47 protein-coding genes (2 of these 47 cut by a window edge) are annotated in these 56530 nt (G+C 70.1%); 21 read left to right on the top strand and 26 right to left on the bottom strand.

Features of this window, described 5'->3' with window-relative positions; genetic code table 11:
- On the top strand, window positions 1-135 hold the end of the coding sequence (locus KRR26_RS10895; RefSeq protein WP_217079774.1) for an NAD(P)/FAD-dependent oxidoreductase. The gene continues 798 nt to the left of window position 1, outside the view; 135 of the gene's 933 nt are visible here — the last part of the coding sequence; its start codon lies beyond the left edge, outside the window; the stop codon is at window positions 133-135.
- Window positions 136-145: 10 nt separating this feature from the next.
- Here KRR26_RS10895 and KRR26_RS37615 read toward each other — a convergent pair whose 3' ends face one another.
- Window positions 146-973, bottom strand: coding sequence for an AraC family transcriptional regulator (locus tag KRR26_RS37615; RefSeq protein WP_233576670.1), 828 nt, complete (start codon window positions 971-973; stop codon window positions 146-148).
- 70 nt (window positions 974-1043) lie between these two features.
- Window positions 1044-2024, bottom strand: a complete 981-nt coding sequence (locus KRR26_RS10885) for a hypothetical protein (protein WP_217079825.1) — start codon at window positions 2022-2024, stop codon at window positions 1044-1046.
- Window positions 2025-2205: 181 nt separating this feature from the next.
- Between KRR26_RS10885 and KRR26_RS10880 the strand changes: the two genes are divergently transcribed.
- Entirely contained in the window at window positions 2206-3396 is a 1191-nt protein-coding gene (locus KRR26_RS10880; protein WP_120202982.1) for a cytochrome P450, read from the top strand.
- A gap of 19 nt (window positions 3397-3415) precedes the next feature.
- On the opposite strand, the gene KRR26_RS10875 is transcribed toward KRR26_RS10880, so the two are convergent.
- The 5 genes from KRR26_RS10875 to KRR26_RS10855 form a co-directional block, all read right to left on the bottom strand.
- Window positions 3416-4582, bottom strand: a complete 1167-nt coding sequence (locus KRR26_RS10875; RefSeq protein ID WP_147422882.1) for a polymer-forming cytoskeletal protein — start codon at window positions 4580-4582, stop codon at window positions 3416-3418.
- 100 nt (window positions 4583-4682) lie between these two features.
- A complete protein-coding gene (locus KRR26_RS10870) occupies window positions 4683-5531 on the bottom strand; it encodes an aldose epimerase family protein (protein WP_217079773.1) in 849 nt (282 codons plus the stop codon).
- 9 nt (window positions 5532-5540) lie between these two features.
- Entirely contained in the window at window positions 5541-7196 is a 1656-nt protein-coding gene (gene pruA, locus KRR26_RS10865; RefSeq protein WP_120202979.1) for an L-glutamate gamma-semialdehyde dehydrogenase, read from the bottom strand.
- A 185-nt stretch (window positions 7197-7381) separates the two neighbouring features.
- Window positions 7382-7783 carry a response regulator gene (locus KRR26_RS10860; RefSeq protein ID WP_199723678.1) on the bottom strand — a complete coding sequence of 134 codons (402 nt, stop codon included), beginning with the start codon at window positions 7781-7783 and terminating at the stop codon, window positions 7382-7384.
- A 137-nt stretch (window positions 7784-7920) separates the two neighbouring features.
- Entirely contained in the window at window positions 7921-8127 is a 207-nt protein-coding gene (locus KRR26_RS10855) for a hypothetical protein (protein WP_120202977.1), read from the bottom strand.
- Between the two features lie 415 nt (window positions 8128-8542).
- Here KRR26_RS10855 and KRR26_RS10850 point away from each other — a divergent pair, with 415 nt between their 5' ends.
- From KRR26_RS10850 to KRR26_RS10820, 7 genes are all read left to right on the top strand, one after another.
- Window positions 8543-12121 carry a serine/threonine-protein kinase gene (locus KRR26_RS10850; RefSeq protein WP_217079818.1) on the top strand — a complete coding sequence of 1193 codons (3579 nt, stop codon included), beginning with the start codon at window positions 8543-8545 and terminating at the stop codon, window positions 12119-12121.
- A gap of 53 nt (window positions 12122-12174) precedes the next feature.
- Entirely contained in the window at window positions 12175-12831 is a 657-nt protein-coding gene (locus KRR26_RS10845) for a 2-hydroxychromene-2-carboxylate isomerase (protein WP_217079772.1), read from the top strand.
- 13 nt (window positions 12832-12844) lie between these two features.
- Window positions 12845-13492, top strand: a complete 648-nt coding sequence (locus KRR26_RS10840) for a hypothetical protein (protein WP_120202976.1) — start codon at window positions 12845-12847, stop codon at window positions 13490-13492.
- A 69-nt stretch (window positions 13493-13561) separates the two neighbouring features.
- Entirely contained in the window at window positions 13562-14758 is a 1197-nt protein-coding gene (locus KRR26_RS10835) for an acetyl-CoA C-acetyltransferase (RefSeq protein ID WP_120202975.1), read from the top strand.
- Between the two features lie 47 nt (window positions 14759-14805).
- Window positions 14806-15018, top strand: coding sequence for a hypothetical protein (locus KRR26_RS10830; protein ID WP_120202974.1), 213 nt, complete (start codon window positions 14806-14808; stop codon window positions 15016-15018).
- Between the two features lie 144 nt (window positions 15019-15162).
- Window positions 15163-15360: a hypothetical protein gene (locus KRR26_RS10825; protein WP_120202973.1), complete on the top strand. Its 198-nt coding sequence runs from the start codon at window positions 15163-15165 to the stop codon at window positions 15358-15360.
- 142 nt (window positions 15361-15502) lie between these two features.
- Window positions 15503-16216, top strand: a complete 714-nt coding sequence (locus KRR26_RS10820) for a rhomboid family intramembrane serine protease (protein WP_321202747.1) — start codon at window positions 15503-15505, stop codon at window positions 16214-16216.
- 51 nt (window positions 16217-16267) lie between these two features.
- On the opposite strand, the gene KRR26_RS10815 is transcribed toward KRR26_RS10820, so the two are convergent.
- The gene (locus KRR26_RS10815) at window positions 16268-17908 is read right to left on the bottom strand and encodes a sigma-54-dependent Fis family transcriptional regulator (RefSeq protein WP_120202971.1); all 1641 of its coding nucleotides are present in this window, start codon (window positions 17906-17908) and stop codon (window positions 16268-16270) included.
- 144 nt (window positions 17909-18052) lie between these two features.
- Here KRR26_RS10815 and KRR26_RS10810 point away from each other — a divergent pair, with 144 nt between their 5' ends.
- The gene (locus tag KRR26_RS10810; protein WP_217079771.1) at window positions 18053-18895 is read left to right on the top strand and encodes a dioxygenase family protein; all 843 of its coding nucleotides are present in this window, start codon (window positions 18053-18055) and stop codon (window positions 18893-18895) included.
- Between the two features lie 34 nt (window positions 18896-18929).
- A complete protein-coding gene (locus KRR26_RS10805) occupies window positions 18930-19553 on the top strand; it encodes a YceI family protein (RefSeq protein ID WP_120202969.1) in 624 nt (207 codons plus the stop codon).
- A gap of 97 nt (window positions 19554-19650) precedes the next feature.
- Here the strand turns inward: KRR26_RS10805 and KRR26_RS10800 are convergent, their stop codons facing one another.
- The 4 genes from KRR26_RS10800 to KRR26_RS10785 form a co-directional block, all read right to left on the bottom strand.
- The gene (locus KRR26_RS10800) at window positions 19651-26028 is read right to left on the bottom strand and encodes a DUF6982 domain-containing protein (protein WP_217079770.1); all 6378 of its coding nucleotides are present in this window, start codon (window positions 26026-26028) and stop codon (window positions 19651-19653) included.
- Between the two features lie 118 nt (window positions 26029-26146).
- Complete coding sequence (locus KRR26_RS10795) at window positions 26147-27508, bottom strand: peptidase MA family metallohydrolase (protein WP_321202746.1); 1362 nt, start codon at window positions 27506-27508, stop codon at window positions 26147-26149.
- 57 nt (window positions 27509-27565) lie between these two features.
- Window positions 27566-28783 carry a threonine ammonia-lyase gene (ilvA, locus tag KRR26_RS10790; protein ID WP_120202966.1) on the bottom strand — a complete coding sequence of 406 codons (1218 nt, stop codon included), beginning with the start codon at window positions 28781-28783 and terminating at the stop codon, window positions 27566-27568.
- Between the two features lie 108 nt (window positions 28784-28891).
- On the bottom strand, window positions 28892-30121 hold the full coding sequence (locus KRR26_RS10785) for a Glu/Leu/Phe/Val family dehydrogenase (protein ID WP_120202965.1): 1230 nt from the start codon (window positions 30119-30121) through the stop codon (window positions 28892-28894).
- 95 nt (window positions 30122-30216) lie between these two features.
- On the opposite strand from KRR26_RS10785, the gene KRR26_RS10780 reads away from it, so the two are divergent.
- Entirely contained in the window at window positions 30217-30720 is a 504-nt protein-coding gene (locus KRR26_RS10780) for a helix-turn-helix transcriptional regulator (protein ID WP_120203338.1), read from the top strand.
- A 39-nt stretch (window positions 30721-30759) separates the two neighbouring features.
- Here KRR26_RS10780 and KRR26_RS10775 read toward each other — a convergent pair whose 3' ends face one another.
- Window positions 30760-33180 carry a DEAD/DEAH box helicase gene (locus KRR26_RS10775; protein ID WP_120202964.1) on the bottom strand — a complete coding sequence of 807 codons (2421 nt, stop codon included), beginning with the start codon at window positions 33178-33180 and terminating at the stop codon, window positions 30760-30762.
- Between the two features lie 68 nt (window positions 33181-33248).
- On the opposite strand from KRR26_RS10775, the gene KRR26_RS10770 reads away from it, so the two are divergent.
- Window positions 33249-34355 carry a sigma-70 family RNA polymerase sigma factor gene (locus KRR26_RS10770; RefSeq protein WP_120202963.1) on the top strand — a complete coding sequence of 369 codons (1107 nt, stop codon included), beginning with the start codon at window positions 33249-33251 and terminating at the stop codon, window positions 34353-34355.
- A gap of 15 nt (window positions 34356-34370) precedes the next feature.
- On the opposite strand, the gene KRR26_RS10765 is transcribed toward KRR26_RS10770, so the two are convergent.
- From KRR26_RS10765 to KRR26_RS10750, 4 genes are all read right to left on the bottom strand, one after another.
- Window positions 34371-35939 carry a beta-ketoacyl synthase N-terminal-like domain-containing protein gene (locus KRR26_RS10765; RefSeq protein WP_120202962.1) on the bottom strand — a complete coding sequence of 523 codons (1569 nt, stop codon included), beginning with the start codon at window positions 35937-35939 and terminating at the stop codon, window positions 34371-34373.
- A 27-nt stretch (window positions 35940-35966) separates the two neighbouring features.
- Window positions 35967-37412 (bottom strand): DUF6250 domain-containing protein, encoded by a 1446-nt coding sequence (locus KRR26_RS10760; RefSeq protein WP_120202961.1) that lies wholly within the window; start codon window positions 37410-37412, stop codon window positions 35967-35969.
- Between the two features lie 79 nt (window positions 37413-37491).
- Entirely contained in the window at window positions 37492-38199 is a 708-nt protein-coding gene (locus tag KRR26_RS10755; protein WP_120202960.1) for a hypothetical protein, read from the bottom strand.
- 14 nt (window positions 38200-38213) lie between these two features.
- Window positions 38214-38477, bottom strand: a complete 264-nt coding sequence (locus tag KRR26_RS10750) for a molecular chaperone DnaJ (RefSeq protein WP_120202959.1) — start codon at window positions 38475-38477, stop codon at window positions 38214-38216.
- Window positions 38478-38533: 56 nt separating this feature from the next.
- Between KRR26_RS10750 and KRR26_RS10745 the strand changes: the two genes are divergently transcribed.
- From KRR26_RS10745 to KRR26_RS10735, 3 genes are read left to right on the top strand one after another with little or no spacing between them, the layout of a single operon-like run.
- Window positions 38534-39292, top strand: a complete 759-nt coding sequence (locus KRR26_RS10745) for a DUF4159 domain-containing protein (protein WP_120202958.1) — start codon at window positions 38534-38536, stop codon at window positions 39290-39292.
- A gap of 10 nt (window positions 39293-39302) precedes the next feature.
- Entirely contained in the window at window positions 39303-41582 is a 2280-nt protein-coding gene (locus KRR26_RS10740; protein ID WP_217079769.1) for a glutamine amidotransferase, read from the top strand.
- The gene (locus KRR26_RS10735) at window positions 41575-42357 is read left to right on the top strand and encodes a phytanoyl-CoA dioxygenase family protein (RefSeq protein ID WP_217079768.1); all 783 of its coding nucleotides are present in this window, start codon (window positions 41575-41577) and stop codon (window positions 42355-42357) included. Before KRR26_RS10740 ends, KRR26_RS10735 begins: the two co-directional genes overlap by 8 nt.
- Here the strand turns inward: KRR26_RS10735 and KRR26_RS10730 are convergent.
- Together KRR26_RS10730 and KRR26_RS10725 are read right to left on the bottom strand one after the other, a co-directional pair.
- Window positions 42321-42929, bottom strand: a complete 609-nt coding sequence (locus KRR26_RS10730; RefSeq protein WP_217079767.1) for a short chain dehydrogenase — start codon at window positions 42927-42929, stop codon at window positions 42321-42323. The two genes, KRR26_RS10735 and KRR26_RS10730, sit on opposite strands and share 37 nt — an antisense overlap.
- Before the next feature lie 130 nt (window positions 42930-43059).
- Window positions 43060-43632, bottom strand: a complete 573-nt coding sequence (locus KRR26_RS10725) for a superoxide dismutase family protein (RefSeq protein WP_120202956.1) — start codon at window positions 43630-43632, stop codon at window positions 43060-43062.
- Between the two features lie 357 nt (window positions 43633-43989).
- On the opposite strand from KRR26_RS10725, the gene KRR26_RS10720 reads away from it, so the two are divergent.
- Window positions 43990-44733, top strand: a complete 744-nt coding sequence (locus KRR26_RS10720; RefSeq protein ID WP_120202955.1) for an AAA family ATPase — start codon at window positions 43990-43992, stop codon at window positions 44731-44733.
- A gap of 284 nt (window positions 44734-45017) precedes the next feature.
- On the opposite strand, the gene KRR26_RS10715 is transcribed toward KRR26_RS10720, so the two are convergent.
- From KRR26_RS10715 to KRR26_RS10700, 4 genes are all read right to left on the bottom strand, one after another.
- Complete coding sequence (locus tag KRR26_RS10715; RefSeq protein WP_120202954.1) at window positions 45018-45344, bottom strand: hypothetical protein; 327 nt, start codon at window positions 45342-45344, stop codon at window positions 45018-45020.
- A gap of 562 nt (window positions 45345-45906) precedes the next feature.
- Window positions 45907-47496 (bottom strand): N-6 DNA methylase, encoded by a 1590-nt coding sequence (locus KRR26_RS10710; RefSeq protein WP_120202953.1) that lies wholly within the window; start codon window positions 47494-47496, stop codon window positions 45907-45909.
- Between the two features lie 88 nt (window positions 47497-47584).
- Complete coding sequence (locus KRR26_RS10705) at window positions 47585-48043, bottom strand: DoxX family membrane protein (RefSeq protein ID WP_217079766.1); 459 nt, start codon at window positions 48041-48043, stop codon at window positions 47585-47587.
- A gap of 7 nt (window positions 48044-48050) precedes the next feature.
- Window positions 48051-48500 (bottom strand): cupin domain-containing protein, encoded by a 450-nt coding sequence (locus KRR26_RS10700; RefSeq protein ID WP_120202949.1) that lies wholly within the window; start codon window positions 48498-48500, stop codon window positions 48051-48053.
- 101 nt (window positions 48501-48601) lie between these two features.
- Between KRR26_RS10700 and pdxR the strand changes: the two genes are divergently transcribed.
- Window positions 48602-50044 carry a MocR-like pyridoxine biosynthesis transcription factor PdxR gene (gene pdxR / locus KRR26_RS10695; protein ID WP_217079765.1) on the top strand — a complete coding sequence of 481 codons (1443 nt, stop codon included), beginning with the start codon at window positions 48602-48604 and terminating at the stop codon, window positions 50042-50044.
- A 7-nt stretch (window positions 50045-50051) separates the two neighbouring features.
- Here pdxR and KRR26_RS10690 read toward each other — a convergent pair whose 3' ends face one another.
- The 3 genes from KRR26_RS10690 to KRR26_RS10680 form a co-directional block, all read right to left on the bottom strand.
- Window positions 50052-50477 (bottom strand): hypothetical protein, encoded by a 426-nt coding sequence (locus KRR26_RS10690; protein ID WP_217079764.1) that lies wholly within the window; start codon window positions 50475-50477, stop codon window positions 50052-50054.
- A 427-nt stretch (window positions 50478-50904) separates the two neighbouring features.
- Window positions 50905-52014 carry a porin gene (locus KRR26_RS10685; RefSeq protein ID WP_217079763.1) on the bottom strand — a complete coding sequence of 370 codons (1110 nt, stop codon included), beginning with the start codon at window positions 52012-52014 and terminating at the stop codon, window positions 50905-50907.
- Window positions 52015-52152: 138 nt separating this feature from the next.
- A complete protein-coding gene (locus KRR26_RS10680; protein WP_217079762.1) occupies window positions 52153-53760 on the bottom strand; it encodes a PKD domain-containing protein in 1608 nt (535 codons plus the stop codon).
- A 209-nt stretch (window positions 53761-53969) separates the two neighbouring features.
- Between KRR26_RS10680 and KRR26_RS10675 the strand changes: the two genes are divergently transcribed.
- The 3 genes from KRR26_RS10675 to KRR26_RS10665 all read left to right on the top strand — a co-directional run.
- Window positions 53970-55157, top strand: a complete 1188-nt coding sequence (locus KRR26_RS10675; RefSeq protein ID WP_217079761.1) for a GNAT family N-acetyltransferase — start codon at window positions 53970-53972, stop codon at window positions 55155-55157.
- 87 nt (window positions 55158-55244) lie between these two features.
- Window positions 55245-56240: an NAD-dependent epimerase/dehydratase family protein gene (locus tag KRR26_RS10670; protein ID WP_120202936.1), complete on the top strand. Its 996-nt coding sequence runs from the start codon at window positions 55245-55247 to the stop codon at window positions 56238-56240.
- 61 nt (window positions 56241-56301) lie between these two features.
- A protein-coding gene (locus KRR26_RS10665) for a WGR domain-containing protein (RefSeq protein ID WP_217079760.1) crosses the window boundary here: on the top strand, window positions 56302-56530 show its 5' end (the start). It continues 626 nt past the right edge of the window; the window shows 229 of its 855 coding nt (coding positions 1-229); it begins with the start codon at window positions 56302-56304; the stop codon falls past the right edge of the window.

Here is a 56530-nt window from a genome sequence, read left to right as displayed (position 1 = left end):
GGAGACGTGACGACGATGCTGCAGAGCGCGATCGTCGCCGCCAGCGCGGGGGCGAGCGCGGCCTACGCGATGAACCACGGGCTCAATCAGGAGAACGTGGAGCGCGTCATCGCGGGCGAGCCCTGGCCCACCTGAGTCGGGGCCCTCAGGGGCGATGCCGGCGGCGCCAGGCCGCGGGCGTCATCCCCTCCGCGCGGCGGAACACGCGGATGAAGTGCGTGGGGTCCGCATAGCCCACCCGCTCGGAGATGATGTCCACGCGCTCGTCGGTGTGCAGCAGCCGACGGCGCGCGTCCGCCACGCGGCCCGAGATGATCCACTCGACGGCACTGCGGCCAGTGGAGCGCTTGAGCGTGGTGGTGACATGCGCGGGCGTGCGGCCCACCGCCGCCGCCACGTCGCGCAGGGAGATGGGCTCCAAGCAGTGCCGCTCGATGTAGCCGAGCGCCTGCGCGACGAGCGGAGGCCGCGCCTCACCGTGGCTCCAGTCTCGGGCTCGGGTGACCTCCGCCAGGATGAGCGTGAGCAGGCTCGTCGAGACGCGCTCCCCCAAGGGCCGGTCCTTGGCGCTCACCTCGTCATGCAACTCGGAGAAGAGCCGGACCAGATGCTCCTGCCGCGCGGAGGGGATGCGCACCACGGCCGAGGCCCCGCCGCGCACGCGCTCGAAGGGGTCGAGCAGCGCGCCCGCGTCCGAGAGAGTGAGCGCCACGGGATAGAGGCCCACGCACCAGACGCCCGCTTGCTCGGAGCTGAGCAGGTGATGCCGCTCGCCCGCGGGCACGAGGAGCACGTCGCCCGGCGTGAGGGACAGGCGGGTGCGCTGCTCCATGACCGCTCGGCCGCGCGTGTACAGCAGCAGCGTGGCGTGGTCGTGCGTCGTCGCGGTGCTTCGACCGTGCACGTGCGGCTTCACATCCTGCCGCGTCACGAAGAAGCCGCTGGCGGGGGCGGGACTGAGAGAGGTGGGCACCGAAGGAATCTAGCGCCCACGTTCGCGCTCGGCAGGCCCTTCGCGCGGTCCGTGCTCGCCGGGCGTATGGCTAGTTGCCGCCCGTCGCCGTGTTCCAGACCTCCACGGCGCGACCGATGTGGTCGAACGCGCAGTGGTCCGCGTCCGCGATGACCTTCTCGTCCAGGGGGAAGTGCAGGTCGCGATAGGCCTTGATGCTGGCCTGGATGTCGGCGAGGTACGTGTCCTTGCTGCCATACGTGTAATAGAGCGTCGTTGGGCCGAGCAGCGCCGCGTTCGTGCTGTCCCAGTCGAGCGAGCCCGACCACGGCGCCTCACCGCCACAGCCCAGCGCGTACACGCCTCGGTACGTGTTGCCGTACTTCGGCAGGAAGCTCGCGGTGAGGAAGACCGAGCCGCCGGAGGAGCCGCCGAACAGGATGGGCTCATCGAGCAGGTCCCACCCCTTGCGCAGCGCCTCGATGACCTTCACCAGCGTCGCGGCGTTCTCGCCATCCAGGTCGCGGTCCGCGCTGGTCGCGTTGTCCGTGCACGTCGTCAGCGAGGGCTTCGTCCACCAGGCGCAGCTGTTGGGCGCGCGCGCCGACACGTAGAGCGTGCGGTGGCTGGACGTCCACGGCGCCTGGAGTCGCGGGGCGGTGTTGCCGTCATGCGCGCGCGCGCCGTCGCCGTGCAGGTAGATGGCCAGTCGCAGCGGCTCCGTGGACGTCGAGGCCGCCGGCTCCACGATCTTCAGCTGCGAGCCCGCCACCTGCACCACGCAGTACGTGTACGTCGTCCCGCTGTTGGCCACCGTGCCCGTCGCCTCGCACGCCAGCTTGCCCGAGCCGTGCGAGCTGCTCGGCCCCGTGCCCGCGTCGGTGCCCGCGTCCGCGACAGGGTCCGTGCCGGCATCGGTGCCCGCGTCCACGATGGGGTTCGTGCCGCTGTCCGGGGTCGTCCCGGCATCGAAGCCCGCGTCGGCGGTGGAGGTGGAGGGAGGCGCAGTGGGCTCGTCGGAGCACGCGGCAACGCTCAGCACGAGCAGGGCGGACCAGAGGACTCGGGACATGGGGGCTCTCGGATGATGGGGACCGACCGAACAGGTCCCGCCAGGGGTGGGGGCCGCGATTCTCGCCAGCTCGCCTCGACCATGGGCGCCTTCTCGTGACGCGTCCGCGCACGACGGCTGCCGCTGGCCAGCAGGCTTCATCCCCGGTATACGGATTTTAGTCCGGAAAGGAAGTTCTTCCATGAATGGACGCGTGAACCTGATGGCCCCGGAAGTCCGGGCCAATCCCTATCCTGTCTACGCGATGCTGCGGCGCGATGCGCCCGTCGTGCAGGTGGACCCGGGCGGGCTGTGGGCGCTGTCTCGGTACGAGGACGTGTCGGCGGCGTTCAAGAACCCACAGGTGTTCTCCTCGGCGGGCGTGCGCACGACGACGGCGCCGGCGTGGCTGGGGCACAACCCGTTCTCCGAGTCGATGATCGTCATGGATCCGCCGAGCCATGGCCGGCTGCGCGCGCTGGTGAGTCGCGCGTGGACGCCCACCGCGGTCCAACGCATGGAGGCGCGCATCCGCACCTTCGCGCAAGGGTTGGCGGAGCGCCTGCGCGCCGAGCAGGTGACGGACTTCGTGGAGACGTTCGCCATGCCGCTGCCCGCGAGCGTCATCGGTGAGCTGTTCGGTTTGGACCCCGCGCTGACGGACCGCTACAAGCGCTGGTCGGTGGAGCTGTCCAGCGTGTCCGCCACGACGGAGAAGGATGTCCATCGGCACGCGTCCATCCGCGACACCGTGCGCGAGATGGAGCAGTACCTCTCCGAGGTGGTGGCCGACCGGCGCGTGCATCCTCGCGATGACATGGTGACGGACCTCGTCAACACCCGCGTGGAGGGCGAGGCGCTCAGCGACGCGGAGTTGATGAGCTTCCTGTTCCTGCTCGTGGTGGCGGGGCTGGAGACGACGGTGCAGCTCGTGAGCCACTGCGTGCGCATGCTCATCGAGTATCCGCACCTGGCGGCGCGGCTGCGCGAGGACCGCACGCAGATCGCTCGCTTCGTGGAGGAGGTGCTGCGCTTCGAGCCCTCCGTGCACGGCATCGTGCGCGTCACGACCCAGGACACCCCGCTGCACGGGGTGACGATTCCGGCGGGCGCGCGCGTGCTGCTGCTCATCGGCTCGGCCTGCCACGACGAGTCGCGCTTCTCCAACCCCGACACCTTCGACATGGACCGCGAGGGCGTGAACAACCTCCCCTTCGGCCACGGCATCCACTTCTGCCTGGGCGCGCCGCTGGCTCGGTTGGAGGCGCGCGTGGGGCTGGAGGTCCTGCTGTCGCGCTTCCGCGGCTTCAGCGCGGCCGGTCCGCTGAAGTGGAACGGGTCGCTCACCGTGCGCGGGCCGCTGTCCTTCCCGCTCATCTCGCACGCGGGATAGTCGCGCGCGGCCTGTCGGCTCAGGTCGGGGCCTCCACCGGGCCTCGACCTCGGGCGGCCGCGAGCGACATGGCGCCCAAGCCGAACAGCACCGTGGCCAGCGCCACGAGCCCACCCAACAGCGGCACCCAGCGCACCGCCATCAGCAACATCAGCCCCACCAACAAGCTCAGCGCGAGCGAGGCGCCCGCGCGTCCGAAGCGCTCCATCAGCCACTGGCCCACGAGCATCCCGACCACGGGGAACGCCAGGACGAGGCCCAGCGCATACACGGCCAGCACGAACAACCCCAGCCACCAGCCGCCCACCAGCGCGCCCACGAAGAACACGCCCCCCGCGAGCACGGGCAGGCCGAAGAAGAGCACCGCGCCCCAGCCCAGGCTCTTCCACGGCTGTTGTCGCAGCACGGCGGGCGCGCGGCGAGCGAAGCGCGGTGACAGCAGCGCGACGACCATGCCCAGCGCGAAGAGCCCCACCACGGAGCGCACCCACGCGTACGCGAGCATGAGGGGGCCCGCGCGTCGGTGCTCCACGGGAAGGCGCTCGATTCGCCCCGCGACGGAAGCGCCCGGGTCGATGAGAGCGCCCTCTCCGCCGCGGTAGCTCAGGTTGCCGTGCACGTGGGCGCCGCTCGCGAGCCGCAGCGTGTCCACCTGCGCGCGCACGTCGCCTCCCACCGGCGCGGAGACGATGAGCGTCTGCGCCGCGGCGTGGAGCCGGCCCTTCACCGGGGACGCCACCTCGGCGCGATTGCCCGCGAAGAAGAGGTCGCCTCCCACGCTCGCGGAGCGGCCCATCCGCAGGTCATTCGCGGCGAGCATCGCGTCCTTGCCCACCGGGCCACTCAGGTCGAGCACGTTGCTGGCCGCCCGCACGCTGCCCGAGACGCGCCCGGACAGGTGCGTCTCGCTCGCGGCGGTCTGCACGTCACCGGCCACGGTGCCGGTGACGTCCACCTTCTGCCCGGCCGCCACCACGTCGCCACGCACCGTGCCCTCGACGTGGACCTCTCGCGCGAAGACATAGAGGTCATCGTTGATGACCTCCTGCGGCCCCACCGTCACCACCTGCCCGGTGCGCACCGTGGCCGCTCGCGCGGACAACGGCACGACGACTCCCCAGCACAACACCACGAGGAGCAACGCACGCCCCTGTCCTCCGGGGCTCGGCCTGGACCTATTGGACATGACGACCCTCCTCCCACGGCTTGGGGCTGCGCGCGGGCGGAGGCAAGCGGGGAGGGGAGGGCGGGGCGAGCGGAGGTCCGCGCGCCCCTCGGGCAAGGCGTCAGGCCTCGATGTCGAAGGCGAGCGACGCGCGCTCCCCTGGCGCCACGTACAGCAGGCCGTCACCGGTGGCGAGCGCACCCCCGGCCGCGGTCCAGGGCTCCACGCAGACGAAGTCCTTCCCCTTCAACGTCCACACGACGAGCAGGCGGAACTCGGGGCTCCACGAGAGCGTCACCGGGCGCAGGCCGGGCCCTCGGTCCAGGCGGGTGCCGGGGCGCGAGTGGTCGCGCAGGTGGAGGTCCACCTCGTCGAGCGTGAGGTCGAATCCCGTGAAGGGCACCTCGCGCTTGTGGTGGTTGTCCCACGCGTGGGTGGCGTCGGTGTCCACGCGCGCCTCGGGCTTCGCCGCGTCGGGGACGCGGAAGTACGGGTGGAAGCCCAGGTGCAGCGGCAGGGGCCGCGTGTCCCGGTTCTCCACGTCGAAGTCCAGCGTGAGGCGGTGGCCCACCAGCGAGAAGGTGAGCTGCGCGTCGAAGGCCCAGGGGAACTGCTTCAGCGTCTCCTCGGAGGACGACAGGCCCACCACCAGCAGCGAGTCCTCGGCTTGCCGCACGGTCCACGGCAGGCGCCGCGCGAAGCCGTGCTGCGGCAGGGTGTACGCCTTGCGCTCCGCCGGGTACGTGTCCCCCGGCAGCGGTCCAGCGATGGGAAACAGCACGGGGATACCGCCCCGCACGTTCTTGGAAGGGTCGGCCACGGAGGCGGTGTCGAGGAAGAGGACCTCGTCGCCGCCCACCACCATGCGCGTGACGAGCGCGCCGCGGGAGGGGATGACCTCCACGCGGCACTCGCCATCACTCAGCGCATAGGTGTCCAGACCCGCGATGCCCGGGAACGGAGCACTCATGGGCGCGGCTTACTTCCCGTCGCGCGGATCCGCGTCCATGAACGGGTAGGCGACCTTCGTCGGCGGGACGAAGTTCTCCTTGATGGTGCGCGGGCTGCTCCAGCGGAACAGGTTGATCATCGAGCCCGACTTGTCGTTCGTGCCCGACGCGCGCGAGCCACCGAAGGGCTGCTGCCCCACCACGGCGCCCGTGGGCTTGTCGTTGATGTAGAAGTTGCCGGCCGCGTGACGCAGCTCGCGCTGCATGGTCTCGATGGCCTTGCGGTCGCGCGCGAACACCGCGCCGGTGAGCGCGTAGGCGGCGGACTGGTCGCACTCGCGCAGCGTCTCCTCGAAGCGGTTGTCCGGGTAGACGTGCAGGCCCACCAGCGGCGCGAAAATCTCCTCCTGCATGATGCGGTGGCGCGGGTTGGTCAGCTGCACCAACGTGGGGCGCACGAACCAGCCCTCGCTGCGGTCCGTCTCGCCGCCGGCGACGATGGTCGCCTCGCTGCCGCCCGACTTCGCCAGCTCGATGTACGAGGAGACCTTCTTGAAGGACTTCTCGTCGATGACGGCGCCCATGAAGTTGCGGAAGTCCGCCACGTCGCCCATGCGCAGCTCGTGGATGAGCTCCTGCAGGCGCGGCTTCAGCCTGCCCCACAGCGACTCGGGCACGTAGACGCGGCTGGCCGCCGAGCACTTCTGGCCCTGGTACTCGAAGCCGCCGCGGACGATGGCGACGGCGAGCGCCTCCAGGTCATCCGCCGCGGACGCGTGCGCGAAGATGAAGTCCTTGCCGCCCGTCTCGCCCACCAGCCGCGGGTACTGCTTGTAGCGGCCGATGTTCTCGCCCACGGTGCGCCACATGCTGTTGAAGGTCGGCGTGGAGCCCGTGAAGTGGATGCCGCCCAGGTGCGGGCTGGCCATCACCGGGTTGCCCACGGTGGGGCCGTCGCCGGGCAGCATGTTGATGACGCCGTCGGGCAGGCCCGCCTCGCGCAAGAGCTCCAGGCCGTACCACGCGCTGAGCGCCGCGGTGGAGGACGGCTTCCACAGCACCACGTTGCCCATGATGGCGGGCGTCACGGCCAGGTTGACGGCGATGGACGAGAAGTTGAACGGCGCGACGGCGAACACGAAGCCGTCCAGCGGCCGGTAGTCCAGCATGTTCCACGTCTGCGGCGAGTTCTCCGGCTGCGTGGCGAGGATCTGCTCGGCGAAGTGGACGTTGTAGCGCAGGAAGTCGATGAGCTCGCAGGACGCGTCGATCTCCGCCTGGTGCGCCGTCTTCGACTGGCCCAGCATGGTGGACGCGTTGAGCAGCGGGCGGTAGCGCGTGGCGAGCAGCTCCGCGGCGCGCAGGAAGATGGCGGCGCGCGCGTGGAAGGGCATCCGCGCCCACTCTTCCTTCACGGAGAGGGCATTCTGGATGGCCTGCTCCACGTGGCTGGCATCCGCCTCGTGCAGCGTGGCCAGCACGTGCTGGTGCTTGTGCGGCATCCGCACGGTGTCCGTCTTGCCGGTGCGGATGTGCTTGCCGCCGATGACGACGGGAATCTCGATCTTCTCGCCGCTCATGCGCTTGAGCGTGGCCTGGAGCTCGGCGCGCTCCGGCGTGCCGGGGGCATGCGAGAGGACGGGCTCGTTCTTGGGAGCGGGGACGCGGGGAATGGCGTTGAGCACGCGAAGGACCTCGGGACGAAAAGAAATGAGCGGGGGGACATATAGCCCGCCGAACGCCCCGGGTCAGCGTGGAAGCCGGGACGGGCGTTGGGGCTCCGACATCGGCGCCAACGCGCGCACTCGGCGGTTTCTTCCGGTCAGTTCGCCGCTCGCTCGGAGGGCCTCACGCGCGCCGTGGGTGCGGCTCAGCGCTCGCCCGCCGCCCGCTCCGCCGCGGCGCCCCGCGCGCGCTGCAGCACGGCGTGCAACTGCGCGATGAGCACCGCGGGCTTCACGGGCTTCACCAGGTACGCATCCGGTCCGGGCTGCTGCGCCGCCTCGCCTGGACGCGGTGCGTAGCCGCTGACGAAGACGACGGGGATGTGCTGGAGGGCCGGCTCGGCGCGGAAGCGGCGGCACAGCTCGTAGCCATCCAGGCCGTCCATGTTCACGTCCGACAGGAGCAGGTCCGGCGGCTGCGCCAGCGCCAGGGCGAGCCCCGCCTCGCCGTCGGCGGACACCGTGCAGTCGAACTCCCCGGACAGCAAGAGCCGCAGCGTCTCGCGCATGGTCCAGGAGTTCTCGACGATGAGGACCTTGGGCTTCACGGGGCTTCGACTCCGAGGGGACCAGTGTCTGGCGCAAGGGCACGACCCTCGCGCCAGAGGAACGGGCACGCAGCATCCCCCCACTGTCCGGTACCGAGCAAGAGGTCCGTGCCACCCCATGGAGGGCCGTTGTGCCCCTAGCGCTCGGGCGGCGTCTTCTTCTCTGTCGTCCACTGCTCGCCGCGCTCCACGCTCGCCTCCCACGGCGTCTCCTCGAGGGGGCTCGGGTCCACGTCCGCGCGCGCGGACAGCTCCCGGCTCGTCTCGGCGGCGTCACGGTCCAGGGCGTCCTCGACCTGGCCGCGATCACGTGGCTGGAAGTCTTCGTGCTGCGTGCTGGCCATGGTGACTCGCCTCCTCCCGGACGCGCCCGCGCCCGCGCATCCCTCAAGCTGCGGCGTCGCGCGTGCCGCGGACACCCGCGCCCCCAGCACTCGCTCGGCCCTGGCGAAGGCGGACAGCCGCGCGCTCTCACCCACCCGGTGCGTGGATGGAGGCGATGTCGGACCCACCTTTCCTCGAAAGTGTCCAACTTGGTGTGTTCTCAGCTCTCCCACCCTGCGTCGTTCCCATGAAAACGTGATATTCCTCTGACTTCTGAATTAGCCCGGCTTGACCCATCGTGTGAGCGACGAAGAGAAAACGACGGTCCTCGACGAGCGCACGCGCGCGTCCTCCAGCACCTGGGGGGATCGTCCGCGTACGCCCATCACCCTTCCGTGGGCGGGGCTGGGGGAGCGCCGCTCGCTGGAGCCGGGGATGGTGGTGACGGGCCGCTATCGGGTGGCGTCGCTGTTGGGCGAGGGCGGCATGGGCCGCATCTGGCTGGCGGACGACACGCACGAGATGCGCCGCGTGGCGCTCAAGGAGATGCAGGTCCCGGCGGGGCTGACGCAGTCGAAGGTGGAGGACCTGGTGCTGATGTTCCGGCACGAGTTCTTCGCCATGAAGAAGCTGCAGCACCCGTCCACGCTGCGCGTCTTCGACTGCGGGCTGACCGAGGCCGGCAACCGCTTCATCACCATGGAGGTGGTGGGCGGGCAGGACTTGAGCACGCTCGTGCGCGATGTGCCGATGGAGGCGAGCGCGCTGTTCCGGGTGCTCATCCAGATGGCGCAGGTGCTGGCGTTCATCCACTCGCGCCTCTACGTGCACTGCGACATCAAGGCGAGCAACGTGCGCATCACCGAGTCCGGCGCGGTGAAGTTGATGGACTTCGGCGTGATGCACCAGCTGGGCACGCCGAGCCCGGGCCGCCTCAAGGGGACGCTGGAGTACCTGGCGCCGGAGTGGCAGCGCGGCGCGAGCATCGATGGTCGGGCGGACCTCTACTCGCTGGGCGTGATGGCCTACTACCTGGCCACGCGCCGGCTGCCCTTCAAGCGCACCAACCCCGCGGTGCTGCTGGCGGACCACCTGACGCGCCCGCCGCCCCGTCCGTCGACCCTCTGCCCGGTGGAGCCGCACCTGGAGGAGATCATCCTCCTGCTCATGGCGAAGGATCCGCGCGAGCGCTTCCAGGACGCCGGTGAGCTGCTGGAGGCGCTGTGCCACGCCAGCGGCGAGCCGCTGCCAGAGGAGCCGCTGTCCGCGCGCGCCAGCTACCTGCACGTGCCCGAGGTGGTGGGGCGCGAGGCGGAGCTGGAGGGCCTGATGAACGGCCTGGCGGAGGCGGACTGGGGCCAGTCGCGCGCGGTGCTCATCGGCGCGCCCGCGGGCGTGGGCAAGACGCGGCTGCTGCAGGAGTTCGAGCTGCAGGCGAAGCTCGCGGAGCTGCCCTTCGGCCGAGGACAGTGCCGCGCGGAGGGGCTCGCGCCGCTGACGCCCGTGACGCAGGCGCTGCGATGCCTGCTGCCGCACACGCCCGCGGAGATGCTGGAGCGGCTGTCGCCCCGGTTGTCGCGGCTGTTGCCGTGGCTGTCGTCGGACGCGCCGGAGGGCGCGCTGCGCGAGGAGGGCGAGGAGAAGCTGGCGTTCTTCGAGGCGCTCGCCGAGTGGGTGCGCGCGCTGGGGCAGCGGCTGCCCTTCGTGCTGTGCTTCGAGGACCTGCAGTGGGCGGACAGCGCGTCGCTGGAGGTGCTCAACGTGCTCATCCGCGCGCTGCACGGCACGCGCGGCATGCTGGTGGGCAGCTTCCGCTCGGGCGAGCTGAGCCGGCTGAGCCTCGCGTTCCAGACGGTGGACGAGAAGCTCACCGCGCGCCTGGACCTGGAGCCCTTGTCCGCGGCGCACGTGGGCACGCTGGTGGAGCTGGCGCTGCCGGGCCTGTCCATGCCGGAGGGCTTCGTGACGCGGCTGCACGCCACCACGGGCGGCAACGCGTTCTTCGCCACCGAGTGCCTGCGCATGCTGGTGGAGGCCGGGGCGCTCACGCGCGTGGGCGGACGCTGGAGCGCGGCGGAGGACCTGGGCACGCGCGAGCTGCCCGCGAGCATCCAGGACGCGGTGCTGGCGCGACTGGCGAGCGCGCCGCCCGAGCAGGTGGCGCTCCTGCGGCGGCTGGCGCCCGCGGGCCGCCTGTTGGACCTGCCGCTCGTGCGCGCCCTGGCGGAGCTGCCCGAGGCGGAGCTGTTCGCCGTGCTCGACGGCATCGTGGAGCGGCAGTTCCTCCAGGAGATGGAGGGCCGCTACGTCTTCACGCACGACACCGTGCATCAGGCCGTCTACGACACCACGCCCGAGGCCGAGCGGCGCGTCCACCACGGCCGGGTGGCCCGCGCGCTCCAGGCGCTGCACGCGCAGCGCAAGGGGCTGGCCCGCGCGGTGGGCTGGCACTTCGCGCGCTCGGAGGAGCCCCAGCGCGCCATCGCGCCGCTGCTGGAGGCGGGCCGCGCCGCCATCGAGGCGCAAGCGCTGCTGGACGCCACGCTGCTCTTGACGGAGGCGGCGGGGCTCCTGGAGGTGGCGCCGGACTTCCCGGAGCGCGCGGATCAGCTCCTGCGCACGTGGGTGTCGCTGGTGGAGGTGGGCTACTCGAGCGACCCGCCCACGTCGCTGCTGTACGCGGAGCGCTTGTCCGCGCACTGGGCCGCGTCACCGGCGCTGGAGCTGGGGCGGCGCGAGGCGCTCGCGCGCTTGGAGTCGGCGCGAGAGGGCTCGGCGACCGAGCGCGCGGAGCGGTTGTGCCCGCTCTTCCGCGAGGTGGCGGTGGACGCGCGCATGGCGCCGGTGGATGTCTTCTGGAAGCACTCGGAGCTGCGCATCCTGGAGAGCATGGCGCTGGCCGTGCTGGGGCGCACCGAGGACTTCGAGCGTCTTCAGGCGCGCGTGCGGGCCGAGCACCCGGAGGACTCGCCGTATCGCGCGGGTGTGCTCATCGCGCGCGCGTCGCTCAGCGCATACAGCGGCCAGTGGGCGGGCGTGCTGGAGGCGCAGCGCGAGCAGGTGGAGCGGCTGCGCGGCTTCCGCGACCTGGTGGGCCGTCCCCCGCGCCGGCTCGCGTGGGCGCTGGGGATGGGCGGCTACTTGATGAACGTCAACCGCGCCCTGCGCGGTGAGCCGCTGGACGAGGAGGTCGTCCACGAGGGGCTGGCGCTGGCGGAGACCTACGGCTTCCTGGACGTGCGGGCCTTCCACCTGTTCTCGCGCGTGGCGCGCGCGGCCTTCACCGGAGACGGCGCCGCGTTCGTGCCCGCCTTCACCGAGAAGGCCGAGCTGGTGCGCCGGCTGGGAAACCCGCGGTTGATGGAGCGCAACCTCGCGGTCTTCACGCCGCCGTACTACCTGGAGCGCGGCGAGCACGAGCTGGTGGCCGCGGTGGTGGCGCGCGCGGAGTCGCTCGCGCGGGTGATGCCGGAGGACCAGCGGCTGCAGTACCACGTGCGCGTGTACCAGGCGTGCCGGGACGTGCTGTTCGAGGACGCGGCGGCGGCGCGCGAGTCGCTGCCTCGGGCGCTGGAGGCCGCGCGCGCGGGCCACCTGCGCATGGAGACGCTGGTGCGCGTGTACGAGTCGCGCTTCGAGCGGGAGCAGGGCAACCTCCCGGCGGCGCGCACCGCGGCGGAGGCCGCCCTGGCCCGGGCCTTGGACCCCGTGCTGGCCAACCCCTGGGATGAAATCCTGGCGCGGCGGGCCCTGGCGCCCCTGGTGCCCGCGGAGGAGGGCGCGCAGCACCTGCGGCGCGCGCTGCTCCTGGCCGAGGCCACCGGCAACGTCCTCCAGGTGGGCCACGTCTACCTGGCCCACGCGGAGCGCCAGCTCGCGCCCGAGGACTCGGTGCGGGAGCTGGAGATCGCCGAGCGCGCCTTCCTCGCGGCGAAGGCGGTGAACCTCCACGCGCTGGCCGAGTCGCTGCGAGGCGCCATGCAGCGCCAGTGTCTGGTGAAGCGCACGGCCTGAGCCATGGGCCGCGGCTTCCCCGCGCCTCGGGCGGGAGGGGTAGAGTGCCCGCCATGGCGAACGCCCCGCTGCGCTTTTATTTCGACTACATCTCACCCTACGCGTACCTCGCCTGGGCCCGGATGCCCGCGCTGGCCGCGCGGCACGGGCGCGCGTTGGAGCCGGTGCCCGTCCTCTTCGCGGGGATGCTCAACGCGCTGGGCAACATTGGCCCCGCGGAGATTCCGCCCAAGCGCGTGTGGGTCTTCAAGCAGACGTTCCGGCTGGCCCATGACTTGGGCGTGCCCTTCGCGCCTCCGCCCGCGCATCCGTTCAACCCGCTGCTCGCGCTGCGCGTGACGGCGGCGGTGGACGAGCCCGCGGCGCGCGAGCGGCTCATCTCCGCGCTCTACGCGGCCACCTGGGGCGGCGGCACGGGCATCGAGACGCCGGAGCAGGTGAGCGCCGTCATCGCGTCCGCGGGACTGGATGCCCCGGCGCTCCTGGCCGCGGCGCGCACGGACGCGGTCAAGGAGCGCGTGCGCCGCGAGACCGAGGCGGCGTTGGCGGTGGGCGCGTTCGGCGTGCCCTCGGTCCTCGCGGACGGCGAGCTGTTCTGGGGACAGGACTCGCTGGGCCACCTGGAGCAGTTCCTGCGGGGCGAGGACCCGCTCACCGCCGCGGACCTGGCGCGTTGGCAGCACCTGCCCGCGTCGGCGTCCCGGCGCTGACGGTCGCCCGCGCATGCACGTCTTCACCCAGCTTGGCATCGTGCTCGGCGGCCTCGTGCTCGCCGGCGTGCTCTTGTCCCTCAACTTCTGGCGGGCGCTGCTCTACCTCTTCCCCCGCAGCGTGCGGGTGGAGGCCGAGGCCCCCGCGGACCAGATGGCGCTGCCCGAGGCGCTGCGCCCGCTCGCCCGGCAGTTGGAGGCGCTCGGCTTCGTGGCGCTCGGCAGCCACGAGGAGAAGCCGCTCCTCCAGCGGGCCAGCCGCTCCTACGACTGGGCCCACCCCACCGAGCAGGTCTTCGCCACGCTCCACGAGGGGCGCCAGGGCGCGCCCCGGCTGTACCTGCTCACGCCCCTGGCCCCCGAGGGCTTCGTCATCACGGCGGACTACCGCCGGCCCGCGCTGGACCTCCCGGGCCGCTACCGTTCGGGTTCACTGGACGACGCTTCCCCCGAGCGCCTGCTGAGGGCCCACGCGCGGCGCCTGGAGGGGCTGTCCCCCACGGGAGACTTCACCTGGGAGGGCCGCGTGCAGGCGGGGCGTTCCTGGTATCAGGGGCTGGGGCGCCATGAAATCCGCCGGCAGAACCTGCAAGGGCTGTTGTGGACCGCCATCGCGCTTGCCATCGTCGCGAGCGCCTTCCTGGGGCGGCGGGCTTCCTGACCCGCCCCTCCCGGGACACCCACGGCGCGCGTGCACCGCGCGCCCCACGAGAGTAGGTAGACGAGCACCATGAAGAGCGTGTCCAAGTCCGAGGAGATCTTCTTCCTGTCCGGCAAGCGCACCCCGTTTGGCACCTACGGGGGCAGCCTCAAGGACCTCAGCGCCACCGACCTCGCGGTGGAGTCCGCGAAGGCGGCCCTCGCCCAGGCGAAGGTGGCCCCCGAGCTCATCGAGCACGTCGTGTACGGCAACGTGGTCCAGACGAGCGCGGACGCCATCTACCTGCCTCGGCACGTGGGCCTGCGCTCGGGCGTGCCGGTGCCGGTGGGCGCGCTGGGCGTCAATCGGCTGTGCGGCTCGGGGTTCCAGGCCTTCGTGACGGCCGCGGAGATGATGCTCACCGAGCAGGCCGCGTGCGTGCTCGCGGGCGGCACCGAGTCCATGAGTCAGGCGCCCCACGTCATCCGCGGGGCCCGCTGGGGCCTGCCGCTGGGCAAGGGGGGCCTGGAGGACATGCTGTGGACGGCCCTGACGGACAGCTACACCGGGCAGGCCATGGCGCTCACCGCCGAGCAGCTCGCGGTGGACTACGCGCTCACGCAGGAGCAGGTGGACGAGTACGCGGTCCTCACGCAGAAGCGCTTCGCGGCCGCGCAGGAGGCCGGGCGCCTCAATGACGAGATTTCCGCCGTCACGCTCAAGGGCAAGAAGGGCGACACGGTCGTCTCCCGCGACGAGCACAACCGTCCGGAGACCACGGTGGACACGCTGCGCAAGCTGCCCAAGGTGTTCAAGAAGGACGGCGTGGTGCACGCGGGCGCCGCCAGCGGCATCTGCGACGGCGCGGGCAGCATGGTGATGGCCACGCGCGGCTTCGTGGAGAAGCACGGCCTGAAGCCCATGGCCCGGCTGGTGAACTGGGGCATCTCCGGATGTGACCCGAAGGTGATGGGCATCGGACCTGCGCCGGCCATCCGCAACCTGCTGGCGCGCGCGCAGTGCAAGCTGTCGGACGTGGACCTCTTCGAGGTCAACGAGGCCTTCGCGCCGCAGTACCTCGCGGTGGAGAAGGAGCTGGGGCTGCCACGCGAGGCGACCAACGTCAACGGTGGCGCCATCGCGGTGGGGCACCCGCTGGGCGCCTCGGGCGCGCGCATCACCATGTCGCTGGCGTACGAGCTGAAGCGTCGCGGCGCTCGCTATGGTATCGGATCCGCCTGCATTGGCGGTGGGCAGGGAATCGCCGTGCTGATTGAGGCGCTCTGAGCGCGCGGGCGGGGTAGGCGGGACACGACTTCGGGACGGGACGTGAGATGAGCAACGAGGTGGATGCGAAGACGGCCCGCGAGCGGGCCAAGGCCATCGCCGAGCAGCGCCGCGCGGAGCGTCGCAACCGCAAGCGCAAGTGCGTGGTGTGTGGGGTGGAGGAAAGTGACAAGACGCCCCTCACGGCCCACCCGGAAGGCATCGGGCCCGCCTGCAAGGACGAGGTGGCCTGCCTGTCCCGCCGCGCCGCCGCGCGGTGAGCCCCCCGCCGCCTCCCGGGGCGGACTCGCGCGTGGGCGCGGGTGTGCGCAAGGCACGCCCGCGCCGGTTTGTCGGGCCCGTTTCTTGATGGTGGCGGGGCTTCGGTGTAAACGTCGAGAATCTCTGGTTACTCGAGGGTCGGAATGGCCGTTGCCAGCTTCACGGGAGTCAAGGTGTTCTCCACCACCCTCGCGCGTGACCGCGAGAACATGGGTGAGAACATCACCAAGTGGCTCAAGGAGAATTCCCAGGTCGACATTGTGGACAAGGTCGTCACCCAATCCTCCGACAAGGAATTCCACTGCCTGACCATCACGCTCTTCTACCGCCACAAGGTTTGAGCGGACGGACCTGTCCCGGCGGACAGGGATTCTCGAGGGCGCTTTTGCTCCGTTCATCCGGAGTGAGGCGCCCTTCGTCGTTGTGTCGTTTGGGGTTGCGAAGCGGGCGACCTTCCACCAACTTTGGGCGGCTATGCGACCGATGAGGAGCTTTGGCGGGGGCGGTGGTGGGTTTGGCCTGCCCAGCCTGGAGACGCTGTCCGCGAAGCTGGCGGTGGCGCTGGTGGGCATCTCCGCGCTGTACATCGCCACGGAGCACGGCCAGGGCACCTTGCTGGTGCTGCACCCGGCGGACGTCCTGGGGCGGTTCTACCTCTGGCAGCTCGTCACCTATGCCTTCGTCACGCCGGACGTGCTGGGCATCCTGTTCGGCGCGCTCATCATCTGGTCCATCGGGGGCTTCCTGGAGTCCACGTGGGGCGGCCGGCGGCTGCTGATGGCCTCGGTGGGAATCACCACGCTGGCGGGGCTCCTCACCTGTCTCTTGGCGCTCGTGACGCCGCTGGCGGGCGAGTACGCGGGTGGGCGCATCTTCACCACGGTGCTCTGGGTGGCGTACGGGCTCGTCATTGGCCGAGGCCAGACGAACTTCTGGGGCATCCCGTTGTCCGGCAACGTGTTCGCGGCGATTGGCGCGGCGTTCACGGTGCTGCAGCTGCTGCGCGCGCCGTGGCAGTACTTCGCGCCGGACATCTTGAGCCTGCTGCTCGTGTTCGCCTACGTGCGGGGCGGCAGTCCGCGCCGGCTGTGGCTGCACCTGCAGCACTGGCGCCTGCAGCGGCAGCTGCGCGACCGCTCCAAGCACCTGCGCGTGGTGGAGCGGGACCGCAAGGATCGCGACCAGTTCCTCAACTGACGCGGCCGGGACGGCTGCCTCGTCCGCACAGCCCCGCGCGGCCGGGGGCGCTCAGTGCGCGGCCTCGGCGTGGCCGTACTGCTTGAGCTTCCGGTAGAGCGTGGCCACGCCGATGTCGAGCTGCTCGGCGGTGCGCGCGCGGTTGCCGTCATTCCTCGCCAGCACCGCGAGGATGTATTCCTTCTCCATGTCCTCCAGCCGCCGCGGGTCGCCGCTGGGAATCAGGCTGGGCGGCGCGACGCGGACCTCCTCGGGCAGGTCATCGCGCTCCACGCGCGGGCCCTCGCACAGGGCCACGGCGCGCTCGATGGCGTTGCCCAGCTCGCGCACGTTGCCCGGCCAAGGGTAGCGCAGGAGTTGATCCGCCGCGTCGGGCGAGAGTCCGGACACCTTGCGCCCCAGGCGCTCGGCGGCCTCGGCGAGCAGCAGCCGCGCCAGGGGCAGCACGTCCTCGCGGCGCTCGCGCAGGGGCGGGATGCGCAGCTCGATGACGCGCAGCCGGTAGTAGAGGTCCTGGCGGAAGCGTCCGGCGCGCACCTCCTCGGCGAGGTCCCGGTTGGTGGCGGCCACCACGCGCACGTCCACCTTGCGGTGGGTGTTCTCGCCCACGCGGCGAACCTCCTTCTCCTGGAGCGCGCGCAGGAGCCGGGCCTGCATCGTCGCGGGCACCTCTCCCACTTCATCGAGGAAGAGGGTGCCGCCGTGCGCCGCCTCGAAGAGGCCGGCCCGGTCGTTGGTGGCGCCGGTGAAGGAGCCCTTGGCGTGGCCGAACAGCTCGCTCTCCAGCAGGCTCTCGGTGACGGCGGCGCAGTTCACCGCGACGAAGGCCTTGTGCGCGCGGCTGGATTCATCGTGGATGAGCCGCGCGACGCGCTCCTTGCCCACGCCGCTCTCGCCGGTGACGAGCACCGTGGAGTCCACCTTCGCCGCGCGCCGCGCCAGCCCGAGCACGCGCTGCATCGACTCGGCGCGGGCCACCATCCCCGAGGGGTCCTCGCTCACGCCGGACACGCGGGCCAGGGACTGGCGCTTCGCGCGCAGCTTGCGCTCCGCCTGCTTGAGCGCGTCCGTCACCTGGCCCAGCACGCCCTCCATGCACTGCGTCTCGTAGAGGCGCAGCACCTCCTTGCACTCGGTGCTCCACTCCTCGGCGGGCCGCCCCACGATGCGGCAGTCCGCGTCGCCCTTGCCCACGCAGCGGACCTCGGTGCAGTAGATGGGCTTGCCGTTGCAGAAGCTCAGGTACCCCGAGGCGAAGCCCGTGAGGCTCCAGCACACGGGTTGATCCGCCAGCCCCAGGTGCAACAGGTGCTGCTCGGCTTCATAGGACTCGCGCCACTGCGCTTCCGCGAAGGGCTCGGGGCCGTCCTCGGGCTTGCGCTCCAAGCGCTCCACCAGCACCTGTCCTTGGAGGGTGTGCAGCCTGCCGCCCGCCCGGCGCCACTGCGACTCATCCGGCCAGGGGACGGCGGTCCGCATGGCCTCGGCCGTGCGCCAGCCGTGCGCGTAGCCCATGCGCGTGAAGATGCCGCGCGCCGCGGTCATCCCCAGCAACCCCACCAGCTCCTTGCGCTGGAGCCCGAGCGCCACCGGATCCATCAGCAGCGCCCGCTGACCCGCGAAGTGGATGAGCCCACCCCCTGGATCGAATGACAGCAGCTCCTTCAGGTTCAGCTCCAGCCTGCCTGCCACGTCGTCTCGCCCCCGGTCAGAGTGATGTGTCTGTCTATCGTTCTGAGAGGCTGGGTGCACGCGAGAACGCGGTCCCTCACGCGATTTCAACAGGTTGGAGCGTGAGGCGGGCGTGGTCTGTGGGTTGCAATCCTGGGGCTCGCGATGAGCGACGTGAGCAACCCCAGTGGACTTCTTCAGTCAGGCGGGCCGGCGGCCCCCTGGCGCCATGCTCCAGCGCTCTTCGTGTCGCATGGCTCGCCCATGGTGGCGCTGGACGCGGATGCGTATCCACGCGCGCTCCGGACATTCGGGGCGAGCGCGAGCCAGGCCCAGGCGCTCGTGGTGGTCTCCGCGCATTGGGAGACCGAGGGCGAGGTGGCTGTCACGTCGAGCGAGGCCCCGCCGCTCATCTACGACTTCTACGGGTTTCCCGCGCCGCTGTATCAGCTTCGCTATCCCGCGCGAGGCGCGCCGGGGCTGGCGGTGGACATCGTGGCGCTGCTGCGCGATGCGGGCATCCCTGCGCGCACCGAGCCGACGCGGGGGCTGGACCACGGGGTCTGGGTGCCATTGCGGCACGCCTTCCCGGACGCGAGCGCGCCGGTGGTTCAGGTGTCGTTGCCCGCGGACGCCGAGCCCTCGGAGGTGGCGCGGCTGGGCGAGGCGCTGCGGCCCCTTCGCGCCAGGGGCGTGGTGTTGGTGGGCAGCGGAGGGCTGGTGCATAACCTGCGGCGGGTCAACTTCCGCGCCAAGGAGGCTCCGGTGGAGCCGTGGGCGGGCGAGTTCGATGGCTGGGTGGCGAGCCGGCTGGCCGCGCGAGACTTTGGTGGACTTCAAGGGTGGAGGGGTGCACCGAATGCGGCGCTGGCGCATCCTTCCGCCGAGCATTTCTTGCCGCTTTTCTTCACCCTCGGCGCTTCTCTCCCCGAGGATGGAATCACCTCGGTCTTCGAGGGTTTCCATCACGCGACTTTGTCGATGCGCAGCTTCGCGCTGCGCGAATGAACCCGCTGTAGGCATTCCCCAAGGAGCACACCCCATGAAGCTGTTCATGAAGTCCGCCGTTGCCATGCTCGCGCTGTCCCTGCCGTCCGCCGCCCTGGCCTCGAACTGGGAGATTGACTCGTCGCACTCCAGCGCCGACTTCTCCGTGCGCCACATGATGGTGTCGAACGTGAAGGGCAGCTTCGGCAAGGTGACGGGCGCCATCAACCTGGACGACAAGGACGTGACCAAGTCCACCGTCGAGGCGACCATCGACGTCTCCACCGTCAACACCAACGAGCCGAAGCGCGACGAGCACCTGAAGAGCCCGGACTTCTTTGACGTGACCAAGTTCCCGACGATGACCTTCAAGTCGAAGAAGGTCGCGAAGGCGGGCGCGGGCAAGCTGAAGGTGACGGGCGACCTGACGCTCCACGGCGTGACGAAGGAAGTCGTCCTGGACGTGGATGGCCCGGCGAAGGAGTCGAAGGATCCGTGGGGCAACACCCGCTCGGGCGTGTCCGCGACCACGAAGATCAACCGCAAGGACTACGGCCTGGCGTGGAACAAGGCGCTGGAGACCGGCGGCGTGGCGGTCAGCGAGGAGGTCTCGGTCAGCCTGGAGATCGAGCTGACCAAGAAGGCCGACGCGCCCGCGACGGCGAAGGACACGAAGTAAGCCTCGCGAGTCTTCGGACCGCAGAGACACAAAGAGGGGCCTCGGTGACGAGGCCCCTCTTCTTTTTGGCCCGCGAGGCGGGCGCGCCGCCCGGCTGTCAGCCCTCGGCGACGGCCTGCACGCTGGAGCGGTAGATGAAGATGCGCGCGGTGTTGGTGCGTGTGTCGGCGGGGATGACGAAGAACCCCGGGATGGTGCTCTTGAAGTCGCGGGAGAAGCCCGCCACCTGGCGACCGTCATTGAAGGTGACGCGAATCTTCTGACCGTCCAACTGCGGCTGGCGCGCGCCCGCGGCGAGCATGAAGAAGATGGCCTTCACCCGCTTGCCCTGGATGCGCTCGGGGGCGAAGCCGCTCTGCTGCTCCAGGGAGATGACGTCATCCAAGAGGTCCAGGTCGCGGATGGTGCCGCGCTTCACCTGGCCTTCCACGGTGTGGATGATGACGCGGTGCTCGCCCTCCACGAACGAGCCGCGCTCCTCGAGCGTGAGGGAGGCGGCGGGAGGCGCGAACAGCGGCGGCTCGATGGCGCCGACGATGGGGAGCTCGGGCGGCTCTTCCTCGACGGCCTCGGGGGCCTCCTCGACGAGTTCGATCTCCGCCAGCTCCTGCTCCGCCTCCACTTCCTCTTCGACGAGCGGCGGGGCGGGAGGCTCCTCCTGCCAGGGCATCTCAGTGGTGGGCGCGGCGAACCGAGCCGTCTGCGGGGCGCCCCGCCACATGGGCTGCGCGGGTGGGGCGTTCCAGGTCGACTCGACGACGTCGACAGGGGTTGCCTCCAGGACGGGTTCGATCTCCACGGCGGGCTCGTGCCACTCGGGGGCCTGGACCGGCTCCGGCTCTGCCTCCGTGAGGGAGATCTCCTCGGACACAGGAGAGTTCCAGTCCTCGGTGGCCGCGACGGGCTCGGGCTCCGGCGTCACCCACTCCGGCTGAAGCTCGACCGTGCCGGAGGGCTCCGCGGGGGCGGACTCGGTCGTTTCCCACGCGGGAGCGGACTCCTGCGCGCTCCACTCCGAAGCAGCGGGCGCGGCGGGCGGGGCCCCCCAGGGCTCCGAGCCGGGTGCCTCGTGCGAGGCCCATTCGGTGGACGGTGATGCGCCGTGCGCGGCGGGGTTCTCCCACGTGGCCTCCGGCTCAGGCGCGGTGGGCTCGGCGGACGAGGCCCACTCGGGCTGGAGGTCGATGGGCTGCGCTTCGTCACGCGGCTGCGCCCATTCGGCCTGGGCCTCGGGAGCGGGCTGCTCCTCTGGGGTGGCAGCCCACTCGGGTTGAAGCTCGATGGGCGCGGTCTCGGCGGCGGGCGTCTCCCACTCGGGCTGCGCCTCGATGGCGGCCTCTTCGATGGGCTGATCCCAGGCAGGGGTGGCCGCGCTGGAGGCCTCGGCCGTGGTGGGGGCCTCCCACTCGGGCTGCGCGTCGATGAAGGCGACCTCTTCGGCGGGCTGCTCCCAGGTGGCGGACTGCACTGGCTGGACCTGCGTCGCGGCGCCCGTCGCGTTGGCGTGCGCCCAGTCGTTCTGCGCTGGAGCTGGGGCGCTGGCGGACTGTTCCCACTCGGGCTGCGCCTCGATGAGCTCAGGCTCCGCGGGCTGTTCCCACGCGGGCTGCGCTTCGAGCGGTGCACCCGCTGTGGCGGGTTGCTCCTCGAGCGTTACGACCTCGGCGGTGGGCGTTTCCCATTCCGGCTGAGCCGCGTCGGTCGTCTGAGCCCACTCGGGCTGCGCCGCGACGGACGTGGCCGAGGAGGGCTGCCCCCACTCGGTCTCGACTTCGATGGCGGTCGCGTCAGCGCTGGGCGTTTCGACGGGCGCGGCCACGGCTCCGGGCTGCTCCCACTCCGGCTGTGCCTCCAGTGTGGCGACTTCCACGTCGGACTGCGCCCACTCCGGCTGCGCATCGGACGTGGTTCCGGGCTGCGCCCACTCAGCCTGTGCCGTGAGGGGAGCTGCATCGGTGCCGGACTGGATTGCGGCAGCAGAGGCCTCCGTGGGCTGCTCCCACTCGGGCCGCGCTTCGAGGACGGCTCCATCCTCAGCAGGCTGCTCCCACGCCGGTTGAGCCGCAGCAGAGGCCGCGTCGGTGGGCTGTTCCCACGCCGCTTGCTCCGAGTTGGTGGGCTGTTCCCACTCGGGCTGTGCTTCGAGGACAGCCACGTCTTCAGCGGGTTGTTCCCACTCGGTTGGCACCGCGGTCGCCGCGGCCTCGGCGGGCTGCTCCCACGCCGGCTGGGTCGTATCGGATGCGGTTGCGTCGGGCTGCTCCCACTCGGGCTGCGCTTCGAGGACGGATACGTCCTCAGCAGGCTGCTCCCACGGGGCTTGCGCGGTCGGCGCGATGTCGGCGGGCTGCTCCCACTCTGGCTGTGCTGTCGTGGATGCAACTGCCTCGGACTGCTCCCACTCGGGCTGTGCTTCGAGGACGGCTACGTCCCCAGCGGGCTGTTCGGTGGTCGCTGCGGCGTCGGCGGGCTGCTCCCACTCAGGCTGTGCATCGAGGACAGCGGCATCCGCGTTGGGCTGTTCCCAGGTGGGCTGAGCCGTGGTGGCTGAGGCGTCGGCGGGCTGCTCCCATTCGGGCTGAGCCGTGGTCGCAGTTGCGTCGGCGGGCTGCTCCCACTCGGGCTGCGCATCGAGGACAGGGGCATCCTCGCTGGGCTGCTCCCAGGCAGGCTGAGCCGTGGTCGCTGCGGCGTCGGCGGGCTGCTCCCACTCAGGCTGCGCATCGAGGACAGCAGCATCCGCGTTGGGTTGCTCCCATTCGGGCTGAGCCGTGGTCGCTGCGGCATCGGCGGGCTGTTCCCAGGTGGGCTGAGCCGCAGTCGCTGCAGCGTTGGCGGGCTGCTCCCACTCGGGCTGCGCATCGAGGACAGCAGCATCCGCGTTGGGTTGCTCCCAGGCGGGCTGAGCCGTGGTCGCAGTTGCATCGGCGGGCTGCTCCCACTCGGGCTGCGCATCGAGGACAGGGGCATCCTCGCTGGGCTGCTCCCAGGCGGGCTGAACCGTGGTTGCAGTTGCGTCGGCGGGCTGCGCCCAGTCAGGCTGCCCTTCGAGAACAGCCACGTCCGCAGCGGGCTGCTCCCAGGTGGCTTGCGCGGTCGGTGCGGCTGCCTCGTTGGATTGTTCCCACTCCGGCTGGGCTTCGAGGGCAACGTCCTCCGCCTCGGTCGTCGCCCACTCGGGCTGCGCTTCGAGGCCAGTGGACTCCGCAGTGGGCGGCTGCCACGTGGATTGGGGGGCGGTGGATGCGGCGCCAGCAATCAGCTCCTGCTCGGGCTGAACTTCGAGCGGTGCTTCTTCTGCCGCAGACATCTCCCACTCGGGCTGTGCGGCGACCGGTGCCGCTTCGGTGGGCTGCTCCCACTCAGGCTGCGCATCGAGGATGGGTGCCTCCGTCGCGGGCTGCTCCCATTCGGGCTGTGTCGCTGCAACTGCGGATCCGGCGGGCTGTTCCCACTCAGGCTGCGCATCGAGGACGGGCGCCTCCGTCGCGGGCTGCTCCCATTCGGGCTGTTCAGCGTGAGGCGCGCCGTCGGTGGGCTGCTGCCACTCGGCCTGCGCTTCGATGCGCGCGGGCTCGGATGGATCGGACTGCCAGGTGGGGCTTGCTTCGGTGGACTCGACGGTGGCGGCGGAGTCCGTGGAGATTCCCCACGCGGATGGCGTGGCTCCGGCCTGGGCGGCTGGGGCGTCCCACTCCGGGTGCGCCGCAACAGCTCCTTCGTGGGCGGTCCACTCAGGCTGTGCTTCGGTGGCGTTCACCTCGGACGTGGGAGCTGTCCACTCGGCCGATGCTTCTTCCGGCGCGGCTTCCAGCGTGGGCTGCTCCCACTCGGGCTGCGCCTCGATGAGCTCCGCGTCGGGCGTCGCCGCGTGCTCGTGCGATGGGGCCTGCGTTGCCGCCTCGGTCCACTCGGCCTGAAGCTCGGTGGAGGCATCCGCCGTCGAGTCAGACGGGTGCCCCTCGGTGGTCGCGGCCGTGGCGGACCACTCGGTCGTGCTCGGCTCGCTCGGTGCATCCCACGTCGTCGCGGACGTCTCCGCTTCGGGTGAGACCCACTCAGGTTGCAGATCGATGGGAGACGCGTCCGCAGGCTCACCCTCGAGCGCCACGTCCGACGTCGCCGCCGCTCCGGCTTGGGCGTAGTCGAGGAATTCTCCCGCGGCGGCGAGCGGCACCGCCTCCTCGGGATTCCCGCTCAGGTCGAATGCATCCTCGATGGCCGGACGAGCCATGGCGTCCGGCGACTGCGCGAGTGTCGCCAGCGGGGCATGGTCGACGTCACCCTCGCCCACGTCGACGGTGTCGGCGTGGAGATCGGGCCCGACCTGCACCTCGCGGAGTTGCAGGGACGGCGGGTTCAACTCGAAGGGAGAGGTCGGCGCGCTCGGCGCTTCTGTCTCGCTGATGTCACCCGCGTCGAGGGCGATCTCTTCGGCGGAGCTCGTCGACAGGTCGGCGTGCGCATCGAACGAACCGACGGCCTCGCCGGAGTCCACGCCAGCCGCTGAGAGGTCCTCGGTGGCATCGAAAAGAGGTTGGTCGTCTGTGCCCGCGTGCACGTCCACCGATGCCGCTTCGTGCGCGGCGATGGACGCGTCGAAGTCCGCGCCGAGGCTCGTGGGCGCGCCGGACTCCACGGCTGTTGCCGCGAGTTCGGAGGTGTCCTCGGCCGCGCCGAGATCCGCGGAGTCGAGTGAGAACTCCTCGGAGGAGACCTCGGGTGAATCGTCGAGGGCACTCACCTCCGCGGAGGTTTCGAGCACCGCGCTCGCCGAGGCGTCCTCGTCCGACATGGAATCGAGTGGCTCGGCGTCGAGGACCTCGGCCGTGTCGCCTGAGAACTCCGTGGTTGCGTTGTCTCCGCCTGGCTGCGTCTCCAGAGGGTCCACCGCGAGCGGAGCCGCGTCCCACGCCGCATCCATGGGCGAAGGCTCACGCTCCTCCGCGAGCACAGGCTCAGATGCCGCGTCCATCAACTCAGCATCAACGGAGGCGAAGTCGGCCTCGGACGCCGTCGCGTCCATGGGCATCGAATCGACGGAGGCGAAGTCGGCCTCGGACGCCGTTGCCTCTGCGGCCGACGCGACGGAGGCGAAGTCGGTCTCGGACGTTGTCGCGTCCATGGGCAGCGCATCGACGGAGGCAAAGTCGGCCTCGGACGCTGTCGCGTCCATGGGCGTCACATCGACCGACGCGAAGTCGGTCTCGGACGCTGTCGCGTCCATGGGCGTCACATCGACCGACGCGAAGTCGGTCTCGGACGCCGCCGTGTCCATGGGCGTCGTGGCGGGGGCCACGGCCTCGGACTCGACCTCCATGGACAGCTCGGCGAACGATGCCTCCAGCGAGGACTCCGCGCTGGCCGGTGCCCGTGTCGCGCGCCCGGTGGACTGCGTGGCCTCGTCACTGACCGAGGAGAAGTCGGTCTCTTCCCCAGACTCAGCGCCCGGCTGCCCCGCACCCATCTCGGAGCTCAGGGTCTCGAAGGACGCGGACGGATCCTCGGCATGCGCCGCATCGGAGAGATCCGCGTCAGCGACCTCGAAGAGGTCCTCACCGGCCTCTTCCGCGGTCGGCGCCGGCAGCGCGGTCGGGGCCACGGCGGGCGCCATCCACGGGGCCGGCTCACTGAGCGCGGGGATGTCGACGTCGTCCGCGCTGAGGTCGAGGCTGTCGGTCTCCTGCGGCGCATACGCGGCCTGCTCGGGCGCCTGCTCCGGATAGCCCGTCCACGCCTGCTGCGCGTAGGCCCCGTTGGGGTCATAGGGCGCCTGGGACGGATCCACGTACCCCTGGTTCGGATCCACCGGGTACTGCGCGGCGTAGCCCTGGTTCGGATCGTACGGCTGCGCGTAGCCCGTGTTCGGGTCCACCGGGTACTGCGCGGCATAGCCCTGGTTCGGGTCGTACGGCTGCGCGTAGCCCGGGTTCGGGTCCACCGGGTACTGCGCGGCATAGCCCGGGTTCGGGTCGTACGGCTGCGCGTAGCCCGTGTTCGGGTCCACCGGGTACTGCGCGGCATAGCCCGTGTTCGGGTCGTACGGCTGCGCGTAGCCCGGGTTCGGATCGTAACCGCCCTGCTGTTGCGGCCAGGCCTGGGCGGGGTAGGGGTACCACTGGCCATCCTGGCCGTAATAGCCCTGCGGCTGGGCGTAGGCCTGGGGCTGCTGCGCAGGGTAGGGGTACCACTGGCCATCCTGGCCGTAATAGCCCTGCGGCTGGGCGTAGGCCTGCGGCTGCGCGTAACCGGCGGGGTAGGGGTACCACTGGCCGTCCTGGCCGTAGTAGCCCTGGGGCGCGGGTTGCTGCCAGTCCTGGGGCGCAAGGACGGGCTCACCTGTGGGCGTGTCGCGGATACCCAGGAGTGCACGCAGCTCTGCCCAGCGAGCCTCCTCTTCGGGAGACAGGCCTCCCAGCTTTCGCCTCTCGTCGAGGAAGCGAAAATCTTTCATCGCGGTGCGCGTGTCGGACATCCGTCACCTTGCTGCGGACAGCACACGGCTTGGATTCCCGCCGCAGCGAAAATGGAGGCCCGCGAGTGTAGGGGAGTCCCGCCGAGGGGTAAACCAATCCGACGGGCCCGTTCGCCAGCTATCTCCCCGAGAGGGCGGATCGGACCTGTTCGTCCAGTGTCGCCACGCCCATGCCGTACTGGGTCTGGAGCGCCTCTTCGAAGGACTTGCCCGCCCCCACGGCCCGGATGAGCGTCAGGACCTTGGCCGTCCCACCCTGGCGCACCAGCTCACCCACGGCCACGGCCGAGGTGCCATAGGCAACGGTGGGGTTCCCCTTCGAGATGAGCGCCCCCTGGGACATGTCCGCCAGTCGGGGCAGGGCGTCCGCCTTGAGGGCGCCGCGCAGCAGGTCGCGCATCATGCGCGGCGGGCCGTCGCTGCCCAGGTAGCGCCACTCGACGAACTCGGCCAGCCCCTCGTTGAGCCAGGTGGGCAGGCGGTGATCCTTGCCGCCGCAGAACTCGTCCACCGCGGCGTGCACGTACTCGTGGACGAGGGTGCCCTTGGTGTCCTGGGTCAGCTCGGCGGCGTCGTTGATGCGGATGGCGTCGTCCGAGTACAGCCCGGCCACCGTCCGAGCCATGGCCGCGCCGTGGTGCGTGCGGAACTCGTCGCGGGTGTAGAGGACCACGTCCACGGGGGACTCGCGCGCCTCGCCCAGCAGCTCCTGGGTGAAGGAGTACGCCTCGTCGAGCGCCTCGACGATCTTCCCCTCGTACTCGGCCCGCTGGCCGAAGTCGCGCGCGTTGTTGAAGTAGCGGATGACGAAGTGGCGGTTGGAGCGCGTGCGCATGCCGTCCTTGCCCACGCCGGACTCGTAGCTGAGGCTGGTGGAGCGCACCTCCCCCGAGTCCCCGCCGACTGCGGGCTGGGTGGAGCCGCCCGTGGGCTGGCCGTTGTCCAGGCGCTTCTCGATGCGCTCGACCTCGCGGCGGGCCGCGGCCTCGTCGTTGCTCTGCGCGCGGGCCTTCTGCAAGAGCTTGCGCGCCTCGGCGGCCTCCTTCGCCTTGGGGGGCACCTTCTCCAGCGCGGCGATGGCCTCGGTGGGGTTCTTGTCCTCGAGGAGCATGCGCCCCAGCTCCAGGCCGAACGCGCCGTCCTTGGCGTACTGCTCCAGGCCCTTGCGCAGGGCCTCCTCGGCCGCGGCGCGTTGATCGGTCTTCAGCGCGGCGCGCGCCAGACAGCGCAGGCTGGCGGCGGACTCCTGGAAGACCGAGGCGCGCTCTCCCAGCGAGTACGCGAGCACCGCGTCGTCCTTGAGCAGCGCCTCGCAGCCCTTGAGCAGCGCGGCGGCGAGCGCGGGGCGGTCCGCCTCCTCGTAGCTGGCGGGCTCCGCCGTGGCGAAGGCCAGATAGAGCTCATCCCATTGCTGCCGCGAGGCGAACTCCTTGGCCTTCTGGGGCGGAGGGGCGGCGGCGAGCAGGAGGGCGGCGAGCAAGGATGCGGTCATCCCCCGAGTATGGCCGAGCCCCCGCTCGCTCGCGCAAGAGGGCGATTACTTGCGTGCCACCTGCCAGCCCTGACTCTCCAGGGCGGACATCAGCTCCTGGATGTGCCGCTGGCCCGTGGTCTCCAGCGTCACCTCGACCATGGCCTCGCCCAGACCCGCGTGGGAGAAGGCGCGGTCGTGGTGGAGGTCCACCACGTTGGCGCGCTGCTCGGCGATCTGCGCGGTGAGGCGGGCCAGGGTGCCGGGCCGGTCCGGCATCCGCACCTCCAACTGCACCAGGCGCCCGGCCTTGACGAGGCCGCGCTCGATGATGCGGCTGATGACGTTCATGTCGATGTTGCCGCCCCCGAGGATGAGGGCCACGCGCTTGCCCTGGGCCTGGGGGACATGGCCGTTGAGGAGCGCGGCCAGACCCACCGCGCCCGCGCCCTCCACCACGCTCTTCTCCTGCTCCAGCAGCGTGAGGATGGCGGCGGCGATCTCCTCCTCGTCCACGGTGACGACGGCGTCCACGTACTTGTGGACCATCTCGAAGGTGCGCTCGCCGGGGCGCTTCACCGCGATGCCGTCCGCGATGGTGGTGCCCGCCGCGGTCAGCTCCACGCGGTGCCCCTCCTTCAGCGACGCGGCCATGCTCGCGATGGTGGCGGCCTGCACGCCGATGACCTGGATGCGCGGGTTGGACTCCTTCAGCGCGCACGCCACGCCGGAGATGAGGCCGCCGCCGCCGATGGGCACCAGGACCATCTCCAGGTCCGGGCACTGCTCCAACAGCTCCAGGCCGATGGTGCCCTGGCCGGCGATGACGTACGGGTCATCGAACGGGTGGACGAAGACGAGGTTCTCCTCGCGCTGGATGCGCAGCGCCTCGGCGTAGGCCTCGTCGTAGTTGGCGCCCTTGAGCACCACGCGCGCGCCGTAGTCGTCGCGCGTGCGCGTGACCTTGATGAGCGGCGTGCGCTCGGGCATCACGATGGTGGCCTTCACCCCGAGCCGACGCGCGTGGTACGCGACGCCCTGCGCGTGGTTGCCGGCCGACGCGGCGATGACGCCCCGGCGCTTCTCCTCGTCCGTGAGCGTCAGCAGCTTGTTGAGCGCGCCGCGCTCCTTGAAGGCGCCCGTGCGCTGGAGGTTCTCCAGCTTGAAGTACACCGCCGCGCAGTCCGTCTTCTCCGTGAAGGCGTCCGACAGCGGGCAGGGCGTGGGGCGCAGCGCGGAGCGCAGTCGCTCGCGTGCGGCCTGGATGTCCGGGAGGGTGACCATGTCCGCGCCGTGTAGCGGAAGCGCGCCGCGCGCGGAAGGGACCGTGCGCGGGCGCCTGGTTGTCCGCCCGCCATGGACGCGGCGCGGCATGGCGTGACGCGGCCCGCTCTAGATTCCGCGCAGCACCGTGGCCTTGCCCACCCGGCCAATGGCCAGGATGTAGGCCGCCGTCCGCATGGAGACCTTGCGCGTGCGGGCCACCTGGGCCACGCGATCGTAGGACTCGCGCATCGTCTTCTCCAACTCGGCGTTGACGCGCTCCTCCTCCCACGACAGGTGCTGGAGGTTCTGCACCCATTCCAGGTAGCTCACCGTCACGCCACCGGCGCTGGCCAGGATGTCCGGCACCACGAAGATGCCGCGCTTCTCGAAAATCTCGTCCGCCTCGGGCTGGGTGGGCCCGTTGGCGCCCTCGATGATGAGGCGCGCGCGCACGTGGTGGGCGTTGTCGCGGGTGAGGACGTGGCCGAGCGCCGCGGGGATGAGCACCTCGCAGTCCGCCGCGAGCACGTCGTCGTTGCTGCAGGCCGTGCCACCGCCGAAGCCCGTGACGGTGCCGGTGCGCTTCACGTGCTCGAAGAGGGACGGGATGTCCAGGCCCTGGGGGTTGCGCACGCCGCCGAGCACGTCCGCCACCGCCACCACCACGCCGCCGTCCTCCCAGAGCAGCCGCGCGGTGTGACTGCCCACGTTGCCGAAGCCCTGGATGGCGAAGCGCGTGCCCTTCACGGGCAAGCTCAGGTCGCGGAGGATTTCCCGGCAGACGTAGAGCAGGCCGCGCCCGGTGGCGGCCTCACGGCCCTTGGAGCCGTACAGCTCCAGCGGCTTGCCCGTCACCACGGCGGGAGAGTGGCCGTGGTACTTGGAATACTGGTCCATGATCCACGCCATCACCTGGGGATTGGTGTTGACGTCGGGCGCGGGGATGTCTCGGGTGGGCCCGATGACGTCCTGGATCTGATCCACGAACTTTCGCGTGAGCCGCTCCAGCTCCTTCATGCCCATCTGCGACGGGTCGCACGCGATGCCGCCCTTGGCGCCGCCAAAGGGCAGGTTCACCACGGCCGTCTTCCACGTCATCAGCGACGCGAGCGAGACGCACTCGTCCTGGTCGAGGCCCGGGTGGTAGCGCAGGCCGCCCTTCATGGGGCCGCGGCTGTTGTCGTGCTGGATGCGGTAGCCGGGGAACGTGCGAATCTCCCCCGAGTCCATCTCGATGGAGACCTGGACCTTCACTTCGCGCAGGGGCGTGGCGAGCAGCGTCTCGATGGGCGTGCCCACGTCCATGATCCGCGCGGCCTTGCGGAAGAAGTAGTTGGTGCCCTCGACGGGGTTCATGGGTCGGCTGGCTCCTGGTGGGCGGCGGTGGGGCCGAAGGCCGCCGTCGCCGCGCGAGACCTTAACAGAAGGGGTGCGCTACCATGCGCGCACGCATGTCCCCTGGTCCTCCGGATGCGCCCGACGCGAGCGGCCCGCTGCAGGGGCTGGCCCGGAGGATCCGCGCGCTGCGCGAGCGACGAGGCCTCACCCAGGAGGACTTCGCCGAGCGCTGCGGCATCTCCGTGAGCTTCGCCTCGCTGCTGGAGCGCGGCGAGCGCAACCCCAGCTATGACACGCTCCTCCAGGTGGCCAGCGCGCTGGAGCTGCCGCTGTGGGAGCTGTTCCGGCTGGAGGACGCGGAGGACGCGGGGGCTCATCGGTTGGTGGAACTGGTGCGGGCGCGCAAGCTGCGCCGCGAGGACGTGGATCGCCTGCTGGCGGTGGGGGAGGTGATGTTCAGCGGCCCGGCCCCGAGCGCCGCCACGCCAGGACCCGAGCCCACCCGCTGTGACGAGCCCGCCTGTGGCAAGCCCGTGCTGGCCCGGGGCCTGTGCTCCGCCCACTACCACCGGGCGAGGCGCCGCAAGTCCACCGGGCCGGGCCCCGACGAGGGCTGAGGCGGTCGCCACGCGCGACCGCCTGGGGCCCTCGAAGGGTTACTTGCGCCGGGCGCGCTCGACCTTGAGCGTCCGGTCGCCGTGGGGCTTGCCCTGGGTGGACTCGAAGCCCGCGACGTCCTCCTCGGCGACGAAGACGTAGGCGTACGTCGGGCGCAGGTCCATGCGCAGCACCTTGCCCGCCGGCGCGCCCGCGGCCTCCAGCGCGCTCGCGACGCCGGCCTCGTCCAGGCCGTCCTGGCGGCCCAGGCTCACCCAGAGGCGCGCCTGGCCCGGAACGTCCGGGAGGGCCTCGGTGCGGGGGCGCCGCTCCTCACGCTGACCGCGGGGGCGGTGCCGCTCGAGCTTCAGCGGCTTGTCGCCGTGCGTCTTGCCGTTGAGGGCCTCGAAGCCGGGGGCCTCGGACTCGGGCACGTAGACGTAGCCGTAGGTGGCGCGGGTGAGCGCGCGCAGGACGACGGCGGCGGGGGCGCCGAGCGCCTCCAGCGTGGCGGGCAGCTTCGCCTCGTCCATGCCGTCATCCGAGCCCAGGTTGACCCACAGCTTCACCTCGCCGGGGCCCGCGTCCGGGGACGGGGGCGGGCGGGGCGCGTGCGTGTCGCGCTCGCTGCGCGGCTTGCTCTTCTCCACGCGCAGCGTCTTGCCGCCGTGCTGCTTGCCGTTGAGGGCCTCGAAGCCCGCCGAGTCCTCCTCGGCCACGAAGACGTACGCGAACGTGGGGCGCATCTCCGCGCGCACCAGCTTGCCCACCGGCGCGCCCGCCTCCTCCATGGCCGTGGCGATGCTGCCCGGGCCCAGGTTGTCCGCGGTGCCCAGGTTGACCCAGAGCTTCACCTCGCCCGGGCCCGCCTCCAGCGCGGCGGCGGGGGCGTGGTGGCGCCCGCGCTCCTCGCGGCGGGGCTCGTCGCGGCGGGGACGGCGCTCGCGGTCGCCGTGCTCGGCGCGGGCCGGACGCTCGGCGCGCTCGGTCCGCTCACCGCGCTCCTCGCGGCGGGGACGCTCGCGCTCGCGGTCCTTGCCGCGGCGGGGCTCGGCCTTGCGCGACTCCACGGGCTCGCGCTTCTCGGTCTCCTGCGCGGCCTGGGCCTTCTCCATGCGCAGGTGGCTGAAGAAGTACTTGAGCAGGAAGGCGACCAGGTCGTCCGCGTCCGGCCGCGTCTTGAGCTGCGCGGCCAGGGGGAGGAAGCCCTCGAAGACGCTGCTGCCGGCCGCCTCGCGAATCTCGCGCACGTGGCGGTCCGTCCACAGGCGCATGGCCTCCTCGGGGGCCGGCATCTCGCGCTGCTCGAACTTGATGCCGTACTTCTTCTCCAGCGCGCTGTACGTGGCCAGCTCGCGGCCGGAGAAGAGGTTGATGGCCGTGCCCTTGTTGCCGATGCGGCCGGTGCGGCCCACACGGTGCAGGTAGACGGCGGGGTCCTCGGGCAGCGAGTAGTTGATGACGTACTCGAGGCCGGAGATGTCGATGCCGCGCGCCGCGATGTCCGTGGCGACCATGAAGGCCACCTCGCCGCGCTTCACCTTGCCCATCACCCGCTCGCGCTCCTTCTGCGGCAGGTCTCCGTTGAGCAGCTCCGCGTCGAAGCCGTTGCGGTTGAGCACCGCCGTCACCAGCGCCGTGTCATCCCGCGTGTTGCAGAAGATGATGGCGTTCTGGGGCTCTTCCTTCTCCAGCACGTAGATGAGGTTGCGCGGCTTGGGGAAGGCATCCGACACGTTGTAGCGGATGTGGTGGATGTGCTCGACCGTGAAGACGTCACCGGAGAGCAGCAGCGTCTCCGCGTTCGTCGTGTACCGGGCGATGAGGTTCTGGATGTCGGTGGGCACCGTGGCGCTGAACAGCAGCACCTGCCGCGTCTTGGGAAGACGGTCGAGGATGCGGGTGACCTCCTCGTAGAAGCCCTGGTTGAGCATCTCGTCCGCCTCGTCCAGGACCGCGTGGTCGCAGGCGTCGAGCTTGAGGTTGCCGCGCTGGATGTGGTCGAACACGCGGCCGGGGGTGCCCACGATGATGGGCGTGCCGTCCACCAGCGCGTCCTCCTGCTGCTTCATGGAGGCGCCGCCGTAGATGGCCGCCACCTTCACGCCCTTGTGCTTGGCCAGGAGCGTCAGCTCCTCGGCCACCTGGAGGGCCAGCTCGCGGGTGGGGCAGAGGATGAGCGCGCGCACGCGGCGCTCGTCCGCGGGAATCTTCTCCAGCAGCGGCAGGCCGAACGCGGCGGTCTTGCCGGTGCCCGTCTTGCTGCGAACGATGATGTCCTTGCCGTCCATGACCGGACGGAAGGCCTTGGCCTGGACGGGGGTGGGGTGCGAATACCCGCGTTCCGCCACGGCACGGCGGAGGGGCTCGGAGAGGTTCATGTCGTCGAAGCTGATGTCCGCGACGTACTCAGCGGGACGCATCGGAGCTTCGTCAGTCGCCGGGCTGCCCGGCGCGGGGGGCTCTTGGTTGTCGCTCATCGAGCAGGGGCATAGCCCCTGCATTACCCTCTGGCAACAATCGCGGCACTTTGCTCTATGGGGCGGCCATGGCGAATGGGCGGAAGAGAACCAAAGGCACGGCCGCGCCGAGCCGCGCGAAGCGGCCCGCGCCGGCCGCGTCTGACGCGGGGGATTCGCCCGAGACGGGGGCGGAGGAGTCTACGCTCGATCCGGACTCGCTGGAGCCGGACCCCTCCGAATTGGAGGCCGAGGTCGAGGCGGAAGTCGAGCCCGTGAGCCCCCCCCGTGCCCCCCGCGCGTCGCTCGTCCGCACGGGTGAGGCCGGGCTGGTCAGCCGGGACCCGCTCCAGGCCTACATGGCCGAGGTGACGCGCCACCCGCTGCTGTCGCGCGAGGAGGAGCTGGAGACGGCCCGGAAGTACCGGGATACGGGGGATGTGCAGGCGGCGTACCGTCTGGTGGCGTCCAATCTGCGCCTGGTGGTGAAGCTGGCCCACGAGTACCACCGCAATCCCTTGTCCCTGTTGGATCTGGTCCAGGAGGGCAACATCGGGTTGATGCAGGCGGTGAAGAAGTACGACCCGGAGCGCGGCGTGAAGCTCAGCAGCTACGCCGCCTGGTGGATCCGCGCGTACATCCTTCGCTACATCATGGACAACTGGAAGATGGTGAAGCTGGGCACCACCGAGGCCCAGCGAAAGCTCTTCTTCAAGCTGCGCCAGGAGCAGGAGAAGCTCGTCGCCCAGGGCTTCGAGGCCAGCCCGCGCCTGTTGGCCGAGCGGCTCAACGTCTCCGAGCAGGACGTGGTGGAGATGGACCAGCGGCTGGGCCACGACGAGATGTCCATCGACGCGCCGCTGGGCCCGGATGACGACTCGCGCGGCACGCGAGCGGACCGCTTCCTGCCGTCCGGCGCCATGCCCGCCGACGAGCGGCTGGGCGCCGAGCAGCTCAAGGCCCTCTTCCGCGAGAACCTCCAGGAGTTCGCCCAGACGCTCGAGGGCAAGGAGCGGTTCATCTTCGAGAACCGGCTCATCGCCGACGAGCCGCTCACCCTGCAGGACATCGGCGACAAGTACGGGGTGAGCCGGGAGCGCGCGCGTCAGATTGAAGCCGCGCTCATCAACCGGATGCGCGAGTTCATGCGCGAGCGCATCCCGGACTTCGACCTGGTGGCCATGCCCAAGGGCTGAGCCACCGAGTCCGAGCTACTTCTTCCAGGGGCGTGAAATCACGCAGGCGTTGATACCGCCCACGCCCATGGAGAGCTTGCCGGCGCAGCCCGCGGGGGCGGGCTCGTCGTGGTTGAACACGAAGCGGCCGTGCACCTTGGCGATCTGCTTGTTCAGCTCCGAGCCGGCCAGCGGCGTGGCGAACACCTTGCCCGCGGCGTAGCCCAGGTACTGGGCCGTCAGCTCCCAGCCGCCGCCCGCAGACATGCCGTGACCGAAGGTGCCCTTGCGCGCGGTGATCAGCACCGACTCGGGCAGCACGTCGCGCAGGTTCTGCACCTCGAGGAAGTCTCCCGGGGTGGCGGTGGCGTGCAGGTCCCAGCTCCCCACGTGCTCCGGCGTGCACTGGGCCTGGCTCAGCGCCTCGCGGATGGCCACGGTGGGGCCTTCCTTGGACGGGGTGATGATGTGGTCCGCGTCCGCGGTGACGCCCACGGCCACGGGCTCCATGCCCAGCGCCTGGAAGCCCTTCTGGGTGAAGTGGTCGTAGTCGCCCAGCACCCAGACCACCGCGCCGCCCGCGATGTGCGTGCCGCGCAGCGCGGTGAGGGGCTTGGAGAGGGCCGCGTCCGCGGAGATGACGCGCGCGTTGTAGAAGCCGCCCACCACCAGCGGGTTGGGCGCCGCGTCCGTCATGCCCATCACCACGGCCTTCGCCTGGCCCAGCTGGATGGCGTTCATCGCCAGCTTGAGGCCGTAACCAAAGGACGAGCACGCCGCCACGGGCGCGAACGTCATGCCGGTAATCTTGCCCAGCATGGAGATCTGCGACGCGGGCGTGTTGTGGATGTTCCACAGCACGTTGGAGGACACCGCGTTCCAGGGCGGCTCGGGCGCGTTCCACTTCTTCTGGAGCCGCGCGTTGCGGGTGCGCTTCTCCTTGATGACGGCCAGCTTGGCGGACTCGACGTCGCCCTCGTCGGGCACGCCGATGGCCTCAATCTCGCGCAGCTCCTCCAGGTACTCGCGCAGCTCCGCGGAGCGGCCCGCCCAGAAGTGCCACCACGCGTCCTCGGCCTTGTCGCGCTCCTCGTCTTCCACGGTGGACGGCTCGGGGGGCAGGCCGTCCAGGGGCTCGCGCGTCTCCAGCCACTGGCGCGCCTTCACGTTGCGCTCGGGGTTGGCCCAGAAGCGGTCCCAGCGGCGCTGCGCGCGGTACAGGTCCAGCGAGATGTTCTGGATGGTGGGCAGGTCGCCCAGGCCCGTGCCCACGTAGACGTGGGCGCGGGGCCCCAGCGCCTGGAGCTCCTGCTCCAGCCCCGGGTTCTGCGCGAGCGACTGGATGAACGCGCCGATGGCGAACTGCGTCGGCTGCCCCATCTTCCGCTCGAGCTGCGAGAAGCGGCTGGCCTGGAAGCGGGCGTCGATCCACGGCTTGTAATCCGCCAGGTTGAACTCGGGCGTGCCGACCAGGAAGTTGTCCGGCCCGAAGCCATTGAAGGGGGTCAGCCAGCTCTCGGACGACGCGAGGTTGCGCTCGAAGGCCTGGATGTTGGGGGAACGGGGGGCGACCACGCCCCAGCCGAAGATTCCGACTCTGCGCACAGGTGTGTTCCTTCGCCGCTCGGGGGGTTACAGCGGCTGGATCTTCAGATTGTCGAAGTGAACGCGGGTCTGCCAGCCCGAGAATCCGAAGTACTGGTTGCCAGGGCCCTCCAGCGGTGACGCGTCCTGGAGGGACAGGAAAGGCTGCCCGTCGATCTCCCACGAAAGGGAGCCGCCGCGGCGGGTAATCTTGAAGTGATAGTGCCGTCCAGGTTGGACGACCGCTCCCGCGCGCGCGGCGCGGTCCGCCGTGTGCTCATGCTGCCGGGCGATGACGGACTGGGTGTTGCGCCATCCCCCGAAGATGAACACGTAGCCGGTGGCGGTGTACTGCAGGCGAAGGTCGCCCGCGTAGAACGACTGGCCGTCTCCCCAGGCCTCGACCTTGATGTCGCCCTCCGGGCTGTCCGACCAGGCGTCGAACTCCACGGTGGCGTTGGCGGGCAGGGGCTGCTTGAGCCACACGGGCCGGTTGGCGGTGTGCTCCACGACCAGGGCGCCATCCTCCAGCTTCACCGCGTCCGGCCCGGTGACGTTCCACGCTCCGCCCAACTCGGCGCGGTTGAAGTCGTCCGCGAACGGACCGGCGGGGGGCGGAGGCGGCGCGGGAGGCCGCGCGACGAAGGTGGCCGGCATGCTGTCCGGCGTGCCCACGCGCAGGTTGTCGAAGAAGAGCTGCGACTCCCAGCCGGACAGGCCCAGCCGGTCATGTCCCGAGCCCTTGAGCGGGAACGGATCATCCAGCTCCAACAGCAGCGCGCCGTCGATGAACCACCGCAGCACGGTGCCGCGCCGCTCGATGCGCCAGTGGTAGACGCGGCCGGCCTGCACCGAGTTGCCCCGCGCCTCCACGCGCACCGCGGTGTCGCGCTTGAACGCGCCCGTGGCCACCAGGTCCGTGCCCTGGCCGCCGTTGCCCTCCGCGATGCGGGCCGCGCGGCGCTTGAGAACCTCCATGGAGGGCGCGTTGATGTCGTTGCGCGCGAGGACCGACAGCGAGTTGTTCCACCCGCCCTGCACCAGCGTGTAGCCGCTGGAGGGGTCTCGCCCGTTGCCGAAGACCTCCACGCGGATGTCGCCTTCGGGGTACTCGGAGCGGACGTCGAACTCGATGGCGACATCGTCCGGCAGCCGCGCCTGGAGCCACAGCGGGTTGTTCTTGGGCGAGGGGCCGAGCAGCTCGCCCCCCGTCACGCGCCAGTAGGCGCCGGTGGAGAAGAAGTCCCGGGCCACCACGCCAGGGTCGGAGAAGGTCTGCTCGTACGGCACCTTCGTGGTGACGTCCGCCTCCCCACGCAGGAGCGCGTAGTGGATGAGCGGGAACTGAATGGCGAGCACGATGCCGACCAGGATGCCCCACCCGCGGCGCGTCAGCCCCTGGGGCTTCTGCCAGGGGGCGGCGTCCGTTTGCGGGCGGGATGCCGACTCCACGGGGGATTCGACCTGCTTCTCCTTGCGGCTGGCCTGGGCCATTGCGTCTCGAGGGTTTCCGGGGGGAAGGCGGCGGAATGTACGCGCCGCGACCTCCGAGGTAAAGCACGGCTCCGGTGGGTTACTTGGCCCCCCAACGCTTTTCGAGCGCCCGCTGCTCCGCCTGCCGGAGCTTCGTTCGCTCCTTCTCGGCGCGGAGCTTTTCGGCCTCCTCGGGAGAGGGGCGCACGGCGAGCTGGTAGACGCTGCCGGCGATGGCGAAGAGCAGCGCGGCGATGATGACGCCCCACGGTTGGTTGGCCACCGCACCAACGAGCCCGCTGAACTGATGCAGCGCGGCCAGCGCGCCGATGACGAGCACCCAACCGCCCACCGCGGATGCCACCAGCGTGCTCACCACGCGGTGCAGCAGCGCGCCCACCACGCCGCCAATGATGACGCCGGGCGCGAAGCCGAGCAGGAAGTCCCCGGGCCCGGCGATCTGCCCGGCCACCAGGCCCAGGGGGATGCCCACGCCCACGAAGGTGATGGCCGGGGGGAAGAGGAAGCCCAGGACCATCAGGCCAGCGGCCACGAGGGTGGGCAGCTGCGGGGACAGCTCGCCCATGCCGAGCTTCTGCGTGACGGCGCCCGTCCACACCAGCCCGAGGATTGCGCCCACGGGGCCGGCGAGGACGCGGAAGGCCCGGCCGCCACCCGCCACCAGCAGCACGAGTCCGACGACACATGCGACGATGCCGGCCCACATGGGCAGCAGTCGATAGATGGCCACCCAGCCGGCGGGGTTGAACGTCTGATAGGCCTTGAGGGCCGTGAGAAAGCCTTCCATGGGCGTCACCAACCCTACGCGTAGCGCGTGAGCGCCAGCAGCAACAGGACGACGAAGATGACCGCGGCGAGCGCGGCGAATCGGTAGAGCGACGGCGGGGTGGACGTGGCGCGCAAGAGGGCGCGGGCCTCGTCTTCGTCCACGGGGGAGGGCCGGGAGGCGAGGATCCGCTCGGCCTCGCGTCGGGCGCCGACCACGTCGCCCGCGTCCTTGCGTGCCCAGGCCGCGCGCATCTCTTCGGAGCCGGGCCCCGGGGGCGTCTGTCCGCCTTTCGCCATGGCGGTTCTCTATACCAGGGAATGTGGGGACCCGCGGACGGTATATAGAGCCCGCTATGCCCGTGCGGCGTCTGACCCGTCGAAACCTCCTGCTCGGTACTGCCGCGCTCGTCCCGCTGCTTTCCCGGGGGGCGTCCGCCTTCGGTGAGCGCGGGCGCTTCATCCCCGCGGTGGCGCGCCACGGGGGGCGCTGGGACGCGCGACTGTCGGGCCTGCGACGCATCGCCTGGGAGCTGCAGCGGCGCACCTCCGTGGAGGTGGTTCCGGACGCTCGCGCCATCCCCGTGGGCAGCCCTGACCTCTTCGAGTATCCCTTCCTGTACTTCGGAGGGGACGGCGCCTTCCCGGCGCTCACCGACGCGGAGGTGGCCAACCTCCGGCGCTATCTCACGTACGGTGGATTCATGTTGGCGGACGCCAACGACGGCAGCGACGGGGACGGCTTCGACGCCAGCTTCCGCCGCGAGATGGCGCGCGTGCTGCCGCAGAGCCCGCTCGCCGAGGTGCCCTCCAGCCACGTGGTGTTCAAGTCGTTCTTCCTGTTGGACGCGGCGCCCGGCCGGCTGTTGAACAAGCCGCTGCCGCTGGCGGCCACGCTGGGCAAGCGCGCCGCGGTGCTGTACTCGCAGAACGACCTGGCGGGCGCGTGGAGCCGCAGCGAGTCCGGCGACTACGAGTTCGATGTGTCCCCGGGCGGCGAGCCGCAGCGCGAGCTGGCGCTGCGCATGGGCATCAATGCCTGCATGTACGCGCTCTGCCTGGACTACAAGGACGACGCCGTGCACCTGCCCCTCATCCTCAACAAGCGGCGTTGAGCGCGACCGGATGAACACCCCTTCCTTCAACGCGTGGAAGCTCGTCAGCCTGTCGCCCTTGCCGGCCTGGGCGCTGGTGGCGCTCGGTGTCTGCGTGGCGCTCGGCGTGGGACTGGCGGCCTGGGGCGTGCGCCGCGAACCCTCGCGTGCGCGCCGCGTGCTCTTGTGGATGCTGCGCATGGGCGCGGGCGTGGCGGCGCTGTTCTTCCTGCTGGAGCCCGGCATCCGTCACCTGCAGGTGGCGCGGATGAAGAACCGCGTGGCGGTGCTGGTGGATCGCTCCGCGTCCATGAACTTCCCCACCGAGCCGGGCGGGCCCACCCGCAGCGCGCAGGTGGCGGCGTTCCTGGAGAAGGCGGCGCCTCGGCTCGCGGCGCTGCAGGACCGGTTCACGGTGGAGCTGTACGGGTTTGATCCGGAGCTGACGCCGGTGACCCCCGCCTCGCTGGCGAGCGAGCCCGCGCGCGCGGGGAGCACGGACCTCTTGTCGGCGTTGCGCGCGGTGGGCGCGGCGGGGCAGGGCTCGCGCAAGCTGTCGGGCGTGCTGCTGTTCAGCGATGGCGCGGACAACGCGGAGCTGAAGGCGGGCGCGGCGGGGCGGGCTCGGGCGGCGCTGGCGGACCTGGGCGTGCCGGTGTCCACGTTCCTGGTGGGCCGTGAGGCGTTGAAGGACCTGGCGGTAGAGGGGCTGAAGGTCGATGACTTCGCCTTCGTGCGCAATTCGCTCACGGTGGAGGTGGACATCCACGGGCGCGGCTTCTCTGGGCGAGACATCCCCGTGGTGCTCAGCCAGGAGGGCAAGACGGTCGCGACGAAGTCGGTGCGCATGGACTCCGGCGACGACGTGAAGCCCGTCACGTTCACCTTCACGCCGGACCAGACGGGGCGCTTCGTCTACACGGTGACGGTGCCCACCTTCCCGGACGAGGCGGTGAGCGACAACAACAGCCGCTCGTTCACGCTCAAGGTGATTCGGGACCGCGTGCGCGTGCTGCTCGTGGTGGGGCGTCCGTCGTGGGACGAGCGCTTCCTGCGCGGGCTGCTCCGGCAGGACGCCAACGTGGACATGGTGTCCTTCTACATCTTGCGGACGCTCTCGGATGATCCGGGCGTGACGAACGACCGCGAGCTGTCGCTCATCCCGTTCCCGATGGAGGAGATTTTCGACACGAAGCTGGACACGTTCGACGTCGTCATCTTCCAGAACTTCGGCTACGCGGATCCGTCGCTGTCCATCTCGGAGTACGAGCGCAACCTGGAGCGCTACATCCACAACGGTGGCGCGTTCGTGATGATTGGCGGCGACAGCGTGCTGGGCGAGGGGCGCGCGAGCATGCCCACGCTGATGGAGGCGCTGCCGGTGGAAGCGGCGGGGCCGGCGAACGTGGAGTCCTTCAAGCCTCGGCTGACGCCCGAGGGGTTGCGGCATCCGGTGACGTCCATTGGGATGGGGGCCGCGAGCACGGAGGGCGCATGGGCCGAGCTGCCCGCGATTCCTGGCGCGAACCTGACGCGCGCGCGGCCGGGCGCCACGGTGCTGATGGACCATCCGTTCCTCACGGCGGATGGCAAGAACGCGCCGGTGGTGGCGGTCTGGGATTACGGGCGGGGGCGCTCGATGGTGGTGGCCACGGACGCGACGTGGTCGTGGGCGTTCACGGCGCACCGGGATGGCTCGCCCAACCGCGCGTATGACCGCTTCTGGGGCAATGCGCTGCGGTGGTTGGTGAGGGACCCGGACCTGACGACGCTGAAGGTCGCGGCGGAGCCTCCGTCGGTGGAGCCGGGGCGGCCGGTGGGGGTGGTGGTGCAGGCTCGGATGGCGGACTACCAGCCGGCGCAGGACGCGCAGGTTCGCGTGGAGCTGCTGTCGGTGGCGACGCAAAAGCCGGTGGCGGTGCAGACGGGGACGGCGGGGCCAGATGGCGTGGTGCGGTTGGAGTTCGCGCCGCCCGCGCCCGGCCCGTACAAGCTGTTGGCCTCGGCGAAGAAGGGCGAGACGGATTTGGGCAAGGGCGAGGACGCGGTGGCGGTGCGCACCGTGGGGCCCGAGCTGTCGGACGCGTCGGTGCGGCCCGCGTTGATGGAGCAGATCGCCAGCGTGACGGGAGGCAAGGCGTACCATCTGCCTGCGGATGGTTTGCCGGACGTGCCGTTGTTGGACCCGCCTGTGGTGGAAGTGGGCCGGGCGCAGGACCAGCCCCTGTGGGACCGCTGGTACTACCTCATGGCGTTGCTCGCGCTGCTGGGCGCGGAGTGGTTCGCGCGTCGCCGCTTTGGCTATGTCTGAGTTCGTGTTGGGTCCGCTGTCCTCGCCGTGGCGGACTCGACTGGAGCACGAGGGCTTCGCGCTCATCCCCGAAGCCGTCTCCGCTGAAACTGTCGAGTCCCTGCTCCGCGCGCTCCCGTCAGTTGAGTCGTCCTCGAATGCATCTCGACGCGGCGGTGTGCGCAACCTCTTGGAGGACGTGCCCGAGGTCCAGGCGCTGGCGCTTCAGGGGCCCGTGCGCGATGTCGCGGAGCGCGTCCTCGGACGTGACTGCTTCGCGGTGCGGGGCTTGATGTTCGACAAGACTCCCGAGTCGAACTGGAAGGTCATCTGGCATCAGGACCTGACCATCGCGGTGCGTGAGCGCAGAGAGGTGCCAGGGTTTGGCCCTTGGTCGCACAAGGCCGGTGTGGAGTGTGTGCAGCCTCCATCCGAAGTGTTGGAATCCATGGTCGCCGTGCGCCTGCACCTGGACGACTGCGGGAGCGACAACGGGCCGGTGCGCGTGCTGCCGGGCTCGCACCGCGACGGGCGGCTATCGCCCGTGCAGACTCAAGCCCGGCTGGAGCAACAGCCCGCCGAGGATTGCCTCGCGTCCGCGCGAGGACTCCTGGTGATGCGGCCGTTGCTCCTGCATGCCTCGTCACCGGCGCGGGTGCCCCGGCACCGTCGCGTCTTGCACCTGGAGTTCGCGGCGTGCGAGCTGCCCGCGGGGCTCGAATGGCACACCCGCATTGGCGGGCCGGGCCCTGCGCAAACTCAGGGAGTCGCGAACGCGCGGGCGTCGATGACCTGACCCGTGCTCTTGCCTTCAATGCTGGCGAGATAGGCGCGGGCGACCTCCGCAGCCGGCATTCCTGGAATGCCTTTCATGTTGAAGGCTTTGAGCGTCTCATCCACCCAGGGAGGGCTCACGACGTTGATGCGGATGTTTCTCGGCATCTCCAACGCCGCTGCGCGCGTGAACCCCTCCAGTCCCGCGTTCACCAGGCTCACCGCCACTGAACCCTGCATCGGCTGTTGTCCGAGCACGCCGCTCGTCAGCGTGATGGAGCCACCGTCACGCACGTGCGCGAGCCCCACCCGTGCGAGGTTCACCTGTCCCATGAGCTTGTTGCTCAGGCTGAATTGAAAGTCGTCGTCGCTCAGCGCGACCAGGGGCTTGAACGCCGCGGCACCTGTCGCTGAGACGAGCGCATCGAACGGCCCCACCGCCTTGAAGAGTCGCTCCAGCGCGTCCTTCGAGGCGATGTCCGTCTGATGCTTCCCGCCTTTGCGGGCGACTTCGACGACCTCGTGGCGGCTGGACAATGCCTGGACCACCGCTCGACCGATGGTGCCTGTGGCGCCCACGACGACGACCCGCATGGTGCCTCCCAACGCGAAGACGTTCGCGCCTCAGGGTAGGCGCCTCCTGCGGGCCGAGTCCCTCACCGCACCGTGGTTCCGTTCCCTTCCGGGCACTTGCTCCGGCGCGGCGAGGTTCGACACCGCGTCCTTACTTCACCACCACGCCGCACGCGATGCGGCCGCCCGCGTCGCCCGCGGGATCCGTGTGGTAGTCGTCCTGCTTGGCGTGCACCACGAAGGCCGAGCCGTCCGCGTCAAAGAGCGACGCGACCGTGAGGCCCTGGTTGGCGAAGAAGTCGAAGGACACCTTGCCGTCGGCGCCCACGTGAAGGTTGGGCAGGTCACCCTCGTGCTTGCCATTGGGGGAGAGGATGCCGTGGGCCTTCTTCTCGGGGTTGAAGTGGCCGCCCGCCGTCTTGAAGTCCGGCGCGTCGCACTTGCCGACCTCGTGGATGTGGATGGCGTGCTCGCCCTCGGGAAGGTTCTTCAGCGAGCCCTTCACCAGCACGCCGTGCGGGGTCTGCTCCAGGGTGACCTCGCCCACGTCCTTGCCCTGAGCGTCCTTGAGGCTCGCCTTCGCCGACTCACCCTTCGTGGGAGCGGGCGTGTCCTTCTTCTCCGGAGCCTTCGCGGGAGCAGGAGCCGCGGGCTTCGCGCCTTGTGCCAGCGCGGGCGTAGCGGCAGTGAGCAAGGCGGCGAGCAGCAGAGAGCGGATCTTCATGACGCGAGACCTCCAGGGTTCGGTGACGAGGCAGGACACTAGCGCCGGCCCTCTGCCGCCGCTCTGGAAAGTAGGCCGAGCGGCACGGGATCCACCGCTCCACGACACCTCCCCACCCACCGGCAGGCTCCTGGTTCAGCCCATCGCCGCCCTCGCGGAGTTCGAGCGCGGACTCATCCGCGTCCGTGCCGGCCGGCCCTGAAGGCCACAACCCTGTTGTGAAATCGGTGGGCTGGGTCCTCGGCGGAGGGGATGGTGCACACGGCCCTCGTCGTACCCGGGCGTCCAGGTACTGTGTGGCAGATGGCCAGATCCGAACGCGAGCGAAGAGGGAAGGGGCACCCCGGAGATCCCGGCATGGACGTGTTCCTTCGATATATGGAGCTGCGCCGCGACGAGGTGCCCGACTTCAGGGTGTACCCGTTCGCCATCCCAGCCGTGCGCAATCTGGAGCGACTCGACTTCCATCCCCAGGTCACCTTTTTCGTGGGGGAGAACGGCAGCGGCAAGTCCACGCTCATCGAGGCCATCGCCGTTGTGGCCGGCTTCAATGCTGAGGGTGGCAGCAACAACTTCAACTTTGCCACGCGCAGGTCCGAGTCAGACCTGCATCGGTACCTAAGCCTTGCCCGTGGCGTTCGCCGTCCAAGGACAGGGTATTTCCTCCGTGCCGAGAGCTTCTTCAACGTGGCCACCGAGATCGAGAAGCTGGACACAGGATTTGCTCTCGGACCGCCCGTCATTAACAGCTATGGAGGGCGAACTCTCCACGAGAAATCGCATGGAGAGTCCTTCATCGCGCTCGTGACCAATCGATTCGGGCCGGGTGGTCTCTACATTCTCGATGAGCCTGAAGCCGCCCTCTCACCACAACGCCAACTGGCCTTGCTGAAATTGATCCACGATCGCGTCCGTGAGAGATGCCAGTTCATCATCGCGACCCATTCCCCGCTGATTCTTGCCTACCCTGGTGCCAGCCTCTACCACTTGTCAGAGACGGGCCTCGAACCGGTGAGGTACGAGGACACGGACCACTACAGGCTGACGCGAGACTTCTTGGAGCACCGAGAGCGTTACTTTCGACATCTCTTCGAAGACTGAACGGGTCAGGGGCGACCGTGTCCCGGCACTGTCTGAGCAATCAATCTCGCGAAAGCCTCCAGGCTCCCCATGACGGTCGCGAGCTCGGACGCCAATTCCGGGGCCATCGGCCGAATAGCGAGAACCCGATCTTCAACGGCGCCAATGTCGAGCAGCAGGCGTGTCCGGGTGTCGTCAGTGGGTGCGATTGCGCTACGGCCAGCACGGTTGGATTCAATTATTCCCCATTCGCTGTCCATGAACGAGTTTGGATTCTGGCTCTGCACCCCAGCTGTTGCCCAAGGTCACGAACTCCTCCGGAGGCGTAGAATTCGTGACACGCCTATCAGGGTGATGATGAGTGCCAGTACGAGCAATGGCAGTCGAAAGATCCCGAACATCAGAAGCTGGAACTGCCAGGTTCTGGCGTACAGCTCGGGGGAATCCATCCCTGTTCGGCTGTGGACGTACATGGCGGCGTAGCCGGTCGTGATCAACAGCCAAACCAGCACGACTCCTGCGTATCTGCTCACGGTCCACTCTTCGCACCAGGGCGATGCATTGATGCTAAACCCCACCCACTTCGACACGATGGCGACACGCGACCTCTCTGTCCTCCACGACGCGGCCATGACTTGATGGCCTCCTGAATCAGGGACCGCTTGTGGTTCGCCGGCTGCGGCAGAGGGCCTCAACTCGGGCGAACAACACCGTGAACCGGCATAGCGCACTCGGAAGCAGCGCCGGCGGGGCGAGTCGAGCGCAGGGATTCGAAGTCTGCCTTGTCAAAGTGTCGGCATACCCCGGGAAGGGCACTGCCGGGCCCATCACTTACAATCACGCAACTCCATCCTTCGGCACATCCACTGTTCGTCGATGGCGTGCACGCCATCTGACAGGTGGAGCCGGCATCCTCATGCGAGAAGTTGGAACCACCCGCGCAGGTGAGCCCCTTCCCGCAATCTGAAATCGAGGTGCAGGGAGTTCCGATTTGCGCGAGGGATGGAGCGGAAATCCGCGATGAATCGGCATCGCGCCGGCATCCGGTTGCGCTCAGGAGGACCGATACCAACACCACCAAAATGGGATTCGGATGAGTCGTCATGGGTTTCCATGAACAGAGGAGGACGAAGTGCACGTTCGGCAAACGCTCGAATCATCGCCCAACGCGCTCTCTCGGTGAGACCCAAAGAGCTAGGTCTCTGCATCCACCCCGGACAGGTGTGCGAGCGGCACGGGGACTACCCGCGATGCTCCGAACGCTGGCGCCCACACTTGTTGGACCTGCTCGCTGTTGAGGAAGCGCACCAGGAGCCCGAAGGCTTCGGCGGGACCTCCCACGGTGTCGGCCCAGGCGCGGCCTCTTACCGAGAGGTTCGGGACCAGTGGCCCCAACTCCTCGCGCGTCAGGGCCGCCCGCGTGACTCCCAATCCGTGGTCGCGGATCCGCTCCGGGACGAAGAGGGGCGCGAAGCGCGCGTGACGATGATCATGCACGCAGCCCTCTTCCTCCAGCAACGCGGCGGACAGCGGCAACTCGCGCACGTTGAACAGCAGCTTCACCGCGCCCAGGTGCGGGTCATACGGGCCGCGCAGCCGGTGATCGCCCCGAGGAATGAGCCGCCGATCCAGATAGCAGTACGCCCGCGCCTCGGGTGGCACCGTGCCGCGATGCCTCGCCCCGCCGTATCGGAAGAAGGGCCGCAGGTGGCTCGCGTCCACGTCCAGCGGTGCCCCTTCCTTCAGCGCATGCAGCTTCGACAGCACGGACAACGGCAGGCCGTGCGCCTTCGCGAAGTCCGTCAGCGCATCCCGAGGACACGCCGCGAAGGCTCGCACGCGTAAGAGCAATCGCTCCGGATCCTCATCCACGAGCAGTTCATCGAAGCGGGTCTTCACGCCGGGCAGGCTCACCGGGACGAGCGCATCGAGCAGCTCACCCTCCGCGCGCCACTCCGTGTCGAGCGCCACGGCCTCCGGCGAGATAGGGACCAATCGCCACTCGGGTGCCTCGGGATGGAAGGACTGTGTCTGGCCTTGCCTCTCAAAGCGGGGCAGGGCCGCCGCGCCGGGAGGCGACGTCCAAACAGTGATGCACGTGCGGACCTGCGTGCCCGCGAAGGCTCCAGGCCCCAGGTCCACCACCTCGCGCAGCGACAATGTCTCCAGCAGCGCGTGGCGCAGCGGCGCGTACAGGAACGATTCGAGCAGACTGCTCGGCGTGATGAAGGCGAGCACTCCGGGGCGCGTGGCCAGACGGCTCGCCGCGACGAGCAGGAAGAACGCGAAGTCATCCCGGAGGCTGGTTCCCGCGGGCAGCTCGCGAGGCAGGAGCGCGCGCAGCCGCGCATAGGCCGCACGGTCCTTCAGCAGCGCGGACGTTCCGTTGTACGGCGGATTTCCAATCCACAGCTCGCGGTGGTTGGGCGGAATGGCGGCGAGCAGGGGCTCCAATCCATCGCGCAGCGCATCCCCGGGACGGATGTCCGCGCTTGGGATTCGCGCGTGGCACATGCGCGCCACGTCCGCGTCCAACTCCAGACCACACAGCCTCGCATCCGGCCGCAGTCGCGCCGTCGCCGCGAGGAACGCGCCCGCGCCACATGCGGGGTCCACCACCGCGAGCGGCCCTTCACCCAGGTACGGCAGGGCGAGGGCCAGCGTGCGCTCCACCAGCGGCGCGGGAGTGAAGAAGACGCCGGTGGCCTTCCGGTCGAGCCCGGAGAACTGGTGGACCAGTGACTCCTCGTCCACTTCCGCGGGTGGAGGGTGGGGCCGGGGCATCCGGGCGGCATCCTATGCACCACCCTTGGATGCCTCCTCGGGGACCCCAATGCCATTCGTGCACTACCGGACGAATGGCGTGTGTGACTCACTTTCGACGCGAGGCCAGCGCCAGGAGAAGGGCGCCCGCGGACGCGGAGTACACCGAGTAGTCGAGCGGCTCCTTGGGCCCGAGCGACACCGCCATCGCCGTGCCGAACACCGCCAGCACCGCGGCGCTGGCGAAGGCCACATGCCTGCGCCACAGCCCGAGCACGAGCAGCGTGCCCAGCGTCGTCTCCGCGAGGGTCGCGACCCAGGCGAGGAATGGGATGCACGCCGCTGGTGCGAAGGCGTTCACCTGTGCGGTGTACGCGATGAAGCGCTCGAAGCGAGGGCTCCAGGGCTCTCCACTCCAGAGGCCGAACCGGCTCGCCACGGCGGAGAGGAAGGCCACGCCCAGGGCGATGCGCGCGTAGCCGATGGCCCAGCGCTCCAGGCCGTCCTCGCGGGTGGAGGACGCCGAGACAGAAACAGACACGGAAGAGGAGATCGCGGTGGTCGTCATGGCGGGCTTACTCCAGGGTGGCGAGGAACTCGGCGCCGTTCGCTTCGCACCAGCGGCGGTAGGTCTCCAGCCGGTCATCCGACGTCACCCGCTTGGTGACCGCTCCATCCGGGCCCATGTACTCGATGGCTCCGAAGATGGTGATGAAGATGACCACGGGCTCGTCGCCCACGGCCATCCAGCTATCGACGTTGCCGACAGGCTCGTAGACGTAGGTGCCCGGGCCAACCTCCTCACCCGTGTCGAGCAACTGGCGCTTGCCCACGAGGTTGATGGCATGCACCTCACCCGTGTGGCGATGGCGCGGGATGACGGTGCCCGGCTCGACGCGGAACAAGTACGTCCAGCCGCGGTTGTCCTTGTAGAAGCGCAGCGGCTTGAACGAGAGGCCCGGAGGGCCCATCGGAATCCAGGGGATACGGTCAGCGTGGACGGGGAGGGAGGCGAGCGCGGTCATGAGTGTCTCCGTTGGAAGTGACGGCACTGTGCGCCCGATGCTGGCCCGATGGGAGAGCCAGGATTGACGAATCTCACTGGGCCAATCTATGGGCAGGGGCCATGGACCTTCACGTCAACCTCGAAGACCGGCGAGACCTCGCGGGGCAGATCTACCGAGCGTTGCGGGCAGCCATACTCGATGGCCGGCTGAAGCCGGGTGAGCGGCTCCCACCCACGCGCGATCTGGCTCGGAGCCTGTCGGTGTCTCGCAACACCGTGAGCGTGGCGTACGAATGGCTGACCGCCGAAGGGCTCGTGGCGGGGCGCACCCGCGCGGGGAGCTTCGTGCAGGGAGCCGCTACCGCCCCAGGTGGAAGCACGAGGATGGCGCCGGGTGTGCACCTGCGCGCACGGGACATCTGGAGCACGCTGCCGCCCGAGCGCGCCCGCGAGGCCGCCGTGCCCTATGAGTTCCGCGTGGGCGTACCGGACACGCGCACGTTCCCGTTCGAGTCCTGGCGTCGGCTCATGGCACGCCAGTTTCGCGCCACGACTCGGTCCGAGGGCTATGCCGAGACCGCCGGCCTGCGGGGACTGCGCGAGGCGGTGTCGCGCCACGTGGGCCTCGCGAGAGGGGTCCGAGCCAGCCCGGACGACATCCTCATCACGCATGGTGCGCAGCAGGCGTTGGACCTCATTGGCCGCGTCTTCATCGAGCCGGGTGACTGCATCGCGCTGGAGGAGCCCGGCTATTCACCGGCGCGCTTCCTCTTCCAGAGCATGGGGGCGCGCATCATCCCCGTCCCGGTGGACGCCGAGGGGCTCGTGGTGAGCGCGCTCCCGGACTCGGCGCGCCTCGTCTATGTGACGCCCTCGCACCAGTTCCCGCTCGGGATGGCCTTGTCTCCCGCGCGGCGGCTCGCGCTGCTGGAGTGGGCGAAGCGGCGCGACGCGGTCATCATCGAAGACGACTACGACAGTGAGTTCCGCTTCGGAGGACGACCGCTGGAGACGTTGCACGGGTTGGATCGCTCCGGGCGGGTCTTCTACGTCGGCTCGTTCTCCAAGGTGATGTTGCCGGAGCTGCGGTTGGGATTCCTGGTCGCTCCGCCGTCCGTGCAAGGGGCCCTGCGCGCGGCGAAGCGCGTGACGGACTGGCATACCCAGCTGGCCTCGCAGGCGGCTTTGGCGCGGTTCATCGATACGGGACTCCTGGCGCGACACATCCGGAAGATGCGCCGTGAGTACGAAGACCGCCACGAGCGCATCCTGGAGGAGTTGGACCGCGAAGGCGGGGAATGGCTCCAACCCTTGCCCTCGACGGCCGGGCTGCACTTGAGCGTGCTGCTGCGCCAGGGCGGCTTGCGATTGGAGCGCGACGTCACGACGCGAGCGCGTGAGGCGGGGGTCGGGCTCGTGAACCTCTCACGCTACTTCTTGGCCAGGCCCGCGCGCCCAGGCTGGGTATTGGGCTTCGGCACGCTCCCCTCGGAGCGCATCCGCGAGGGCGTGCGCCGTCTGCGCAGCGTTCTCGAAGCCTCGGTGTCGTCCGACGATTCGTGAAGGCCCGTCAGATGTCGCCGCACGCCAGCACGCGACCGCTCGCGTCGGTGGAGCTGTCTCCATACGCGTGGACCGCGAAGGCGTGATTGTCTTGATAGGCGTCCAGATGCTCCAGGTGGAAGGAGTGTCCCTCGCGCGGTGCGTAGGCCTGACGCAGGTAGCTGTCGGGCTCGAAGCCCTCGGTGTGCTCGTGCATGCCCAGGTTGGTGCAGCGGCCTTCGTGGACGTAGCCAATCGTCTTCACGTCCGCGGGGTTGTCCAAGGTGAACGCGAAGCGGACCTCGCCCAGTCCAGCCTTTCCCTCGGTCTCCTCCACGGTCAGGGTCCCCGAGATGCCTGAGTCATCGACGGGAACGAGTGACACTGTCGCGGACTCGTTCTTGCCGCAGCCCATCGCGCACAGCACGCACACCAGCCAGCATCCCTTGCGCATCGTGACCGCTCCTCCTCGCATCGAGAGCTGAAGCGATATCACGCCTCGGTGTCATGGCTCGGCGCCCGGTGAAGAGTCACACCCGCCCTGGTTCCAGCCAGACCTCATGCGGTCATGTCTCGCAGTGAGGTGATAGGGATTGCGGTGCGCGGCTCGTGGGTCTGGCCTGCCTCGCATTGCCTGCGGGGCCTCGGCTCTCCGTATCCTCATGATGCCGCACAAACCAGACTCAAGGACCGGAGCGTTCATGCGCACGCTCTGTAACTGCGGGGCCCTCGCGGTGACGACAGGCCATCAGACGCCGTACTGGACCCGGTCCGCTGTCGAGGCGTGCTGACGCGAACCGAGGGCGGCTCGCACCGCGCCTCGGTCCACTCCACGGCTGGGTTCCCGCATTCGAGCCGTGGAGGACGTCTCACCGGGCGCGTCAGTAATAGAGCTGGAGCTGCGCGGTGCCCGCGATGCCCGTGCGCGCCTGGGAGATGTCACCCTGCCAGGACACGGCCACCTCGGTCTTCAGGTTGAAGGTGTGTTGGTTGAACCAGAAGTTGAAGCCAGGGCGCAGGGCGAGCAGGTCCCTCGCGTCGACGCGCGAGGCGAAGTATTCGGCGGAGAAGAGGGGCTCGAAGATTCCGTGGCGCCAGCCCAGCTCCGCGAAGAAGCCCGTGCCGCTGCGCGGATTGTCGATGCCTTGCTGCCAGGACAGCACGTCGGTCTGGAAGATGAGCTCGTCCTGCTCGTTCCAGGGAAGGTCCACGAAGACATCCGCCGCGAGCGCCAGCGCGTCGTGCACGCCCGAGGCTGTCGCGACGGATGCGAACTGATAATCCGTACCCACGCCCACGGACACGAGCGGCGACTTCGCGAAGTAGATGCCCTTGAGGAACATGTCCTCCTCACGGCCGAGGAAGTTCCAGCGCGCCATGCCCGTGACGCGAGGCAGGTCATCCGGATTGACGGTCTGCCCGGAGTCCAGCACCGCGCCCTCGACGCCTTGGAAGACCGCGGCGCGGAAGGACAGCGGTCCGGCGAGGCCGCGTACCTGGACACCTGCGTCGCGCAAGGCCTTGCCCGCGCTGGGTGGGTAGCGGATGAGGTCCGCGTGGAGGTCAAGCGTGTTCAGCGACGCGGCGCCCTGGACCGTATGGTGCGCGAGCGGCACGAGGAAGAAGCCCGTGTCCACCCAGACCTTCTCGGCGAACTCGTACGACACATAGGCGTCCTGGATGAAGAACGCCGGGTTCCAGTCGCCGTTCTTTCCGAAGTTGGGTTGCTCCGTCTCGACGAAGAACGACAGCTTCTTCGTGATGGAGCCCCCCACGATGAGCCGCACGCGGCGCAGGAAGAAGTCGGTCCCCACGTCTCCCACGGGGGCGCCATCCTTCGTGAGCTGCATCTGCGGTTGAATCAGGACGCCGACGTTGAGGCTCGCGTCGTCGCCCAGGGGAATCTTGGCGGCGGAGGCGGGCGCGGAGGAGAGCAACACCAAGGCCGAGAGCACGGCCACGAGCGAGCAACGGAGGATGGGCGGTGTCATGTCTCCCATCGAGCGCAGCCGCCATCCCCATCACAGTCACGAGGTTTCTTGTGTCCTCGCGGCGCGGCCGCGCTCAAACGTCCTGTACTCGACACGCCGTGGCGATGAAGCCAGTTCAAGCGGTCGACGATGGGCGGATCACGGCCCCTTGGCGCCCGCGAGGATCCACGAGCGCACCCGGACGAGGTCGCCGGGTTGGGCGTCGAAGAGCCCGGGATTGTTCTTGGCCATGCGGTCACCGCAGCTCGTGCCCGACATCTTCCGGATGAGCACCGAGCTGTCGGGGTCCCCCGCGCTCACCCGCGCCAGCGTGTTGCAGCTCGGGTTGCGTGCGGTGATGCCCACGAGGTTGGCGTGGCTGCTGCCCACGGCGAGCACCAGCCCGTTGGTGCTCTGCGTGTCGTGGCACCCCATGCAGTTCTGCGTCCAGACGCGCTGCACGTCCGCGTACGTCGGCACGTGCACGGGCACGATGACGGTGCGTACCACGGGCGCGCTCTGCCCATCGGTGACGGACACGCTGAAGGTGAACGAGGTCTCGGCGCTCAGGTCGGGAGAGAACCACTTCGCCTTCGCGCCGCTCGTGCCCGCGATGAAGTGCCCTTGGGTCGCGGGGGCGGTCTGCGTCCACGCATAGGTGAGCGTGTCTCCATCTGGATCCTCGGCCGCGATGTCGAGCGTCGCGGTGTCGCCCGCCACGAGCGAGTCCGGCGCGGTGATGGTCGGCGCGACCGTGGGCGGCCGGTTCAAGTCCCGCACGCCGACGGTGACATCGCCTTGCGTCACCCCGCCTCGGCCATCCGTGACGGTGACGCGCAACGTGTATGTCGTGGAGCTGCGCACCAGCGGCGCGGTCCACGTCACGTGGTCACCCAGCACGTTCGCGAAGGTGCCGGTGGGACTGGCGGGTGACACCTGCGTCCAGAGGTAGGTGAGCGCATCGCCGTCCCCATCCGTGGCGGCGGCGGACAGCGTCACGGCCTTGCCCTCGTCCACGGTGGCCGCGCTGGACACCGGCACCTGACTCAGCGTGGGCGCCGTGTTGCCGGCCACGGGCGGGGTCACCTCTACGTCCACCACGCCTTGCGTGCTGCCGCCCCGTGCGTCGGACACCACCACCATCAGGGTGAACCGCTGGGCCGCGGTGACGGCGGGCGCACTCCAGGCCGGAGCAGGGACGTGCGCGTCGGTGAAGGTCCCGGCGGGCGTCGTGGGCGCTTGCGTCCAGGCATAGCTCAACGCATCTCCGTCCTCGTCCGTGGCGGTCACGCCGAGCACGACCGGCGCGGGTCCCGCGACAGAGGGGGTGCTGACGCGAGGGCCATTCGTGATGTGCGGCGCACGGTTGAGGATGGGGGCCGCGTGGACCAGCACCTTCACGGAGCCTTTGCTCACCCCGTCCTTGCCGTCCGACACCGACACCGTGAGGACGAAGGAGGTGTCCTGCGTCACGGAGGGCGCGGACCAGGTCGGGCTCGCCTCGGTCGTGCTGCTGAACGTGCCCGCGGGCACGGCGGGCTCTTGCGTCCACGCGTACGTGAGCGTGTCGCCTTCCTGGTCCGTCGCCGTCAGCGACAGCGCCACGCGGTCGCCCGAGGCGAACTCATCGGAGGGCGCGGTGGGCCCGGACAGGCGAGGGGCCGCGTTGCCGGGCTGGGGCTTGGGATCGGAGTTGCAGCCCGTTGCCACGAGCCCTCCGAGAGCGAGTGCCACGACGAGCCAGGGATGGACCGAACGGGGGTGCATGTCGCCTCCGAGAAGATGTCGCCTGGAAAGTGGAAATTCTGGAAATATCTAGAACTCAAGTTCGCACGCGAGCGCGCGCGCGAGCAAGCGGTGGGGTGGGTGGTTTGCCCGATGGCGAACGGCCAGGAGGGAGCGGCGGCGTGGGCTGACCCACCGGGGGCGCCGTGCTAGGCAGGTGGCGGCGCGGGACTGACGTGAGGAGGCGGGTCGTGGAGCAGACGCAGGCGGATTTCAGTCCACCTCGAGATGCGCAGGAGCAGGCCGCGGTGGCGGACATCGTGGCGCAGGCGTTCGCGATGTCTCCGGCGGACTCGCTGACGCTGGTGCAGCGGGTCGGTGCCGCGGGCTATCGCGTGCTCCGCGAGGACGGCCGCGTGGCGTCCACGCTGTCGTATCTGCGCATGGGGCAGTGGTTGGGGGGACGCTCGGTTCCCATAGTGGGCGTGGGCTCGGTGGGCGTGTCGCCCGCGCACCGCGGCTCGGGTGTGGCCACGCGGATGATGCAGGCGCTGCTGCGCGAGGTGCGCGCGGAAGGGGTGCCGCTGTCCGTCCTGTACCCCGCCACGCAGCCGCTGTACCGGCGCGTGGGCTACGAGCTGGCCGGTTCACGCTTCGAGGTTCGCGTGCGCGCGGGCGAGTTGGAGCTGGGCGAGCGGAGCCTGAGCGTGCGCCCCGTGCGGCCCTCGGACGAGGCCGCTATCACCGAGTGTTACCGCCGCGTGGCCCAGCACCGCCAGGGCTGGCTGGACCGCGGGGTGAATGCGTGGAGCCGGGTGCGGCAGCCTCGCGGCGAGGTGGCCTATGGCTACGTGGTGGAGGGCACCTCGGGCGTGGAGGGCTATGTCTACCTGGTGCGTCGCGCGCCGCCTCCGCCGCAGCTCCGGCAGGAGATATTCCTGACGGACCTGGTGGCGAGCACGCCCGCCGCGGCTCGGCGGCTGTTGCGCTTCCTGGGCGACCATCGCTCGCTCGCGCATGAGGTGGCGTGGTTTGGCGCCTCGAATGATCCGCTGTTGATGCTGCTGCGCGAGCAGGCCTACCAGGTGAAGCTGCACATGCACTGGATGGCGCGGCTGGTGGATGTCCGCGGGGCGATGGAGGCGCGCGGCTGGCCCGAGGAGGTCTCGGGCGCGCTGCACCTGGAGGTGGACGACGACCTGTTCCCGGAGAACCAGGGGCGCTTCGTGCTGGAGGTCTCCGGGGGAGGAGCGCGGGTGCGAGCGGGCGGGGACGGGCGCATGCGGTTGCACGTGCGCGACCTCGCGTCGCTGTACACCGGCTTCCAATCGGCCGAGGCCCTGCGTCAGGTGGGGTTGGTGCAGGCGGATGACGGCTCGGTGCGGACGGCCTCGGCGCTCTTCGCGAGCGTTGCGCCGTCGCTCTGCGACATGTTCTGACTCACGCAAGAGACCGAGCGGCGGAGACCGGCGCGCCGCTCGGAGTCGTTCCATCGCTGGGGGCTTCACGGCAGGAAGGACAGGGACGTGCGCGCGTTCATCACCGGCGGTTCAGGCTTCGTGGGCAGGCACCTCATCGCGGAGCTTCAGCGCAAAGGGACGCCTGCGCGTGCGCTGGCGCGCTCTCCGGCGGCGGTGGAGGCCGTGCGCGCGGCGGGCGCGGAGCCCGTCGAGGGCGACCTGTCCGACGTGGACCGCCTGCGCCAGGGCATGGAGGGCTGTGACACGGTCTTCCACGCGGCGGCCTACGTGAAGACGTGGGGACCGCGCGCGGACTTCTTCGAGGCCAACGTGCGCGGGACCGAGCGGGTGCTGGAGGCCGCGCGCCTGGCGGGCGTGAAGCGGCTGGTGCACGTGGGCACGGAGGCCGTGCTGCTGGATGGCGAGCCGCTCGTTCGCGTGGATGAGACGCGCCCCATCCCGGAGCGGCCCATCGGGAACTACGCCTCCACCAAGGCGGAGGCGGAGCGGCTGGTGCTCAGCGTCAACTCCGCGGAGTTGACCACGGTGGTAGCGCGCCCCCGCTTCATCTGGGGACCTGGGGACACCACGGTGCTGCCGGGCTTCGTGGAGGCGGTGCGCTCGGGACGCTTCAAGTGGATCGACGGGGGGCGCTACCTCACCTCCACCTGCCACGTGGAGAACTGCGTGGAGGGGTTGCTGCTCGCGGCGGAGAAGGGGCGCGGGGGGCAGTCCTACTTCCTCACGGATGGCGAGCCGGTGGAGTTCCGCGAGTTCATCACCGCGCTCCTGAAGACGCGCGGCGTGGAGCCGGGGACGGGCTCGTTCCCCAGTGCCCTGGCGGCCACGGTGGCGCTGCTGGGCGACGTGACGTGGAGCTTCCTGGGCCTGTCGAGCCCGCCGCCGCTCAGCCGCACGGAGTACCTGCTGGTGGGGCGCGAGGTGACGGTGAGCGACGCCAAGGCCCGGCTGGAGCTGGGCTACGAGGGGCGGATGACGCGCGAGGCGGGCTTGAGAGGGCTGACGGCGGAGTTCCGCGAGCAGCCCCCGAAGGCCGCCTGAGCCAGAAGGGCCCGTCGTGAGATAGCCTGGAGTTCACGAGGTTCGCGGGAGGAAGCGCGGCATGCGCAGGTTCGAGTTCGTCGAGGGCAGCAGCTCCAAGTTCTGGGAGCCGGAGCAGACGGGCAACGTCTTCACGGTCACGTTCGGTCGCATCGGCACGGCGGGCCAGCGCAAGGAGAAGGCCTTCGCCGACGAGGCCAGCGCCCGGCGTGAGTACGAGAAGAAGGTCGCGGAGAAGCTGCGCGAGGGTTACCGCGAGGTCTCCGGGGACGGTGCGCCCGCCGCGCCGC

This window comes from Citreicoccus inhibens, assembly GCF_019039035.1.
GTDB classification, from domain to species: domain Bacteria; phylum Myxococcota; class Myxococcia; order Myxococcales; family Myxococcaceae; genus Citreicoccus; species Citreicoccus inhibens.
Note: the sequence above shows the minus strand (reverse complement) of the source record. Positions and strands in the feature narration are given on the sequence as shown.

Excerpts from the sequence above, each read along its gene's own strand:
- KRR26_RS10855 (WP_120202977.1), bottom strand. The coding sequence starts at position 8,127 with ATGGCCAGCACGCAGCACGAAGACTTCCAGCCACGTGATCGCGGCCAG.
- KRR26_RS10840 (WP_120202976.1), top strand. The coding sequence starts at position 12,845 with ATGCACGTCTTCACCCAGCTTGGCATCGTGCTCGGCGGCCTCGTGCTC.
- pdxR (WP_217079765.1), top strand. The coding sequence starts at position 48,602 with ATGGACCTTCACGTCAACCTCGAAGACCGGCGAGACCTCGCGGGGCAG.
- KRR26_RS10730 (WP_217079767.1), bottom strand. The coding sequence starts at position 42,929 with ATGCGGGTCGTCGTCGTGGGCGCCACAGGCACCATCGGTCGAGCGGTG.
- KRR26_RS10830 (WP_120202974.1), top strand. The coding sequence starts at position 14,806 with ATGAGCAACGAGGTGGATGCGAAGACGGCCCGCGAGCGGGCCAAGGCC.
- KRR26_RS10740 (WP_217079769.1), top strand. The coding sequence starts at position 39,303 with ATGAACACCCCTTCCTTCAACGCGTGGAAGCTCGTCAGCCTGTCGCCC.
- KRR26_RS10725 (WP_120202956.1), bottom strand. The coding sequence starts at position 43,632 with ATGAAGATCCGCTCTCTGCTGCTCGCCGCCTTGCTCACTGCCGCTACG.
- KRR26_RS10780 (WP_120203338.1), top strand. The coding sequence starts at position 30,217 with ATGTCCCCTGGTCCTCCGGATGCGCCCGACGCGAGCGGCCCGCTGCAG.
- KRR26_RS10845 (WP_217079772.1), top strand. The coding sequence starts at position 12,175 with ATGGCGAACGCCCCGCTGCGCTTTTATTTCGACTACATCTCACCCTAC.
- KRR26_RS10680 (WP_217079762.1), bottom strand. The coding sequence starts at position 53,760 with ATGCACCCCCGTTCGGTCCATCCCTGGCTCGTCGTGGCACTCGCTCTC.
- KRR26_RS10710 (WP_120202953.1), bottom strand. The coding sequence starts at position 47,496 with ATGCCCCGGCCCCACCCTCCACCCGCGGAAGTGGACGAGGAGTCACTG.
- KRR26_RS10750 (WP_120202959.1), bottom strand. The coding sequence starts at position 38,477 with ATGGCGAAAGGCGGACAGACGCCCCCGGGGCCCGGCTCCGAAGAGATG.
- KRR26_RS10835 (WP_120202975.1), top strand. The coding sequence starts at position 13,562 with ATGAAGAGCGTGTCCAAGTCCGAGGAGATCTTCTTCCTGTCCGGCAAG.
- KRR26_RS10810 (WP_217079771.1), top strand. The coding sequence starts at position 18,053 with ATGAGCGACGTGAGCAACCCCAGTGGACTTCTTCAGTCAGGCGGGCCG.
- KRR26_RS10805 (WP_120202969.1), top strand. The coding sequence starts at position 18,930 with ATGAAGCTGTTCATGAAGTCCGCCGTTGCCATGCTCGCGCTGTCCCTG.
- ilvA (WP_120202966.1), bottom strand. The coding sequence starts at position 28,783 with ATGGTCACCCTCCCGGACATCCAGGCCGCACGCGAGCGACTGCGCTCC.
- KRR26_RS10880 (WP_120202982.1), top strand. The coding sequence starts at position 2,206 with ATGAATGGACGCGTGAACCTGATGGCCCCGGAAGTCCGGGCCAATCCC.
- KRR26_RS10720 (WP_120202955.1), top strand. The coding sequence starts at position 43,990 with ATGGACGTGTTCCTTCGATATATGGAGCTGCGCCGCGACGAGGTGCCC.
- KRR26_RS10870 (WP_217079773.1), bottom strand. The coding sequence starts at position 5,531 with ATGAGTGCTCCGTTCCCGGGCATCGCGGGTCTGGACACCTATGCGCTG.
- KRR26_RS10705 (WP_217079766.1), bottom strand. The coding sequence starts at position 48,043 with ATGACGACCACCGCGATCTCCTCTTCCGTGTCTGTTTCTGTCTCGGCG.
- KRR26_RS10800 (WP_217079770.1), bottom strand. The coding sequence starts at position 26,028 with ATGTCCGACACGCGCACCGCGATGAAAGATTTTCGCTTCCTCGACGAG.
- KRR26_RS10690 (WP_217079764.1), bottom strand. The coding sequence starts at position 50,477 with ATGCGCAAGGGATGCTGGCTGGTGTGCGTGCTGTGCGCGATGGGCTGC.
- KRR26_RS10700 (WP_120202949.1), bottom strand. The coding sequence starts at position 48,500 with ATGACCGCGCTCGCCTCCCTCCCCGTCCACGCTGACCGTATCCCCTGG.
- KRR26_RS10820 (WP_321202747.1), top strand. The coding sequence starts at position 15,503 with ATGAGGAGCTTTGGCGGGGGCGGTGGTGGGTTTGGCCTGCCCAGCCTG.
- KRR26_RS10755 (WP_120202960.1), bottom strand. The coding sequence starts at position 38,199 with ATGGAAGGCTTTCTCACGGCCCTCAAGGCCTATCAGACGTTCAACCCC.
- KRR26_RS10770 (WP_120202963.1), top strand. The coding sequence starts at position 33,249 with ATGGCGAATGGGCGGAAGAGAACCAAAGGCACGGCCGCGCCGAGCCGC.
- KRR26_RS10745 (WP_120202958.1), top strand. The coding sequence starts at position 38,534 with ATGCCCGTGCGGCGTCTGACCCGTCGAAACCTCCTGCTCGGTACTGCC.
- KRR26_RS10850 (WP_217079818.1), top strand. The coding sequence starts at position 8,543 with ATGGTGGTGACGGGCCGCTATCGGGTGGCGTCGCTGTTGGGCGAGGGC.
- KRR26_RS10685 (WP_217079763.1), bottom strand. The coding sequence starts at position 52,014 with ATGACACCGCCCATCCTCCGTTGCTCGCTCGTGGCCGTGCTCTCGGCC.
- KRR26_RS10775 (WP_120202964.1), bottom strand. The coding sequence starts at position 33,180 with ATGAGCGACAACCAAGAGCCCCCCGCGCCGGGCAGCCCGGCGACTGAC.
- KRR26_RS10825 (WP_120202973.1), top strand. The coding sequence starts at position 15,163 with ATGGCCGTTGCCAGCTTCACGGGAGTCAAGGTGTTCTCCACCACCCTC.
- KRR26_RS10760 (WP_120202961.1), bottom strand. The coding sequence starts at position 37,412 with ATGGCCCAGGCCAGCCGCAAGGAGAAGCAGGTCGAATCCCCCGTGGAG.
- KRR26_RS10735 (WP_217079768.1), top strand. The coding sequence starts at position 41,575 with ATGTCTGAGTTCGTGTTGGGTCCGCTGTCCTCGCCGTGGCGGACTCGA.
- KRR26_RS10885 (WP_217079825.1), bottom strand. The coding sequence starts at position 2,024 with ATGTCCCGAGTCCTCTGGTCCGCCCTGCTCGTGCTGAGCGTTGCCGCG.
- KRR26_RS10785 (WP_120202965.1), bottom strand. The coding sequence starts at position 30,121 with ATGAACCCCGTCGAGGGCACCAACTACTTCTTCCGCAAGGCCGCGCGG.
- KRR26_RS10715 (WP_120202954.1), bottom strand. The coding sequence starts at position 45,344 with ATGGCCGCGTCGTGGAGGACAGAGAGGTCGCGTGTCGCCATCGTGTCG.
- KRR26_RS10875 (WP_147422882.1), bottom strand. The coding sequence starts at position 4,582 with ATGTCCAATAGGTCCAGGCCGAGCCCCGGAGGACAGGGGCGTGCGTTG.